This is a genomic window from Proteus sp. PR00224 (assembly GCF_016238105.1).
Classification (GTDB): domain Bacteria; phylum Pseudomonadota; class Gammaproteobacteria; order Enterobacterales; family Enterobacteriaceae; genus Proteus.
The window spans coordinates 403700-461370 of the sequence record NZ_JAEHQU010000003.1; the positions used below are offsets into that span (position 1 = coordinate 403700).

Genomic DNA, 57671 nt, shown 5'->3' on the forward strand with positions numbered 1-57671 from the left:
ATGTTGTTGAATATGAACAAGATTACAGCATTGCGGTAGAAGAAGGCCGCAAAGAAGCAGAGAAAGATCCTAACTGTTTCTTTATCGATGATGAAAACTCAAAAACATTATTTTTGGGTTATGCGGTAGCGGGATTACGTTTAAAACGCCAATTTGAAGAGCAAGGTGTTCGTGTTGATAGTGAGCATCCTCTGTTTGTTTACCTGCCTTGTGGTGTCGGTGGTGGCCCTGGTGGTGTTGCATTTGGGCTAAAACTGGCATTTGGGGATGCCGTACACTGCTTATTTGCAGAGCCAACGCACTCACCTTGTATGTTATTGGGTGTTTATACCCAATTACATGAAGGCATCTCTGTACAAGAGATTGGTATCGATAACGTAACTGCGGCTGATGGTCTTGCTGTCGGTCGTGCATCAGGCTTTGTTGGTCGAGCAATGGAGCGCTTAATTGATGGTTATTACACTATTGATGACCAAGAGCTTTATGACTTACTCAGTTTATTAAATAAAGAAGAAGGGATTAAGTTAGAACCTTCGGCTTTAGCTGGAATGACAGGTGCTGTACATGTCACTCAAGCTAAAGATTATCTGCAAGGATTATCACTAGACAGTCAAAAAATGCAAAATGCAACGCATTTAGTATGGGCTACTGGTGGTGGTATGGTTCCAGCAGATGAAATGCAAAAATATCTCGCTCAAGGAAAATAGAGAGAGAACGGAGGCTATCAGCTTTTGTTCTGATAGCTTCTCAAAAAATAAAGGGAGTAGTACAAGTATTTTTCTAAAACAATAAAAACGTAGCAATATGCTACACCAAGCATTACCTCAAACATTCACACCAGGATGTCACACCAGGGGAAAATGTCGTAGTATTATTATAAAAAAGAGGCACCCATTGGGTGCCTCGCTTACTTTATATCTTGCTAAATTAGAAAATATTAAAAATCAATTTTGATATTCACTCCATAATTTCTACCTGGCAAAGGGGCTAAATATTTCAACTGAGAAGAAGCGGGTCTTGCTTCTGTATTGGTGAGATTATTAATAATAAAATCAACAGAAACATCTAATTTATCAAGATGATATTTTTTGCCAATTCCTGCATCAACTAATGTGTAAGAAGGAAAAGTAATATCCCCACCATACATTAATCCACCACTTTCTTTTTGTTTTTTATAGTAAGTCGCAGTACTAAATGCGGTTAACTCTTCATGCTGATAATTAAGGCTAATACCATGTTTTTCATTGGGAAGATTAGGCAAATAATTACCTGCAATAAAGAGCTTTCTTTTACTTCTGTTTTCAACAAAATCACCAAATAGTGTGAATGTAAGATTATGGTCGTGAGGCATTTCATATAAATATTTAAATTCGTATTCTAAACCTTTTGTTTCAAGATCAGTTTCATCCCATTCCATTACTGTAACGCCACCACGACTTACGCCCGTTAAGCGTCTAAACTTAAAATCGCTATAGTCAGTTTTATACAGATTGAGTTTATTAGAAAAATTACCAATCTCAATAATGGATGATAATTCAATGCTCTTACTTTTTTCTGTATTAAATTTACTGTTTCCTTGTTCTTCAATTAAATAAGCATAGTGGGGACCATGTGTATAAAGTTCATTAATTTCAGGAGCACGATAAGAAATATTTTTTTGTAGCTTTAATGTCCATTCATCAATTGGTGTAAAAGATAAGGCTAATGTATTTGCACTGGTATCAAAATGACGATTTTGCAGATTTGAACCTTGTCCTCGACCGCTATTATAATTATCGGGAATATTTAGATGATGATGGGTATAGCCTTTACGGTATCCCGCAGTAATTTCAAAAGGAGATAAATTTAACGACTCAACCCAATATATTCCATACTCTTTGGTCAATACACTTGGTAAATAAGCATCATAGCCAGACGTTTTCAGATCACGATAATTACCGTTAATTCCGACAGCACCATTAAGCCGATTAAATAGCGGAGTATGTGCAGTTTCTATCGCTAATTGATGGCTTTTAGTGTTAAATACCGATGATGCAATTTGACCGACCAACTCCTCATCTTTCGATTCAGAATAAGAGTAATAAAAAGCGCTGTCTCTGAAAAATGGCGTTAAGTGATAATGTTTTCCTTGTATATCTATTCGTCGATTATGGTTTGAAACTGAAATAGGTTTGTACATTTCTCGTGTCGTTTTCGACGTGAGATAAGCATATCCTGGTACACCATAAGATGTTTGAAAATCAGTAATAGATAGGCCTAAATAACCATCATCTTCAATATAAGAGAGTGATGCATTACCACTTTGGCTTTTTAAAAAGCTATTAGGAATTTCTTTATTATTATTTTCAACATAATGCTTAGGCGGTGTTACATGTTCAATGGATGTGGGACTGCCGGGTTTATATTGTGAGTTAGCTTCATTATCAACATAACCAATACCTGAAAAATAATCTTTATCTTTAAAAGTATATTTATCATCTTCGCTTAATTCATATTCAACTTTGTATTTTTTCCAAAACTCACTAATGTAAGGGTAAGCTTCAGGATTACGGCTGGTAAACACTTTCATATCAACTTGGCATTGATCACGTAACGCAAAGTGACTTTTTAGTTGTTGATAGCTATAACACGGTGCTGCTTTAGAATGTGTTGGAATTTTATATCTAGTAACTCGTTTAGTGGCACCTGAAATATTAAAAACCCAGTTTTCTTCATTACTGAATTTAATATTTGCTGATCCACCATTACCGTTATTGGTACTTCCATTAAATGTCACGGCGCCTGAAATCGCTTTTTCAGGCAACTGTGTCATTATCCTATCATCCCACAAATGAATTGCACCACCACTGCTACTACCTCCATAAAGTAGTGCTTCAGAGTTTTTACTGATCGATATTTCATTAATTCTGTTCATATCAATGGGAATAGGCATATTTCCACTAATAAATGAAACATCATTAATAGGAAGATTATTGACTAAAATACCTACTCTATTTCCAGACATGCTACGAATAACGGGTCTTGCGGCATTAGGGCCAAAACCTTCTGCTTGTACTCCTGCGACTTTTGAAACGGTATTACCAATGGTATTGGACTTTATTTGTTCAAGTTGTTTTCCTTTTATCTCTTCCCGATTATTCAGTAACAATGAAGAGAAAGTCTCTTTGTTTTTTATTGATGCTGCTTTAACAGTAATAACATCGTTTGGTATTTCTTTTCCTTTGCTTTTATCTTCATTATTCTCTTTTCCATATAAAGGAGACGACAAAAGCATAAGTAAAATAATAGAGAATTTACTTTTTTTCATAATTATTTTTTATACTTAGAATGTAAGAGTAGTGCCTAATATGATATTACGACCTGGTAAATACATTTCATCTTTAATATAAGAGGTACTGTCTTTCCTTTTTGCATCAAAGATATTATTAACTTTGGCATACAAGGTATAATTGGTATTATCTAAATAGCCAATATATTCACTACCTAAGCTAACTGTATTATAAGATGCTGTTGGCGTTTCATATTCGGCTGTTTTATTCTGTTTTCCAAAGTGATCAACCCGAATTTGTCCATTTAGATTTTCTGTTAAACTATGTTTAATATAAACGCTTAATCGATAAGCGGGGATCCTTGGAATATTTCCTTTATTATGCAGTAAATTTGCTCTGACATAATCACCAGAAATACCAATTAAGCTATCTTGGTGATAGTAATAGTCAATATTACCTTCTACACCTTTGAATTGAGCATCATGTTGTACGTATTGTAATGGTCGATATCCATTATTTAATTCAGCGCCAGTAAACTTGCCATAAATATAATTATCAATATGGTTATAATAGGTACTAATATTGAATTGAATATCACCTGTTACTTTAGTTATCCCAATATCAATATTATTTGCCGTCTCTGCGGTTAAATTAGGATCGCCTTTTTCAATAGTTCGACTTGCAGCATGAACACCATTCGCGTAAAGCTCTTCTGCAACAGGTAATCTTTTCGTGTGTGATAGTGATAAATTTAAAAAATAATCTTGTGTAAAATTCCACGCTAATCCAGCAGAAATCGAAGATGCACTCTGTTTATTGTTTTTTTGAGTTTCTCTATTTAACAGTGATTGCCACTCTTGGCGAAAACCTAATTCATAGCGAAAATCGCCGAATTGGTATTCTTCTAATAAAAAGAGTGAGTGATTTTTTGTTTTTGTTGACGGTACATAAGCCTCTTCTCCATAAGCACTAAAATCACGTTGATTAAATTGCCCGCCAATAACACCATGCCAGCCTAAAATAGGTTGATGTGTGAAAGAAAATCTTAATTCATCTCCTTTGTTTTTAAATTGGGTACTAACTTCATGATCTTCTTTTTCATCATGATGATAATGGGTTCTGGCCGCACTGAAACGTACCGATTCAATACCGGCAAATGGGTTACTTTTTTCACCACGAAGATCCCATCGTTTACTCTCCATAATAATATAGGGAATGCCATGCTCATGTTGTTCATCAGGGTATTCATGATTGTGATCATGATGATGATGACCAACTAAAGGTGGGTGAGTAGGGGCGTGATGATGCTCCTCCTCATGATCATGAAAATGAGTATGACCAGGTAATCCATATCGGCGATGTTGCTCACCATAGCCAATTCCAATATAACCCTCATCAAAGATCCATGATGCACCGATATTTGCAGATTGGTTATCTTGATAAGAACCAGCTAAGCGGCTTGCTTCCCCTTGATGTAATGGCTCGGGTTGTTTGTAGTTACTTTGGTAACGTTTCGTGCCTTCAATACGCAGAGCTAAATTATCTTGCCCTAATGTCAAACCTGCTGCACCGGTATTTCCTTTAGAAACAGAATCATATTGATAATGTAATTCGCCATCGTAACCTTTTTCAGGCACTGACATAGGAATTTTGCTATCAATAACATTAATGGCGCCACCGATTGTGCCTCCTCCATAAAGTAATGCTGAAGATCCTTTTAATACTTCAATACGCTGGCTTAAAAAAGGTTCACTCGTGATTGCGTGATCTGCACCAATCGACGATACATCCATAAGATCACTACCACTGTGCAATACTTTTACTCGGTTGCCTGACATCCCACGAATAACGGGATGCACTGAGCCTCCACCAAAAAAACTGGCATGAAAACCGGGTAGAGATGTCAATGTTTCAGCAATAGATGCACTACGATTAGCGCGTAACTCTTCTTGTGTAATGACAGCAACGGGTGTTGCCATTTTTTCTTGTGGTGTTTGTAAAGGCGTTGAATAAACCTTTAATACCTCATTTTGTGGTTTTTCTTCTGATTTCGTTGTGGTGTTTGCGTTTGCAAATAATGAATAACTTATTGAAATAAAAAGCGTTGTATAACTAAAAACAGATTTTTTCATTTTACTTACCTCCTGTATTTTATAATGTTATAACATAACATTTTGTAAATATTGTAAGTAAATATAATTATCATTAGCAAGTGGTGATTTTTTCAAAATGATAAAAATTTTATAAGTTATTGTAATTTATATATAAAAATATTTTCTCTGAAAGAGGGAGAAGAGATAAAAAAAGGCACCTCAAAGGTGCCTTTAAGATAAATAAGATAAAGACGCTTATTCTAAGATAAACATACCATAAGGGTGAATTTGCAGATAATAACTGTCACCTACATTCGGCTGAAGCTGTGTGGCATTGACTTGTAATAGCAAGGTTTGATTTTGCCATTCTACCGTGACTTCATATTGTGGTCCCATGTAAGCCACATGCACTATTTTACATTGCTGACAGACATCGCCTTGTTGAGATAAGGTAATCGCTTCTGGTCTAACTCCAACTCTAACTTCGGTTTTAGTCGTATTAAATGTATCTGGTTTTGGTAGGCGATATTGGAAAATATCAACATAATCAGCGCCCAATGTGGCTGGGAATAAGTTTGCATCTCCCATAAAGCTTGCCATAAATTCAGATGCGGGTTGGCGATAAAGATTTTGTGGTGAACCTAATTGCATTATCTTGCCTTTATTCATCACTAAAACCATATCAGAAACGGCAAATGCTTCACTTTGGTCATGAGTGACATAAAGAGACGTGATATTAAACTGTTGTTGTAATTCACGAATTTTCTCTCTCATACTACGACGTAAGTTAGCATCAAGGTTACTCAATGGTTCATCAAAAAGCAGCACTTTAGGTTTCAAAATTAAGGCGCGAGCTAATGCAACACGTTGTTGTTGACCACCTGAAATTTGGTCAACAAAACGGTCTTCAAAGCCTGCTAAATCCACCAGCTCTAAGGCTTCAGAAACACGTTGTTTGATTTCAGCCTTAGGACGCCCCAGCATTTTTAAGCCATAGCCAATATTTTCGCCCAACGACATATGAGGGAAAAGGGCATAAGACTGAAACACCATACAGATGTCGCGTTGCTGGATCGAACGGTCGGTAACATCTTCGCCATCGATAAAAATTTTGCCTTCTGTCGGTTTTTCTAACCCTGCCACTAAACGTAATACGGTTGTTTTACCGCAACCTGAAGGCCCTAATAATGAAACCATTTTGCCTTGTGGAATAGACAAACTGAGATCTTCAATCACCGTGTTAGTGCCAAAACGCTTAATTACATTTTTCAGTTCAACGAAATGTTGTTGTGTCATGATTTATACTCCGTATTACTGTGCATTTTTGGCTTTAGAGCGTGAAACACGGGCTTCGCCAATCAAATAGTCAAATAAGAAAATAATTGCCAACATCACGACGATTAAAATCGAGCCGTAGGCAATTGCGACGCCGTATTCACCATCTTCAACGCGGTTTAAAATATAAGCGGTTGCAACGCGTGTATCTGGTGTAACAAGGAAAACGATGGCACTGACTGTCGTTATCGCACGCACAAAGCTATAAATCAGCGCAGATAAAATAGCAGGGCGTAATAACGGTAACAGCACATAGAAAATGGTTCTCATTGAGTTCGCTCTTAAACTTAGAGAAGCTTCATCAAGCGATTTATCAATTTGCCCTAATCCCGCAATACCCGCACGTATTCCCACAGGCACGTTACGCATTGTCATAGAGATAATCACAATTGCCGCCGTTCCCGTTAAATAGAAAGGCGAGTCGTTAAACGCAAGAATATAAGAGACACCTGCGACGGTTCCTGGTACGGCAAAACAAAGCATGGTTGTGAACTCGATACTTTTTTTACCTTTAAAGTCTTGGCGCACCACGATATAGGCAATTAATAGTCCGAGAATTGCCGTGATCGGCGCGGCGATACCCGCATATAACAAGGTATCTAATAATGAAGGCCATGCACCGTCACTCATTCCTTGACCAAATAATTTGATAAAGTTATCGAGTGTTAAGGTGTAATCAACTCCCCAGTTAACGGTAAAGCTACCGTAGAAAATACTGCCATAGAGCAGGATATTAAAGACAACCCAAATACCTAAAACAGTAGTCACAAATGCGATCAGTGACGATGGAAGAGGTTGAACATCACCGCGATAAGATTTACCTGATACCGTGACGTAAGAGCGTTTACCAATCCACATATACTGCACACAGAACACTAATAGTGAGAAAACTAACAGTGATGCGCCTAATGTACTAGCTGATTGATAATCAAGCTGAGAGCCTGTGATATAGAAATAAATTTGTGTGGCGATAACGTCAAAGTTGCCTCCTAAAACTAACGGATTACTAAAGTCAGCAAGAGATTGCACAATTACAATTAAAAACGCATTGGCTAACGCAGGTTTAAGCAACGGCATAAAGACGTTAAAGAAAGTTTGATAACGGTTTGCTCTTAAGGTGTAAGAGGCTTCTTCTAATGAAGGATGAATGGTTTTAATGGCGCCATCTAAAATCATAAATGACATAGGGGTAAAGGCGAGCACTTGCGCCAACCAAATCCCTGTAAAGCCATATAACCAGTTGGTATTTTCAAGTCCTGCGTAAGTGGCCAGAAACTCTGTCACATAACCCGAACGTCCCATCATTAACGTCACCCCTAAACCGACAACAAAAGGTGGTGTAACAATAGGTAAGATAGAAAATACACGGCCGATAATGGCAGAGCGCACCGCAATACGTGACGTATAAATGGCCAGTATTAAACCAAAGAAAGTACAACCTATCCCCACAGCAATAGAAAGCACAATTGAGTTAAGCATCACTTGCACTATATGGGCTTGGCTTAAAATCGCGATAAACTCAAAAGGTGCAAAATTGCCCGCGCTATCTTTAAACATCGGAATAAAAATAGCGATACTAGGGAAGATAATAAAGGCGCCAATCAGTGCAACAACAGCTATCAAAGAGCCGATAACAAAGCTATCACCGCCCAGCCATTCAAGGCGTGTTAAGGCGGTTTTCATGATCATTCCCAGAGAAATAAAAAGGATGATCGCAGAATAACCTAAGCCACGCCCTTCAAGGGTTGCACTGACTATCGTAATAAATGCACAAAATAGGGCAAAACCTGCATCAAAATAGTGGCGAGAGCGATTTTCACGTTTAGGTGCAGTTAATGGGCGAAATAGCAGTAAACTCGGTAATAAAAACCAGAGCCAACTGATATTTAGGCTACTCCAGCCATAAGAGGTGAGCAATTCATCTGCTGTTGAGTCTAAAAGACCGTAGTCAAGGCTCCATGATGGCAGTAACGCAAATGCCATCCATGCAATTAGGATCCATAAAAATATGGGATCCCGCCTCTTTTTTTCAGGTAAAGCGAGTGTGTGAGACATAAATCCCCCGAGAGTAAATGTATTTATTATTATGAGAAAAAGAGAGCGAGAGGTTATCTCGCTCTGTTAATGAGCTATTTACCCATTTTTACTTCGGTAACCCACTTATTAATCAGTTCCTTACGTACTTCACTATCGCCATATTTATCCATGTCGTAGTTAATGAGTTTTAAGTCTGATAATTTCAGTGCCATAGGTGAAGATTCAGCCGAGGTATTGGTTAGAATTTGGTAAGATTTACCTTCTTTCCAGCTAATTTCCTGCGCTTCTTTTGAGAGTGTCCAATCTACGAATAATTTTGCGTTATCCATATTGCGGGCATTTTTAATGATACTGACACCACCGATTTCATACCCTGTACCTTCACAAGGCGAGATCAATTCAAGTGGGGCGCCATTTTCAACTTCTAATGAGTAATCATGTAGGAAACCAATACCAATGGCTGCTTCACCACGGGCTGCATTTCGTGCAGGAGCAATACCTGATTTGGTGTATTGAGAGATATTTGTATTGATTTTCTTCAGGTAATCAAAGGCTTGTTCAGTGCCCCATAATTGATCAAAGGTTGCCAGTGCAGTGTAAGCCGTACCTGAGCTTTGTGGATCAGCAATTTGAATTTCGCCTTTGTATTCAGGCTTAATTAAATCTTTCCAGCAGGTTGGAATAGCAATGCCTTTTTCTTTTAAGCGATCTTTATTGACGCCAAAACCTAAAATACCGACATAGACCGCAGAAGAGTAGTTTCCTTTGCGTTTAGCTGGATCACGAAATTGTGGCATGATCTGATCGAGATTAGGAGAAACGTAAGGCTCTAGCAGATCCATTTCACCCGCTTGTGAGTGAGGATCCATTGTACCGCCATACCAAACGTCAGCTTGTGGGTTACGTTTTTCAGCTTCAATTTTAGCTAAAGTACTCCCAGAACCATTACGAACGAAGGTAGTTTTAACATCATACTTTTCGGCGAAGGCTTTTGTTTCAGCTTCACACATCGCATTTGTCGCACTACAGTAAACGACTAAACGACCAGCCGCATTTGTTGATAAGCTAACCGCAGAAAGAGCCAGACCAGCAGCAACGAGTGTAGAGAGGGTTTTCAATTTCATGTTCAGAACCTTTTAAATGTGTCGTCATCGGAAAATGAAAGTGGGCCAACTGAATGCTCTTGTTTGCTAACATCAGCAATCAACAACGGCATTAGTAAGAGTCCCATTAAGGCCGCAGCACTGGTTAATAATGCAAACATCCCAGTCCAACCATAATGCGCCATGACCTGACTTAATGGCCAACCTGCCATTGCCGCCCCTAAATAGGCATACAATCCCAAGTAGCCAGTTACCGTGCCTGCTGCGTTTTTATGGCAATATTCTGTTGCAGCAAGCCCGATTAACATCTGTGGTCCGAACACAAAAAAACCGATACTAAAAAAACAGGCTGCGAGTAACGCATAATGATGAATTGGAATTAACCAAAGTGCTGTTACTGCGGTAAAAAGCCCGAGTGAAAACAGCAATATCATTGGTGCTCGTTGGCCGCGGAATAATAAATCCGAGCCCCAGCCTGAACATAACGCCCCGAGCAAGCCACCTACTTCAAACAAAGAAAGAATGGCATTTGCACTTAATAAATTGGCGCCATGTGTCTCTGATAACCAGATATTTCCCCAATCGTTTATCGCCATACGTATGAGATAAACCAAAATATAAGAAAACCCTAGCAACCAAATCATTCGGTTAAATAAAATGCTCTCTTTCAAAATAGTTAGCATAGGTTTAGGCGGAGAGGCTTGTTCTTGACGTAATTCAAACACATCGCGCCGCCACACACCCACAGTAGGAAGTCCTTCTTCTGCGGGAGTCCCTTTTAATCGTACACACAACCATAGCCCGATGATGATGCCGATAATACCGGGAACAAGCAGTGCGACTTGCCAACTATAATGCGTCGCTAGCCACGCAGTTAAAATGGGAAGACTCATCCCGCCAAGGTTGATTGAGATATTCCATAATCCCCACCAGAAGCCACGTTCATTGCGTGAATACCAGTGTGTTAACAACCTTGCACAAGGTGGCCATCCAAAGCCTTGAAAGAAACCATTTAGTGCCCAGACCAAAAGCAGTGCAGGAAACGAAAGACAATAGGCAAAGATAATATTCATAATGCCTGTCATTACTAATCCAACACCCATAAACCAGCGGTATCCCCACTTATCGTGGAAAATACCAGAAACAAATTTAGATAAACCGTAAGTGAGATAAAAAAGGCTGGCTATCCAACCGATATCTCCTTTATCTAAATTCAATTCAACTTGCATAACGGGCATCACAAAGTTGACGCTTTTACGTGTGAGGTAGAAGGTGGCATAACCAATAATCATCGACAGCATTAAATTTTTGCGCCAAAAGTTATAGGTCTTATTTATTGATGCCGAATTTTTACCTGACATAACATCCTCTTTGATGTTGCAAATGTAAAAAAAATGTCGCGAAAAAGAATGAGATAAGGTTGTAGATGACTAAGACTTATTCTTAGTTTTCACTGTTTTCTTTTGAATTTGTGGGTAAGTTAACAATTATTTTCGTACCGTGATGATTTACCACTTCCCATTCTCCACCTAAAGCACGAATGCGTTCTTCAATTCCGCGTAATCCAAAGCCACTACTTTGTTGTGCTGATAATGACGTGGGTAACATGCCAATACCATTATCACTAATCATCAGTCGTAATCGGTTTTGGTTTTGAGTCAGTGAGATTTGGATATAGGTCGCGTTGGCGTGTTTACTAATGTTGTTTAACAGCTCTTGTACTAAACGGTAGAGGGTAAAAATAATGGTTTCATTTTTAGGCTCTTTATCTAACGAGTAATTAAAATTACAGATGATACCGTTGTCATCAAAAGCAAACTCATTAATTAAATGGTGAAGGGCTTTTTCAAGCGACATTTCTTCTAAAACAGGCGGGCGTAATTGTCGGAGTAGTTGACGTGTAGATTGATGAATTTGCAGTGCAAGCCGTTCGATTTGTTCCCCTGTTTGGCGCGTTTTATCGTTATCAGCCATCTTTTTTACTAACATTGATTGAATTTGGATGGCTGTAATATTTTGCCCAATCTCATCATGTAATTCACGAGCAATGGCTTTTTTCACATCTTCTTCGGTGTGAACAAGTTGCTCCATTAGTTCGCGTCTAGCCTGAAGTTCTTGCTCTAAGCGTAATCGATAGTGACGTAAATTATGGGCTAATTGCTGTTGGCGGCTTATTGCTATCCCTAAACCAATGCCAATAATAGCTTGCGTAGTTAAAAACATTTCTAACTCACGTAAGTCATTAAACGCGCCATTAACTTGTCGAGCAAAGGTGATAATTAAGCTGCCTAATATTGCAGATAATACGCCGCCTTGCCAGCCATAACGATACGCCATAAATACATTAGGGATAAAAACAAGAATAACTAATAAGCGTTCTATTTCGGGTGTTAAGAAAAACTGTGCACTTAATCCGATAAGGCAAAATAGAAATCCCCACATGAGTAAGGAGGTTCTTAATGGCGGATCGAGTGTGCCGTCAGAGACTAAAGTGCGACTTTGTAATTCGCGTAGATATTCATAAAGTAAAAAAACAAAAGGGGCGAGTAATATGCCACCAGTAACGGATGTCAGAAAAATACCGCTGGTGGTATTAATTACAAAACCAAGAATAAAGGCTTGTAGCAGGCTATTAAAGCCAACGGCACTAATTAATAGGGTTAGGCGTTGCCAATAAAGAGGATATCGCCACCAAATACGCTGAACTTCTAACGCGATAATAAGGCTTAGTATTGGTGAGAGATAAATAATGGCGTGGGTAATTAATTGCTCTTGCGCTAACCAGTAATAAAGCCCCCATTCAGCAAATAACATTGGTAGCCAAAAACGCCGCCAAAGTAAAATTATTAGGGCTAATCGTAGACCTTGAGGTAAGAAAAGGGCGGCTTGTTGCCCGTTTTTACTTAAATAGAAGCCAATCACCCAAAGTGATAGCCAAAGTAAAGAGTAGGTGAGTAATAAAAAGAGGGATTGAAGAAAAAAACGCAGTCCCCTTTTCATTTTACAGCGAGCCTGTAATCAATTGATTTTTTAAGGCGAAATGAACCAGATCGATAGTGGTTTCACAGCTTAATTTACCAAGAACATTGGCTCGATGAACGTGAACGGTTTTGTGGCTAAGGTTAAGTTGTACCGCAATTGTTTTGACATTAACGCCTTGAACTAAAAGATTGAAAATCTCTCTTTCGCGAGGTGTTAACGTATGTAATGCATCTTCTTTTTCGGGTGTTTGTCGTAACGCTTTCATTGCATCAGAACAAAGATAACAGCCACCTTGATGTACAGCGCGTACGGCTTGTACTAACTCTTCAGGGCCACAACGTTTTGTTAAATAACCGCGGGCGCCCGAATCTAATGCGCTTTGAACAAAAGCGGGCGTATCGTAGATACTTAAAATAATGGTGCGAAAATCAGGGCGCTTTTGTTTTAAGCGACTTTGGAGTTGTAGACCACTTTCGCCAGGCATAGAGAGATCCATCACAGCAACATCAATATCGTCATGTGCTAAATAAGGCCATGCTTCTTGCCCATTAGAATATTCACCCACGATATGAATATCGGGTTCTAACATTAAGAGTTGTGCAAATCCTGAACGCACAACAATGTGATCATCTACTAAAGCAACTTTTATCATAATTTTTTATTAGTCAGAGAGTAGTCAGACAATACTTATATGATTTATAACAAGCTACAGAAAGATAAGCGAGGAAAAATGGAGAAGAAACACGGTTTTGAATCTTATGTCTCGTTTTTGTCGTGGTGAATCGTGACAAGCAAATAATAACAATAGATTATTTATTATTCAGGTGATAATTCCCCATAAACAGGGAACCTCTGTTTATGGGGAAATGTGTTATTTCTTATTGATTAAGCAACTTGAACAGGAACCGCTTTTGCAATACGTTTCATCTCGTTGTTATCTTCAAAATAAGCAATATTAGGTTTATGGCTACGCGCATCACTATCAGGAATTTGCACATAAGAACAAATAATTAAGCGATCGCCAACGGCGGCACGACGCGCAGCTGCTCCATTGACTGAAATAATCCGAGAGCCTCTTTCGGCACAAATGGCATAGGTTGAAAAACGCTCACCATTATCAACGTTATAAATATCAATCGCTTCATTTTCAAGAATGCCTGCGGCATCCATAAAATCCTGATCAATTGCGCAAGAGCCTTCATAGTGAAGATCAGCTTGTGTGACTTTTACGCGATGAAGTTTGCCTTGTAACATAGTGCGTAGCATTGTTGTGTTTCCTATTTTTCTAATAATGAATATTAAACAAGGTTAACTTGCTGGTTATCAATCAAGCGTGTATTACCTAGCCATGCAGCCATTAAAATCACGGCCCGATGGCTCTCTTCATTTAATGGTGTGAGTGTATCCGCATCACAAATAAAGCACTCATCTGCACGAAAACCTTGTTGCTCTAAGGTGTTTTTTGCATTTTGCAGTAGCTGATTAACATCATGATTACCCGACTTTAGTTGTTCTGCAATTTCTTGCATCGCTTGATAAAGTGCAGGGGCTTGTTGTTTTTCGTTATCAGATAATAGACGATTGCGCGAACTGAGCGCTAAACCATTTTTGTCACGTACGATAGCAACAGGAACGATGCTGATATCCATACATAAATCGCTTACCATCTTTTTGATAATTTGCAGTTGTTGGAAGTCTTTTTCACCGAACATCGCAACATCAGGTTGTACAAGGTTAAAAAGCTTACTGACAACTGTCGTGACACCACGGAAATGACCAGGACGGCTTGCGCCTTCTAATACGGTAGATAATACAGGGACATCAACAGTTGTTTGATTTTCCATACCGTGTGGATACATTTCTTTTGCTGAAGGCGCAAAGATAATATCGACATGTTTATCACGCAGTAACTCGCAATCTTCTTGTAAAGTACGAGGATAATTTGCTAAATCCGCTTCTCTATCAAATTGAAGTGGGTTAACAAAAATAGATGTGATCACAACATCTGCGTGAATACGCGCTTCTTCAATTAATTTTAGGTGACCTTCATGCAGATTACCCATTGTTGGAACCAATGCAATGCGTTTACCTTCTTGCTTTAATCGCTTGATTTCTCTGCGTAAGATAAGCGTAGTTTCAATAATTAGCACGGCGTGACTCCTTTTAAACAATATTGATAATTAAGATAATAAATCAGTTAAATGAATGTTTTTCTTCTGGAAACAGGCCTTGTTCAACTTGTTGAACATAAAGACTAACCGCACCTTTTAAGGAGCCTGCTTCTTGTAAAAAGTCTTTTGAAAACTTAGGGGCTTGAGGTGTTAAACCTAATAAATCATGCATAACAAGAATTTGTCCATCTGTGACATTGCCTGCCCCAATACCAATAACAGGCATCGTTAATGCGTCTGTAATTGTTTTAGCCAGAGTAACAGGAACACATTCCAATACCGCCAATTGAGCACCCGCATTTTCAAGGGCGATGGCATCTTGCTTCAATTGCTCGGCTTCATCGTGCTCTCTACCTTGGATTTTATAACCTCCAAAGACGTTGACAGATTGTGGTGTTAGACCTAAATGAATACAGACAGGAACCGCACGCTCAGTGAGCATTTTAACGGTAGGAATTAACCAACTTCCACCTTCAATCTTCACCATATTAGCTCCTGCTTGCATCAGAATGCCGGCATTAAGACAAGCTTGCTCAGGGGTGGAATAAGACATAAACGGCATATCTGCAATCAAGAAAGCATTAGGCGCACCCGCTCTTACACAACGAGTGTGGTAGGCAATTTGTTCAACGGTGACAGGCAAGGTGCTGTTATGACCTTGTAGTGTCATACCCAATGAATCACCAATCAGCATGGCTTGAATACCTTCTTGTGCAAAAAGGCGAGCAAAACTTGCATCATAAGCGGTGATTGTGGCGAATTTTTTCTTTTCTTGCTTATAGCGGTTCAGCGTTGAAAGCGTAGTGGGTTTCATTGTAACAAACTCCATCATTGTCATTTTTTGTGTGTAGATAAAATTAATTACTTCACATAATTGTTTGTTTATTAAAGAAAATGTTAGATCATCAAAATAAAGCCGCTTTCGATTGTAGCATTTAAGGACTAAAAACGAAGAAAAAGTAATTAAATGAGTAATGAAAAATAATAAATGATAATTTTTATTTATATTTATCAATTGCCTATATGTGAAAAATAAATATAAAAGAGTTTAGATATTGGGGAGGAGAGATGTGTTTGAAAAATTGAGGGAAAGTAAAAGAGAAGAGATAGGCTGATACTGTTTATATTTTTTACAGTATCAACCTTTAGCATTAAGAACGTACTAGTGTGAAATTACCACTTTTCCATGCCGTTTTCAGGCACTAACGCCAATCTATCTGCTAATAACTCACCATCAGGAAAGCGAAGATCGGGTGCTAATTCCGCTAATGGATAAAGCATAAATTCACGTACTTTAAGCCCGTAATGAGGTACGGTTAATCGCTCGGTTTGGATCACGTCATCACCAAATAACATAATATCAAGATCAAGCGTTCTTGGGCCCCAACGGTTGCCTTCTTTTCTAACACGACCTTGCGCTAATTCAATCGCTTGTGTGTTATTAAGCAACTCTTCAGGTGCTAACGTTGTATCAACCGCAACAGCGACATTAAGATAATCAGGCTGATCTTGTGGTCCCATTGGGCGAGTACGATACCAAGATGATTGTGCAATCAATGTTGTTTGTGGGATCTCACTGATTGCCTTAATCGCTGAATTCACCTGATTTTCAGGTGAATTCAAATTGCTACCTAAAATGATATAAACACGTTTTTTCTGTTTACTCATTGGTATTCTCGTGTCTTGATGCTGGTTTTGCGCTTGGATGACGAGGGCGTTTACGTGGACGCGGTCGTTTACGAACGGGTGCTTGGCCTAATTCAGAGACCATTGAGCGCTGTTGCGTATTGTTAGAGGCTTGGAAATCAGCCCACCAACCAGCTAACGCTTGAAGCTCTGGATTGTGTTGTACATTGGCACGTAATTCCAGTAAATCGAATGCTGCACGGAATTTAGGGTGCTCAAGTAATTTATTCGCACGACGACCTTGGCGTTTAGGTAAACGTTGCTGTAATTGCCAGATATCACGCATTGTTGTGGTAATGCGTTTTGGTATCGCAATAGTACGGCATTGCTCATCTAATATATCGTTCATCGCCATAGAGAAAGAGTCATAGTAAGAAAGACCACTTTCTTGGACTAATTTTTCGGCATGTTCAATTAATGGATACCACAGCATCGCCGCAAATAAGAACGCCGGATTGACTCGCATCTCTTTATTGATGCGGTAGTCCGTGTTTTTGAGAACTTGATCTAGCATTCTCTCCATCGGCGTATCATGTTGCTCTGTCATTTTAGATGCAATCAGCGGAAACAGCGGTTCAAGTAATTGATGACGACACATTAACTTGTAAGTTTTGTATCCTTGCCCCGTTTGTAATAATTTCAGCGATTCTTCAAAAAGACGAGCCGATGGAATATTACGTAATAAAGGAGCAAGTCTGGCAATTGGCTCTGCGGTTTCTGGCGCAATTTGCATATCCAATTTACTAGCAAAGCGAATGGCTCTAAGCATTCTGACGGGATCTTCGCGATAGCGCGTTTCAGGATCGCCAATTAAGCGAATAATACCCGCTTTCAGATCCGCTAAGCCGCCAACGTAATCACGTACAGCAAAATCATCAACACCGTAATAGAGGCTGTTTAATGTAAAGTCACGACGGATGGCATCTTCTTCAATTGAGCCAAAAATATTGTCGCGCAGTAACATACCGCTTTGTGCTTGCTGGGATTGGTTATTGTCTGAAACTTCATGATCTTCATGAGAGCCGCGGAAAGTCGCAACTTCAATCACTTCAGGGCCAAACATAATATGAGCAAGACGGAAACGACGACCGACTAAACGGCTGTTACGGAATAATCGACGTACATCTTCAGGTGTTGCATTAGTGGCAATATCAAAATCTTTTGGTTTTTTTCCCAGTAATAAGTCACGGACACCGCCACCAACTAAATAAGCCTGAAAGCCAGAGTTATTTAGGCGATAAAGCACTTTTAATGTATTATCACTGATGTCGTTACGTGAAATTGGGTGTTGATCTCTTGGGATCACAGTCATTGGCAAATCACTCCCGTTCGCCTTTTCTTTATTACTCTTTTTTTTACGGGGACGGTCTGCGGATATAGCAGGACGCCGACGCACAGGTTTCTGTGTTTCTTGTATTGGTCGGTCAGATGCAGTGACTGGCCTTTCACTCGCTACCGGTTGTGTGTCTGATGACGTTGTTTGTCGCCCTAGCAGATTACGGCAGAAATGTGCTACTCGATTAAAAATATGACACCTCGAATAATAAATTCTAATAATTAAAAAATTAAGCGGCTAATCATAGCCTACTGAACATTTTTTGAGAATGCTTTGTGTGGTTTATTCATACCCTTGTTGCTGATGATTTTGTTTTAAAATCTCAGAAGGTGACCACTGCGCTATCGCAATCTCTAACAATGATGCTAACGAATAATCTTGCCAACCCGCAATAATAGGCTGATTAAGAAACCGTAAAGCATCGATAATGACGGGTCTTGGATCAGTATCTGGTAACGCATTTGCGTGATTTTGTTTTGATAATTTATTACCGTCATGATTTATTGCTAAAGGTAAATGAGCATAACGCGGAATAGGTAAATTCAGTTGTTTATGTAAACTGATTTGTCGCAATGTGGGATCAAGTAGATCGGCACCTCTAACAACTTCGGTTACACCCTGATAACTATCATCAATCACTGTCACTAGATTATACGCAAATAAGTTATCTTTTCTGTGAATAATCATATCTTCTAACACGATAGACGTACTCTTTGAATAATATGTACCTTGAATGACATCTTCAAAATGATAAACAGGATGCTGTTGGATCAACCTCCATGCACTCTCTTTATCAAAAGGTGTAACATTAGTTGTGAGTGGCTCGCGATGACGACAGTGGTTATCATACACACCCCCTAAGTCATGTAAACGATGACGGCTACAATGACAGTGATAGCAAACACCTTCTTTCCAAAGAGTGTGTAAAATCTCACGGTAAGCATCATGGCGTTGCGATTGATAGAGGATCTCTTCATCCCAGAACAAACCATAATGTTCTAATGTACGAATAATTTGGGATGCAGTGCCGGGAGGTTCTCTAAGAGGGTCGATATCATCGATGCGCAAAAGCCAACGCCCGTGGTGTGCGCGAGCTTGAAGATAACTGCCAAGTGCAGTAACCAATGAGCCAAAATGAAGTTGACCCGTTGGCGATGGCGCAAAGCGCCCAATATAGTCTGTAATCTCGTGCATCGAAAGATTCAGATTAACGCCTCAACGTATTAGGCTGAGGCGTTTGCTCATTATTAGCCAGCCATCTGTTTTTCACGGATTTCAGCTAATGTCTTACAGTCGATACATAAATCTGCTGTAGGACGAGCTTCTAAACGGCGAATACCGATTTCCACTCCACAAGATTCACAGAAACCAAAGTCATCATCTTCGACTTTTTTCAGTGTTTTCTCGATTTTCTTAATGAGTTTACGTTCACGATCACGGTTACGCAGCTCAAGACTGAATTCTTCTTCTTGTGCAGCACGGTCAACGGGATCTGGGAAGTTTGCCGCCTCATCTTGCATATGAGTAACGGTGCGGTTGACTTCATCCCTGAGCTGATTGCGCCAAGATTCAAGTATTAGCTTAAAATGCGCTAATTGGGCTTCGTTCATGTACTCTTCGCCCGCTTTTTCCTGATATGGCTCAACGCCAGCAATAGCGAGAATGCTCATGGACGATGTTTTACGCTTTTGCCCTTCTTGCATAATGCTTCTCCTACATACGCATTTCTGAATAATCCCCACCTTCAAAACAGGAAGGGGAAAAAATAGGGCGCTATAAATAGCAGATGCCCGCGAGGATAGCAATTATTCCTTCAATAAGTTTTCTCATGGTGTGAAGGCACGCAAGTAAATGTCCCTTTTTAGTTAAAAAATGCTTAACTAATGCCATGCGTTTCAATTAACTATTTGAAATAAAAGGTAATTGCTGTCCAATTGTTAAATTGTATTCACTAATATTGATGCGATAACACAAGATTTCAACCCCTGCATCACTCGCTTCTTTTAGCAGTGAAGCATAGTTAGGGTCAATCTCTTTAGCAACAGTCACTTCCGTAATGCCAGTATGGGGAACTGCGTAGAATAAGACAGCCCTTAAACCCAATTTTGCGATAGCGGTCAACTCTCTAAGATGTTTCTGGCCACGTTCTGTCTTTGCATCAGGGAAATAACCCATACCGTTGTCGAGTAAGGTGACTGACTTCACTTCAATATAACAGTCAACTTTATGATTTGATTTAAGTAAAATGTCAATACGACTGTTCTCACTACCGTATTTCACTTCTCGTTTTATCTCGTCATATTCAGATAATTCTGGAATGTCACCTGCTTCAATGGCATCTGCAACAATACCGTTTGCCCTTAAGGTATTTACACAAATCCAATCATCGGTTTGGGTCTGTGTAAGTTCCCAACTGTGCGGGTATTTTCTTTTTGCATTTGAAGAGGTGGAATACCAAACAGTATCACCGGGAGTCGCACATCCCGTCATTGCGCCTGTGTTGGCGCAATGGAGCGTGAATTCTTCCCCATTTGGGGTGACAACGTCTGCTAAAAAACGCTTATATCGTTTTAGTAAAGTGGCGGATTGTAGCGGTTGCTCAAATTTCATAATGACTCCGAGGAAAATATGACCTTTAATAAAGCGCTAATGCTACAATGCCAAGCCAAGAAAGTTAATGAATCATGGAGCCTGTGTGCATTTATTGCCAATCTTTGATGTAACAGAAAAAATCGTTGCTGCGTTAAAACAATCCCCACAAGTTTTGCTTCATGCTCCCACTGGTGCAGGTAAATCCACGGCGCTTCCCCTTTATTTACTGGAGCAAAATTGCTTTGATGGCAAAATAATTTTATTAGAGCCAAGACGAATTGCTGCCAAAAGTATTGCTTATCGTTTAGCCAGTCAGCTAAATGAAGAAGTTGGCAATACGGTGGGGTATCGAATGAAAGCGGAAAGCAAAGTCAGCTCAAAAACTCGACTTGAAGTGGTAACAGAAGGGGTATTAAACCGTATGTTACAGCAAGATCCTGAGTTGGCTGGCGTAAGCCTTGTGATTTTAGATGAATTTCATGAACGCAGTTTACAGGCTGATTTAGCATTGGCTTTATTGCTCGATGTACAAATGGGATTACGTGATGATTTGCGTGTGTTGATTATGTCAGCAACATTGGATAATCAAAAGCTCACCGCATTATTACCGGATGCTCCTATGATCAGCGCTGAAGGCTGTAGCTATCCTGTAGAACGAGTCTATTTTCCTATCAATACACATCAACCCTTTGAGCAAGAAATTGCCACTATGGCTTTACGATTACTTGCGCAAGAATCGGGTTCCATGCTGATTTTCTTGCCGGGTAGTGCCGAAATCGTGCGTGTTGCTGACATTCTAAAAGATAAAGTGGATAACAATGTTTTGTTATTTCCTCTTTATGGTGCGCTTTCATTAGCTGAACAACAAAAAGCGATTGAACCCACAGAGAAAGGTTATCGGAAAGTCGTTCTTGCGACCAATATCGCAGAAACGAGTCTTACCATTGAAGGAATTCGTTTAGTCCTTGATAGTGCTATTGAAAAGCGCGCTCAATTTGATTTGAAAAGTGGTGTCACTAGCTTATTGCGTCAACGAACTAGTCAATCATCACAAACGCAAAGAGCTGGGCGAGCAGGGCGTCTTGAGGCAGGTATTTGCTGGCATTTAATAAGCCAAGAACAAGCAGAGCGCGTTGCTTCTCATCAATTGCCTGAAATATTAAGCAGTGATTTATCATCGTTATGGCTTTCTGTTTTGCAGTGGGGATGTCGTGATATTAATCAGTTGAACTGGTTGGATACACCAACACCACAAGCATTACATGCCGCTAAAGAGTTATTGTATCGTTTTGGGGCGATAGATAAACAAGGTGGATTAACACCACGAGGTTCACGTATGGCGCAATGGGGCATTGAGCCTCGATTAGCAGCAATTTTGGATTATGCGAGTGAGCAAAGTGATAATCATCTTGTTACTGCTGCACGTCTATGTGCAATTTTAGAAGAGCCTCCAAGAGGACAAGAAATTAATCTAGAGTGGATTGCACAACAAAAGAATACCTTCTGGTCGCGACGTGAAAAACAGCTCTCTCAACATCGAAAAGGAACGTTTTGCTCGGAATTGTTAGGTTCATTATTAGCGGTAGGATTTCCTGATAGGATTGCTAAAAATCGTGATAATCAAGGGCGTTTTCGTTTAGCAAATGGGCAAGGTGCTATGATGGATGACTCGCAATCTATGAGTAATGCACCGTGGATTTTAGCGCCATTATTACTGCAAAATGCACATTATGCTGATGTCCGTATTTTATTAGCTTTGCCTATTGATATTGATGAAATATCAGCTACCTTTCCTAAGCTTATTGAAAATAATACCACGGTTGAATGGGATGAAAAACGCGGTACGTTAGTTGCATGGCAACAACGTCAATTAGGGCGATTAACCTTAAGTCAGCGTCAACTCGACAAGCCCAATAAACAGCAAATGCAACAAGCGTTATTGAATTGGTTAAGAGAGAACGGCTTAAGTGCTTTAGCACTTAGTGAAGAGACTCAACAGTTTTTTATTCGTCTTTCTTTAGCGAAAAAGTGGTGCCCAGAAGCGTTATTGCCTGATTTAGAAGAAGCTGTGTTACTTGAAACGTTAGAAACATGGCTCTTATCTGAACTTGGAGAAGTTCAGACATTAAAAGCATTACAACAAATTGATATTAATACGATTATTAAAAATCAATTAACATGGCATGAAAATCAGTTGCTTCAAAGCTTATTTCCAACGCATTATTTGGCGCCGACAGGGACAAAAGTGATTATCAATTATGATTTGGAGTTGCCGCCTGTGATTGCTATTCGTATTCAAGAAGTTTATGGCGAACAACAAAGCCCTATTATTGCGAATGGTCAATTGCCTGTAGTCATGGAATTATTGTCACCAGCACATCGTCCTATCCAAAAAACACAAGATTTAGCCACGTTTTGGGCAGGAAGTTATAAAGAGGTGCAAAAAGAGATGAAAGGGCGCTATCCAAAGCATTTATGGCCTGATGATCCAGCGAATACGGCACCGACTCGGCGAGTAAAAAAATATAGCCAATAAATGAATATTAGTTTCACCCCAGATCAATATGCTCTAGTTTTATTCGTATTTGAGAGCTTTCTTGTGGGATCACACAGAAAAATAGCGACAATGTTAGGCTTCTTTATCCCGTGATAAAGGGGTTTTAATGAGAGATACAGTTCATGAGTAGAAAGAAAAGACCAGCGAAACAAACCAAAAGAGGTCGTTCTTGGTTTTGGTTATTTGTCAAAATCGCCATTGTGGTTGCGGTTTTAATGGGCATTTATGGTGTTTATTTACATTCTCAAATCAAAGAGCGCCTTGATGGCAATGTTTGGGAATTACCTGCTGCGGTTTACGGACGTACCGTTAACTTAGAACCGGGCATGAATTATAGCCAAAAAGAGATGGTGAGCTTACTTGAGGGTATGCAATACCGCAATGTTAACAAAATCACACGTCCTGGCGAGTTTGTGGTAAGAGGCAACACCATTGAAATGTTGCGCCGACCATTTGATTTCCCTGATGGTCGTGAAGAGCAAATTTTAGCTAAATTAGCCTTTGAGCAAAATTCACTTGTTAGTATCACTAACATGGATAATCAGCGCCAATTTGGTTTTTTCCGTCTTGATCCTAAGCTGATTACCATGATGCAATCTGCAAATGGTGAGCAACGTTTATTCTTAGCAAGAGACAAATTTCCACAGTTATTAGTGGATACGTTAATTGCAACAGAAGATCGTCGCTTCTATGAGCATGACGGTATCAGCCTGTATTCTATTGGTCGTGCTGTATTAGCGAATTTTACTGCGGGTAAAGCGGTTCAAGGCGGTAGTACGTTAACGCAACAGTTAGTGAAAAACCTATTTTTGACTAACGAAAGAACGCTAAAAAGAAAGCTTAATGAAGCCTATATGGCAATCATTATGGATGCGAGTTATAGCAAAGATCGCATTTTAGAGCTGTATCTTAACGAAGTCTTTTTAGGGCAAAGTGGTGATGAACAGATCCGTGGTTTCCCATTAGCTAGCCTTTATTATTTTGGTCGTCCCGTTGATGAACTAAGCCTTGATCAGCAAGCGCTTTTAGTGGGTATGGTTAAAGGTGCATCAGCTTATAACCCTTGGCGTAATCCAAAAGCGGCGTTAGAGCGTCGTAATGTAGTATTAAAACTGCTGGAAACCCAAGAGATAATCGACCAAGAGCTTTATAACGTGCTTAGTGCGCGTCCTTTAGGGGTGAAGCCACGTAGTGAAGCGTTAACGCCTCAACCTGCGTTTATGCAATTGGTTCGCCAAGAGTTACAAACAACCCTAGGCGATAAAGTAAAAGATTTATCGGGTACGAAAATCTTCACAACATTAGATCCTGTCTCGCAAGACGCGGCTGAAAAAGCGGTTGAAGTGGGTGTCGCTGATTTACGTAAAACACGTAAAATAGACGATCTTGAAGGGGCAATGGTGGTTGTTGACCGTTTAAGTGGTGAAGTTAGGGCGTTAGTAGGAGGCTCTCAACCACAATATGCGGGCTTTAACCGCGCATTATCAGCACGTCGTTCTATTGGCTCTCTGGCAAAACCTGCCACATATTTAACGGCATTAAGTGAGCCTGATCGTTTTCGTTTAAATACATGGCTTGCTGATGAACCTATTTCAGTGCCTATTCCGGGGAGTAAGCCTTGGCAACCCCGTAACTACGATCGCGGTTATAAAGGTAAATTAATGCTGGTGGATGCATTAGCAACCTCACGCAATATACCTACTGTAAATCTTGGTTTAGAAGTCGGATTAGATCGAGTAATTCAAACTTGGATTAACTTGGGCGCCCCAGCGGAAAATCTGGAAAAAGTACCCGCGATGCTATTAGGTGCATTAAACTTAACACCAATGGAAGTGGCTCAAACCTTCCAAACAATTGGTAGTTTAGGTAATCGTGCAAAACTATCATCATTGCGCTCTGTTATTGCCCAAGATGGTACAGTGCTTTATCAAAGTTATCCTCAAGCGGAAACCACTGTTTCACCTCAAGCGGCTTATATGACGCTATTTGGTATGCAGCAAGTGGTGAATTCAGGAACAGCATGGCGTGTATTAAAACCAAAATTTGGTAATTACAACCTTGCGGGTAAAACGGGTACCACTAACGATTTACGTGATAGTTGGTTTGCGGGGATTGACGGCAAAGAAGTGACGATTTCATGGATGGGACGTGACAATAATGGTCCAACGAACTTAACGGGTTCAACAGGGGCATTATTGCTGTATCGTAACTATTTAGAGAATCAGGCACCGTTGAAATTAAATCCACCAGCACCAGAAGATATCGCAGAGATGTCTGTTGATGCCCAAGGTAACTTTGCTTGTTATGGCGGTGGAGTGCGTACATTGCCAGTATGGACATCAAACCCAGATGGATTGTGTACGCCCGTTCAGCAAGATACCGATGAAAGTGGCGCGCCAAAGTGGTTACAAGATCTGTTTTCTGAGTAAGTCATCACGTAGGTTAGGTAAAATAAAAACGGCACGTAAGTGCCGTTTGTTTTTTGTTGCTATAGCGTAGTTATTTTGAGCAAGTTTAAGATTAATATCAATTTGCATAGCCATCTCTTCATAGGTAATGCCTTGCTTTTTTAGCTCTAAGGTAATGATTTTTTTAATCTCATGCTCTTCTAGTGCAAATAGATTAAGTGATTTTTCAGGGTTGCATATCTCATTGAAATAACGATAGTTATTTGATTTTTGCTTAGAGTTTAATTCTAAGAATAGCCTTGTTTTTTCTTCAGCTGATAAATCATCGATTGTCTTCAAAATTTTATTAAGGCTCATTTTTGATACTTTGAGTCGTATTTTAAAGCCACTATGGCAATAAATGATTAAATTTAACACGAAAGTATCAAATATGACGCTTCGATTTGTGTTTTAAAGTCATTATGGCAACAATGGGTTGAATTTAATTCAAAGATGTCAAAAATGATACTTCTATTGATATTGGATAGGAAAAAGAAACCATAACCGCCCGTAAAACGGGTGGTTATGATTTAAGACGCTGACGCGACTTAAACTGGCTAAAGCCAATAATAAAAAGCCAGTCACTTCACAATTGTGAACTGACTGGCTTTTATAAAGGGATATTTAAACTAGCCTTTCATTTTTTCAAAAGCATATTCCGCCGCATCAATAGTGCGTTGAATATCTTCTTTTGTATGAGCGATAGACATAAAGCCCGCTTCAAATGCAGAAGGCGCAAGGTAGACGCGTTTTTCCAGCATTAAGTGGAAGAATTGTTTAAAGCGCTCGACATCACAATTCATCACATCTTGGTAGCAAGTGACTTCTTTCGCATCAGTAAAGAATAGGCCAAACATACCACCAACATGGTTGATAACCATTGGAATGCCTGCTTGTTGAGCTTTCTCAAGTAAACCGTCAGCTAGCATCGTTGTTAGCTCATCTAATGTTTGATGAACACCTGGCTGTGAAACTTCGTGTAAACACGCTAGACCTGCTGCCATTGCAATAGGGTTGCCTGATAAGGTTCCTGCTTGATAAACAGGGCCAATTGGCGCGAGTTTAGACATTACATCCATATGTCCGCCAAAAGCACCTACAGGCATACCGCCACCGATAATCTTACCAAGGCACGTTAAGTCAGGATCAACATCGTAATAGGCTTGTGCGCCACCTAATGCCACGCGAAAGCCTGTCATAACTTCATCAATAATCAGTAAAGCACCAAACTCATCACATAACGCACGTAAACCCGGTAAAAAGTCTGCTTTAGGTGGTACACAGTTCATATTGCCAGCAACGGGCTCCACGATGATACAAGCGACTTCTTCAGGATAGTTTTCAAATGCTTGGCGTACAGAGTTTAAGTCGTTGTAAGTGCAAGTTAAGGTGTGTTTGACAAAATCAGCAGGTACACCTGGTGAATTAGGTTGTCCCATAGTTAATGCGCCAGAGCCTGCTTTTACTAATAAGCAGTCAGCGTGACCGTGATAGCAACCTTCGAATTTGATGATTTTGTCACGTCCAGTATAGCCACGAGCAAGGCGAATGGCGCTCATTGTCGCTTCTGTGCCCGAGTTCACCATACGAACCATGTCCATTGATGGCACAAGTTCAGTGACTAGGTTTGCCATTTCAACTTCAGCGGCTGTTGGGGCTCCAAAGCTTAAACCTTTTTGTACCGCATCAGTCACTGCATCGCGAATAGCAGGGTGGTTGTGTCCTAATACCATCGGTCCCCATGAGCCAACATAGTCAAGGTAAGCGCGTCCGTCGGCATCATAAATATACGCACCATTAGCACGTTCAATAAAAAGAGGGGTTCCACCTACACCGTTAAATGCTCTAACAGGTGAGTTGACACCGCCGGGGATCACTTGTTGTGCGAGATTATAAAGCGTTTCAGACTTGCTCATGTCAGACTCCTAATGATGGGTGAGCGTAAGATTAAGGCGTATTCTAAAGCACCGCGCAGATGAAGCCAAATACACGGCAACAAGATTTTGATTTATCACTGTTATTGTGAGTATGTGAATTATCGTAAAAAGTGATAGGTAGCAAAAAGTGTATTTTGTCCACAACAAACTTGAAGGTTATGAGCAGGTATTAGATAATCATCACATTATATCAGCAAGAAAGATAAATTTTTGCTGGCTGTTTTTTTGCTGGAATACCCAGTCTGGAGTGAACAATGAGTGATGATATGGCTCTGCCGTTACAATTTACTGACGCGGCTGCAAATAAAGTAAAAGATCTGATTGCAGATGAAGAAAATCCAAATCTGCGTTTACGTGTTTATATCACGGGTGGCGGTTGTAGCGGATTCCAGTATGGTTTTACCTTTGATGATGCAATGAACGAAGGCGATATGACCATAGAAAAACAAGGTGTTGCCTTAGTGGTTGATCCTATGAGCTTGCAGTATTTAGTGGGCGGTTGTGTGGATTATACCGAGGGGTTAGAGGGTTCGCGTTTCATTGTAACTAATCCTAATGCTAAGAGTACCTGTGGTTGCGGCTCTTCTTTTAGTATCTGATCCTTCTTTGGCGTCGTGGCTGTGCAGTAGTGCTGTGGCGTTATAGCACCGCTCGTAATGCTTTGTGCTGTTTATCTTCTTTGGCGTCGTGGCTGTGCAGTAGTGCCACGGCGTTAGAGCAGTGCTCGTAATGCTCACATACTTATGTATGCTCCGCTTACTGCGCGCTGTCTGCCTTGTTGCACTGCTTGCTCGCTCACGACTTTTGTCTGTCGGTTAAAATTTTTTTTTCTTCTTTATTCTTTCTGAGCTTATTTCATAAAATCACTCATTCATTATTAGCGATGGCTTCGCAGATTTGCTGTGCTGCATTAATAATACGTGGTGAAGGGCGACTAAAACTGTCTTCATCAATAGCAATAACTGGAACAGTAAGCTGGGGTTGCCAAAATGTTTGTACGGTAGGTATTTGCTCTGCTTTACCACTGAATACAATCAAATCAGGTCGCTTTGTAAGTACTTGCTCACGATTTACTTGAGGCCAAGTGACAGGGCTATTAGCAAAGATATTCTCCCCACCACAAAGCGCTGTAATATGGCTCTGTAATGTGCGAGCTGATGTCGTAAATAAAGGTTGCATCCCAAACTGAATAAACACCTTTTTTTTAGGGTGATTCGATATATTTGATACATATTTTTGCTGTAACGCTTGATATTGCTGGCGCAATTGTTGGGCATTTTTTAATGCTATATCAGGATGATGGCTATAATTGGAAAGAGTAACGAGATCGTCTGCGATTTCTTCAATACTTTGTGGATCAGAATAAATGATAGAAATACCCAAAGCTTTTAATTGATCTAATGAACGTTGTGGATTACCGCCTTGCCATGCAATCACTAAATCAGGCTTTAATAATAGAATGCGCTCTATATTAATACCCTGCCAATTGGCAACTTGTTCAATATTTTTAGCATCCTCTGGATAATCAGAGTAAGCACTAACTCCGACAATATTATCACCCATACCTGCGGCATAAGCCATTTCAGTGGCAGATGGTGATAGTGTAATAACACGATCAGCGGGCGTGATAGCAATGGCGAAATTGAACCAAAATAATGAACAGAGTAATAACCCTAAATTGATAAATAAACGCATTACATTTCCAATAGTAAAAAATACCCACCTATTTTTTATCTTAGAATAAGCAAAAAATAAAGGCGGGATATTGATAAAGCAATATTAGAATTATCTCGACTTAATTAGTCTTTTAATTTATCCAACATCGCTGTCACCATTAAGCTTGATTGTTCTGCAGCAACAGATAAAAATTCATCAAAACTTAAGTGCGATTCTTTATCGGCTACATCAGAAATAGCACGAACAACAACAAATGGTGTGCCAAACTGATGGCAAACATGGCCAATCGCGGTTGATTCCATTTCTACGGCTACAACATCTGGGAATGTGCGACGAATACGGGCTAAAGGTTCAGCGCCATTAATAAAGGCATCACCACTACAAATTAAACCGCGAACAGCATTTAATTTTAGCGATTCAATACATTCTTCTGCTATTTGAACAAGTTTGGGTTCAGCAATAAAAGCAGGAGGACATTGTGCCATTTGACCAGGTTCATAACCAAACGCAGTAACATCTGCATCGTGATAGCGAACTTCCGTTGAAACAACGATATCACCGACATTTAATCTTGAGTCTAAGCCACCCGCAGAGCCAGTATTGATAACGACATCAGGACGAAAATGCTCAAGTAATAATGTTGTACCAATCGCTGCTGCAACTTTACCAATACCTGATTTTAATAATGCAACATCAACACCGTTGATTGTGCCTGTATAGATTTCACAGCCGCCACGAGATAAGATTTGGCAATCTTCAATTTTCTCACGCAGAAGTGTGACTTCTTGCTCCATTGCACCTATTACGCCAACTCTCATTGTGTCATACTCACTTGTAGGTTAATAATAAATAGAAATTTAAATAGAGTTTAACATCTATCGGAAAAACACGATATAACACAAAGAATAGAGAATTCGTTTCATCGAAACCAGAAAGAGGACAGAAATGATCGATTTTAAGCTGAAGTTAAATTATCAACGCAAATATAACAGCAGTGATATCGATATTAACGATGAAATACAGGTTTCTCGTCAATTTGAAAGTGATCGTGGACGTATTATTAACTCAGCCGCTATTCGTCGTTTACAACAAAAAACGCAAGTCTTTCCCCTAGAGCAAAATTCTGCTGTACGTAGCCGTCTTACTCATTCTCTTGAAGTTCAACAAATTGGGCGTTATATCGCTAAACAGATTATTGGCGAATTAAAGAAACAAAATAAGCTTGAAGAATATGGTTTAAGTGATCGTATTGATAGTTTAGAAAGCTTAATTGAGATGGCGTGCTTAATGCATGATATTGGTAACCCGCCTTTTGGACATTTTGGTGAAGCCGCGATTAAGCATTGGTTTCAAAAAGTATTATCACCAGAGGCGACAGCCGAATTCGATAGTTGTCCTTTTATTCCTATGCAGTATTCAGCTAAAGTGCAATTAAATGAATTGCGACAAACTTTACGCCAAGATTTATGTCAATTTGAAGGGAATGCTCAAGCGATTCGAATGGCGCATCATCTGCTTAAATTGAATTTAACCTATGCTCAAATAGGTTGTGTATTGAAATATACCCGTCCTGCTTATTGGCAAGGGGAAGTGCCTAAAGAATATAGCTATTTAATGAAAAAACCGGGGTATTACTGGTCTGAATTAGCATTCGTAAAAGAAGTGCAAGAAAAATTAGATATGGGGGAATTTTGTCGCTTTCCTCTCACTTATATTATGGAAGCGGCTGACGACATCTCTTATTGCATTGCGGATTTAGATGATGCGGTAGAAAAGGGGATTTTTGATATCAACCGCCTTGTTCAGCTTTTACGAGATGCATGGCGTGAAAATGGTGATGTGATCGAAGGTGATTTATTCGATATTACTGTGAATCGTGCTTATAAAAAAGTCGATCAAAATGAAGCCAAACGCAGTATGCAAGACCAGTTTTTTATGTATTTACGAGTTTATATTACTGGAAAATTAGTGCCTTATACGGCGTACCGTTTTATAAAAAACCTTCCCCAAGTTTATGAAGGGAGCTTTAATCATGCCTTGCTTGAAGGAAATAGTGCGGAGCATCGTTTATTAACGACATTAAAAAGTGTCGCTAAAAAATGGGTATTTAGCCATCCTGAAGTTGAAGAGCTTGAAATGAAAGGATATCGTGTAATCAGTGGATTACTTGATATCTATAAGCCCTTACTTTTATTATCAACTGAAGATTTTTTAAGATTGCATAAATATAATGAACATCCTAAATATGTAATTGAGACGCGTTTATATCATAAGCTTTCTGTTAAACATAAACTGGCTTATAACGAGATGTTAGAAAAGCTAGATGATATAAATTCTGAAAAAGGAAAGATTTTAGAGTTTTATTATCGAACAAGATTAATTCAAGATTATATCAGTGGAATGACCGATCATTATGCTTATGAAGAATATAGGAAATTAATGGTTTGTGATTAATTTATAATCATTAAGAGAAACGCTATCTAATTGATTGGTGATAATTTTTAGACTTTTCTTAGTGATAATAAAGATTTATTAAAATAACAGAAAATAGATGTTATTAATTGTAAATATATTCAATATAAAAGTTATATATAATATTTGTTAGTTATAGAACAATATAAAATCCATAAAACAAGTATCTTAGGTTGTTATCATTAAAAGTTTTCTCAATTTAACAAAAATATTGCTTATATCAGTTAAGTAAATAACTTGTTCGATGTTATACTCTCCCCATGTTTTCTTCTGAAATGCATAGTCATTCATGTAACGCTGAAAAACATACAGCGTATTCTAAAACGATGTCATTTCACTGTTAATCCGTCATTGATACTTAATTTAATACTATGGTGCAGTTTTATTCCCCTAAAAAACGTCCTGTGAAAAAACAGGCAACAACTCTGGAAGTGACCGCCAGTGCATTGGATGCAAATGGTCAAGGTATTGCTCATGCTGAGGGCAAAACGATTTTTGTAAAAGGATTACTCCCACAAGAAACTGCTCGTATTCGTTTAACAGAAGAAAAGCGCCAGTTTGCTAAAGGCGAGGTTATTAAGCGTTTGACTACCAGCGAACAGCGTATAGCGCCTCATTGTGAATATTATGAGCGTTGTGGTGGTTGTCAGCAGCAGCATGTACCTATTGCGCTACAACGTACAACAAAAGCAGGTGTGTTATCGCACCTTATTAAGCGTGAAACGGGTGTAATTATTTCAGCCGAGCCTGTGATTGCGGGAGCCGAATATGGCTATCGCCGTAGAGCAAGATTGGGATTACGTTATCAACCAGAAAAAGGGTTGGTGATGGGTTTTCGCCAAGAGCGCTCTAATGATTTGGTCATGATAAAAAAATGCCCAGTATTAAAGCCACAGCTAAATGATTTATTGTCTCCTCTTTGGACATGCCTTAAAAATTTAACATCAGTACGTGATTTAGGGCATGTTGAAATGGTACTCGCTGATAATGGACCGCTGGTTATTTTACGCCATTTATCGCCATTGCTTGAGAGTGATAAACAGAGTTTGCGTGATTTCTCTCAAACTCATCAAGTTACGATGTATCTTGCAGGTGATAATAGCGAGATAGCACGATTAACTTCAATTGAGAAGGAACCCTTCTATCAAATAGAAGGTCTTAATTTACGTTTTGCACCCACTGATTTTATTCAAGTGAATGATGAAATAAATCCTAAGATGGTTGCTCAGGCCATTGAGTGGCTTGATTTATCGCCAGAAGATCGCGTGTTAGATCTGTTTTGTGGTATGGGGAATTTTACTTTGCCTATTGCAAAACGCGTCAGTGAAGTGGTGGGTATAGAAGGTGTGCCCGCACTGGTTGAAATGGCGAAAAAAAATGCAGAACTAAACCAATTAGGTAATGCGTATTTTTGGCATGCAGATTTATCGTCTGATTTTTCTGCGATGCCGTGGTCGAAAGAAGGGTTTAACAAAGTATTGTTAGATCCTGCAAGAGCAGGGGCTTTGGAGGTAATGTCACATATTGTGAAGTTATCCGCAGAAAAAATCGTGTATGTCTCCTGTAATCCGACCACGTTAGCCAGAGATAGTAAGATATTATTAGATTCTGGATATCAGCTTACTGGTTTAAAAATGTTGGATATGTTTCCACAAACGGGTCATCTGGAATCAATGGCACTGTTTAGTCGAAAATAAATTTAGTCGAAAATAAACAGTTAGCCAGTAAATAAGTCGCAAATAAGATTTATACCGTGTAGGGAGAGAATATGGTTGCAGTAAGAAGTGCTCACTTAACACCTGCAGGAGAGTTTGCTGTTGATAAATGGGTCAACAGCTTGAACTTAACCCATGTCAATGCGGGTAGTGAAATCATGCAAACCTGGGAATACTGCCATCGTACTGTTCAAGGGCATGAAGATGCCGAACTGCTATTGTGGCGTGGTGTTGAAATGGTTGAGCTTCTTTCGACATTAAGCATGGACAAAGACAGCATGAGGGCAGCGCTTCTTTTCCCACTTGCTGAAGAAAATCTTATTGATCAGGAAATCGTTACTGAACATTTTGGTGATGCGATTTGGAGCTTAGTTCGTGGTGTAATGGAAATGGACGCCATACGCCAGTTAAAAGCAACGCATACCAATGAAACAAGTTCTGTTCAGGTGGATAATGTTCGCCGTATGTTGTTGTCTATGGTGGAAGATTTCCGTTGTGTGGTCATCAAACTTTCAGAGCGTATAGCCCATTTACGAGAAGTGAAAGATGCCACAGAAGATGAGCGCGTACTGGCTGCAAAAGAGTGTTTTAATATTTATGCACCATTAGCCAACCGATTGGGTATTGGACAATTAAAATGGGAATTAGAAGATTTCTGTTTCCGTTATCTTCATCCTGATGAATACAAGAAAATAGCCAGCTTGCTTCATGAGCGTCGTATCGACCGCGAACAGTATATTGATAATTTTGTCAGTACAGTACGCGGTTATATGAAAGAAGAGAATGTTGATGTAGATATTTATGGTCGTCCCAAACATATCTATAGTATCTGGCGCAAAATGAAGAAAAAGAATCTTGCATTTGATGAGCTGTTTGATGTGAGAGCGGTGCGTATAGTCGTAGAACGTCTTCAAGATTGTTATGCCGCATTAGGTATTGTGCATACTCATTTCCGCCATTTACCCGATGAATTTGATGATTACGTTGCAAATCCAAAGCCAAATGGTTACCAATCTATTCATACCGTTGTTTTAGGGCCTGAAGGTAAAACGGTTGAAATTCAAATTCGTACTCGACAAATGCATGAAGATGCTGAATTGGGTGTGGCTGCGCACTGGAAATATAAAGAAGGTGCAACAGGCGCTGCGACGAAAGGTGGTACAGGCAGCTATGAAAACCGCATTGCATGGTTACGTAAACTGATTGCATGGCAAGAAGAGATGGCGGATTCTGGCGAAATGCTGGATGAAGTTCGTAGCCAAGTCTTTGATGACAGGGTTTATGTGTTTACGCCAAAAGGTGATGTGGTTGATTTACCTGCGGGTTCTACACCGCTTGATTTTGCATATCATATTCACAGTGATGTGGGGCACCGTTGTATTGGAGCAAAAATTGGCGGGCGTATTGTGCCATTTAGCTATCAATTACAGATGGGCGACCAAATTGAAGTTATTACGCAAAAACACCCAAATCCAAGCCGCGATTGGTTAAATCCTAACTTAGGTTATGTCACGACAAGCCGAGGACGTGCGAAAATTCACAATTGGTTCCGTAAGCAAGATCGCGATAAAAATATTCTTGCGGGGCGTCAGATCTTAGATAACGAATTGGCGCATATGGATATCAACATGAAAGAAGCAGAAAAACTGCTGATCGCACGTTATAACGTTCATAGTGTTGATGAAGTATTAGCAGGTATTGGTGTCGGTGATATTCGAATCAATCAGTTGGTAAACTTTATTCAAAGTCGATTGAATAAAGCCACAGCAGAAGATGAAGATAAAGAAGCACTGCGGACACTCGAAAACAAAACGCCAGCACCAAGAACCACTGGTTCGGGTGGAAGTATTGTTGTCGAAGGTGTGGGTAACTTAATGCACCATATTGCACGTTGTTGCCAGCCTATTCCGGGTGACAATATTGTCGGTTTTATTACTAAAGGTCGTGGTATTTCGATTCACCGTGCTGACTGTGAGCAACTGGCTGAATTACTTTCTCATGCACCAGAGCGTATTGTTGATGCGGTATGGGGAGAGAATTATTCCAGTGGTTATTCATTGGTAGTACGTGTTGTAGCGAATGATCGTAGTGGGTTATTACGCGATATCACGACAATTTTAGCCAATGAAAAAGTAAACGTACTGGGTGTGAGTAGCCGTAGCGATGTGAAGCAACAAATTGCGACAATCGATATGAATATTGAGATTTATAATCTCCAAGTATTAGGTCGTATATTGGCAAAACTTAATCAGTTGCCTGATGTGATAGAAGCGAAACGCTTTTCTCACTAAAATATTAAAATGATAAGATGCCGAGACTACTGTTCTCGGCATTTTTTTATCTAAAAACGTGTTAGGTAGAATAAAGCTAACTCTTATTTAAAAGGCAATATGATGTCAGAAAATCGTGAAATCTTTCGTTTATTAGAAATTATGGCGCAGCTACGTGATCCTAATAGTGGATGTGAATGGGATAAAGTGCAGACTTTTGACACTATCGCACCTTATACATTAGAAGAAACCTATGAAGTGTTAGATGCTATTGCTCGTAAAGATTTTTCTGATTTAAAAGAAGAGTTGGGTGATTTGCTTTATCAAGTTGTTTTTTATTCACGAATGGCAAAAGAGCAAAATTTATTTGATTTTAATGATGTCTGCGAAGCTATTAGCAATAAATTAGAACGTCGCCATCCTCATATTTTTGCATCTGAAAGTGACAATAATTTAGCTACAGAAAAGCATCGTTGGGAAAAACTCAAAGCCCAAGAGCGTGAAGCCAAAGATCAATTTTCTCTGTTAGACGATATTCCTGCTACTTTGCCTGCCTTAATGAAAGCAGAAAAAATTCAAAAGCGTTGTGCTTCAGTGGGTTTCGATTGGAATGAACTAGAGCCTGTTTTAGGTAAAGTTTATGAAGAAATTGATGAAGTGATGGCTGAAGTGAAAAAAGAGCCTCAAGATGCTTCTCGAGTTGAAGATGAACTGGGTGACTTACTGTTTTCTGTGGTGAATTTATCGCGCCATTTAAAACAGAAACCGGAGCAAGCATTAAATCGAGCTTGTCGAAAATTCGAACAACGCTTTCGTTTTGTTGAAAAAATGCTCTCAGAAGAAGGTATAGGCATAGAAAATGCCTCATTGGAAGAGATGGAGATCTGTTGGCAGAAAGCAAAAAGACAACAGGTTGAGTGAATTGTGACACGCAAATTAACGTCAACGTGACATAAAGTGCGATAAAAATAGTCTATAACATCTCGTTTTTTCAGCTATTTTTATAAAAATATTTAAAAAGCGAAATTATAAAAGGTAATTTCGTTTTTTTGTTTTTGGGTAATTTAAAATCTCGCAGTTACATTTTATTGCATTAAAAATGTGATTAACCTCAAAAAAATTAAAAGCATGATCATAAGCAAAAGATCTCGCTATAAACCTGCTACACTTAATATCGTGAAAAAAATAAAGCATCTCTTGTTTAAAAGTGATATCTTAGCTGAAAGGATTAAGCTAAAATGCTTGAGAAATATTTTCACGGGTTTAGTTAATTGAATTTTTACTGTTTTTTCGTGTTTAAACGGATAAGTGGCGTGATGAAAAAGAACTTTATACTACTAAGAATGTTTGTAGCGAAAATAAGGTTCGGGTATACTGTGTTCCCGTCCAGTTATATCCATCATCCTAATACACCTAAACTTTCAGGTTCAGCATGAAAACGAATTATATTTTTGTGACCGGCGGGGTCGTATCCTCTCTGGGTAAAGGCATTGCCGCAGCCTCTCTGGCGGCTATACTCGAAGCCCGTGGACTCAATGTCACCATGATGAAGTTGGATCCGTATATCAACGTCGATCCAGGTACTATGAGCCCAATTCAGCACGGGGAAGTCTTCGTCACTGACGATGGTGCTGAAACTGATCTCGACTTAGGACACTATGAGCGCTTTATTCGCACGAAAATGACTCGTCGTAATAACTTCACGACAGGTCGCGTATACTCTGAAGTATTACGCAAAGAGCGTCGTGGTGACTATCTTGGGGCTACAATTCAAGTTATTCCTCATATCACTAATGAAATCAAAGAACGTATCATCCGTGGCGGTGAAGGTCATGATGTCGTTTTAGTTGAAGTCGGCGGGACAGTTGGTGATATCGAATCTTTACCATTCTTAGAAGCGATTCGCCAAATGGCAGCAGAAGTGGGTCGTGAGCACACATTCTACTTGCATTTAACTTTGGTGCCTTATTTAGCCGCTTCTGGTGAAGTGAAAACCAAACCAACTCAGCATTCTGTAAAAGAGTTACTGTCGATCGGTATCCAGCCTGATGCGTTGATTTGCCGTTCAGACCGCGTTATTCCTGCAAACGAACGTGCCAAAATTGCACTGTTCTGTAATGTGCCAGAAAAAGCGGTTATTTCATTAAAAGACGTCGATTCCATTTATAAAATCCCTGCACTATTGAAATCACAGGGATTAGATGATTATATCTGTAAACGATTCAGCTTAGATTGCCCAGTTGCAAATCTTGCAGAGTGGGAACAAGTTATTTACGAAGAAGCTAATCCTGAAGGCGAAGTGACCATTGGTATGGTGGGTAAATATGTCGAATTACCAGACGCCTATAAATCAGTGATTGAAGCGTTAAAACATGGCGGTTTCAAAAGCCGTGTTGCAGTAAATATCAAATTGATTGATGCACAAGATGTTGAAACCCGTGGCGCTGATATGCTTAAAGGGTTAGATGCAATCTTAGTACCAGGCGGTTTTGGTGAACGTGGCGTTGAAGGCAAAATTATGGCCGCTCAATTTGCCCGTGAAAATAAAATCCCTTACTTGGGCATTTGCTTAGGTATGCAGGTTGCTATGATTGAGTTTGCTCGTAATGTTGCCAATATGGCAGATGCGAACTCCACTGAATTTGCACCAGATTGTAAATATCCAGTCATTGCGTTAATCACAGAATGGCGTGATGAAGACGGTAATGTCGAAGTGCGTTCAGAAGACAGTGATTTAGGTGGCACGATGCGCCTTGGTGCTCAGCCTTGCCATTTAAGTGGTGATAGCTTAGTACGTACTCTGTATGGCAAAAACACCATTACAGAACGCCATCGTCACCGTTATGAAGTGAATAATCTGCTATTAAAACGTATCGAAGATGCGGGTTTACGTATCGCAGGTCGTTCAGTAGATAACAAGCTGGTGGAAATTATTGAAAATCCAAACCACCCTTGGTTTGTTGCTTGTCAGTTCCACCCAGAGTTTACCTCAACGCCGCGTGACGGCCATCCGTTATTTGCAGGCTTTGTGAAAGCAGCCTTTGATAACCAAAAAGGTCTGCTGAAATAGGATATATGAGAAGAGATAGGGTATCTCTTCTCGGAAATTTAACTTGTACAGAGGAAAACCGAATGTCCAAAATCGTTAAAGTACTTGGTCGTGAAATTATTGATTCTCGTGGCAACCCAACAGTTGAAGCAGAAGTTCACTTAGAAGGTGGTTTTGTTGGTATGGCGGCTGCTCCATCAGGCGCATCAACAGGTTCTCGCGAAGCTTTAGAATTACGTGATGGTGATAAATCACGTTTCTTAGGTAAAGGTGTTCTGAAAGCGGTTGCTGCTGTTAATGGTCCAATCGCTAAAGCGATCCTTGGCCAGGATGCAAAAGACCAAGCTAACATCGATAAAATCATGATCGATTTAGACGGTACTGAAAACAAATCAAACTTTGGTGCAAACGCAATCCTAGCGGTTTCTTTAGCAAACGCAAAAGCGGCTGCTGCTGCAAAAGGTATGCCTTTGTACGAGCACATTTCTGATCTGAACGGTACTCACGGTCAATATTCTATGCCTCTGCCAATGATGAACATCATCAATGGTGGTGAGCACGCAGATAACAACGTTGATATCCAAGAATTCATGATCCAACCAGTTGGCGCACCGACTCTGAAAGAAGCTGTGCGTATGGGTTCAGAAATCTTCCATCACTTAGCTAAAGTGCTGAAAGCAAAAGGTATGAACACTGCAGTGGGTGACGAAGGTGGTTATGCACCAAACTTAGAATCTAACGCTGCTGCATTAGCTGCTATCAAAGAAGCAGTTGAGAAAGCGGGTTACGTTTTAGGTAAAGACGTTACTCTGGCTATGGACTGTGCAGCTTCTGAGTTCTACAACAATGAAACTGGTAACTACGAACTGAAAGGCGAAGGTAAAACCTTCACTTCACAAGAGTTCACTCATTACTTAGAAGAACTGACTAAACAATACCCAATCGTTTCTATCGAAGATGGTTTAAACGAATCTGACTGGGATGGTTTCGCATACCAAACTAAAGTTCTTGGTGACAAAATCCAACTGGTTGGTGACGACCTGTTTGTAACTAACACTAAGATCCTGAAAGAAGGTATCGATAAAGGCATCGCTAACTCAATTCTGATCAAATTCAACCAAATCGGTTCACTGACAGAAACTTTAGCAGCAATCAAAATGGCGAAAGATGCTGGCTACACAGCAGTTATCTCTCACCGTTCTGGTGAAACTGAAGATGCAACTATCGCTGACTTAGCAGTGGGTACAGCAGCAGGCCAAATCAAAACGGGTTCAATGAGCCGTTCTGACCGTGTTGCTAAATACAACCAACTGATCCGTATCGAAGAAGCATTAGGTAATAAAGCGCCTTTCAACGGTCTGAAAGAAGTTAAAGGCCAAGCATAATCGCTTATTTGATTAGAAAATCTAATTGATTCTAAATGGGTAAACCTGATGTTTACCCATTTTTTTTGCCTAAATATAAAAAAAATAAAATTACCGCTGCCTTTAAACGATCAAAAAGTGTGATGCATAAGAGATAATAGTGTTCAATTATTACTCTTTTATTAATAAATTGGTTAATTCTCGTGGATGAGATCCCAATTATCGCTTTTGCGCATTTTCAATGGTGCGAAATGTTTTTATATTTCACATATAACCTATTTCGTTAACAATTCAAGCTTAGTGAACCTAATGTTCACATCAGTTAATGTGGAGTATTATCATGGACGCGTCCAATTTAGCCCCATCGGCAAAATCAAGCCCGATAAATAAGAGAGGGTTAATTATTCTAGCAATAGATGTTGTTTTGCTACTGCTATTGTTAGAGTTTTTACCTTATGATCCAAAGGCTAATGCTGGCCTAGCATTAATGGTATTTGTAGGGGTACTATGGCTAACTGAAGCTATTCATGTAACGATCACGGCATTATTCATTCCTATTTTAGCCGTTGTACTTGGGCTAATGAATACCAATGAGTCATTAAAATCATTTGCTAACCCTATCATTTTCTTATTCTTTGGTGGATTTGCTTTAGCGACAGCGCTTCATATTCAAGGGTTAGATCGCTTAATTGCTAACCGCTTACTAATGATTGCAAAAGGTAAACTTTCAGTCGCGGTATTACTGTTATTTGGCGTTACTGCATTACTCTCCATGTGGATCAGTAACACTGCAACAGCAGCAATGATGCTCCCTTTAGTCTTAGGTATTTTATCTAACTTAGATATTCGTTCAGAGCGTAATACTTTTGTATTCGTATTATTAGGTGTGGCTTATAGTGCCAGTATTGGTGGTTTAGGTACGTTGGTTGGTAGCCCTCCAAATGCGATTGCCGCAGCTCAACTGAACTTAGATTTTATTACATGGATGAAGTACGGTATTCCAATCATGTTGGTGCTATTGCCTATCATGTTTATTGTGATGTACCTGATGCTACGTCCTAACTTAAAACACAAATTTGACTTAAAACTAGAAGTGTTAGAGTGGAATAACAAACGTGTTATCACCATGATTATCTTCTTAGTTACCGTATTTTGCTGGATCTTCAGTTCTTTCATCAGCAGTGCTTTTGGTGGTGTAAAAGATTTAGATACAGTTATTGCTGTGAGCGCGGCCATTGTTATTGGTGTAACTGGTGTCGCAAGTTGGAGTCAAATACAAGAAAACACAGAGTGGGGCGTATTAATGCTGTTTGGTGGTGGTTTAACGCTGAGCGCAATTTTACAGTCTTCTGGTGCAAGCCTTGTTATGGCTGACTTTATGAAAGATACTTTCGGTAATAGCCATTGGTTTGTGATTATTCTTGCCGTGACCACCTTTATCATCGTATTAACTGAATTTACCAGTAACACAGCAAGTGCCGCATTGTTAGTGCCAATCTTTGCAACAGTAGCACAAGCATTAGGCATGCCTGTAATGGCGTTAACAATGATTATCGGTATCGGTGCATCTTGTGCATTTATGTTGCCTGTTGCAACCCCACCAAATGCGATTGTCTTTGGTTCAGGTTACATTAAACAAACTGAAATGGTACGTGTTGGTGGTGTACTAAACTTAGTGTGTATCTTTGTTATCTCTCTGTTTGCTTGGTTCTTCTGGCTGTAAGTGAATACGCTGAATTAATCAGGTAGAGTTAAAAAACAAGGCGCTTGATAAGTTAATATCAGGCGCTTTTTTATTGGTAATAAAAAAGCCATCGACATTTATCACCTGTAAGGTATTAAACATATCGATGGCTTTTAAAGAAGCATAAAACAGAGACGATATTAACTATTTAGTATAAAGCGTGAGTTGTGTACCCGGTTTTAACATCTTAATGTCGGCGTTCCAACTCATTAATAATTTAAGATTAATGCCGTGACGGCGGGCAATACTGTAATAAGAGTCACCTTGGCGTACTTTATAGTAGCTTGGTGAAGGTTTTGTTGGTTTCGTTGTCGTGGTATTACTGACACTACCTGCATTATGAATTTTTAATGTTTGACCAACCAGTAATGTGCTCTTTGCATTCAATCCATTAATACGCTGTAAGTCTTTTACACTCATATTGTAGCGACGAGCAATAGCGTAAAACGAATCTCCTGAACGAACCTTATAAACGCCTTCTTGCTTAATAGATTGATTCGTTTTGGCAACAGCCAAGCGAATAGTTTCTAATACAGCTTCATCTTCAAAAGCGTTACGGAATTGGTCAAGCTTATTGCGAGGCAACATAATGACATGAGGGCCATTCGGTGCGGTTATTCCACGCTTATAGCCGGGGTTATAATCTTTTACTGTATTAATAGGTAACTGACTTAATTCAGCGACTTTATTTAACGTGATTTGCTCGCCGACATCAAATGAGGCTAACGCTTTATCTCGGTAGTTACTTTTTGGAAAAGTAATGGTTTCTTCGTTTTCACGAATAACTTTGCTCAATGCTAGAATTTTAGGAACATAATTCATAGTTTCTTTGGGTAAAGAAAGCGACCAATAGTCTGTTGGTAAATTCTTACTTTCATTTGCCTTTATTGCTTGCATAACACGGCCTTCACCTGCGTTATAAGCAGCAAGGGCAAGTGCCCAATCACTATCAAACATCACATAAAGGCGCTCAAGTAAATCAAGGGCAGCTTTAGTTGATGCCATAACATCACGACGACCGTCATACCATTGGTTTTGTGCCAAACCATAGTAATTACCGGTTATTGGTACAAATTGCCATAAACCTGCGGCATTTGCAGAAGAGGTAACATGGGGATTAAACGCACTTTCAACGACAGGAACAAGTGCAAGTTCCATCGGTAATTCACGCTTTTCAATTTCATCAATAATCGAATACATATAAGGTTCAGCACGAGAAGCAACACTCTGTATATGTTTGGGATTATTTAAAAAATATAATTCTTGCTGCGAGATCCTTTCATTTTCAGGGAGGTCCATTTTCAATTCACTTACCACATAACCCCATAAATTGGTTTTTACATCATATTGAGGTTGGTGAGAAGTTGAAGTCCCTTTCGTTGATGTTGGTGTGATCGCAGACAAATTAGGTTTAATGTTCTCCGATTGCTGGCAACCCGCCAAGAGCAATATGGAGAACAAAATCGCTTTTGTCTTCATAATAGAAAAATTCATCCTGTGTGTTTTTTGAACCAAATAATACTTAGTGTGCCAAAATAAAACAACCAATAGAAATTAAAAGTTGTCTTTTAATTCTCTTAATTTTGTAAATGTCTTAATTGGCGCGTAAGTATTAGGGGTTATACCTAAAATCCTTTGTAAATCAATATCGTCAGATTTCAAAAAAAGATTAATATTCTTTTCGTTTTTTAGTGTTATTGGCACAGTAGGTTGCAAATTTTTACGCATTTCACTAACTTGGGCTAAATAATCGGTAATAAGTGCATTTTCTGGCATGATATGATGTGCAAAGACCATGTTTGATAGGGTGTATTCATGAGCACAACAAATTAATGTGTTATCAGGTAAAGCACTCAATCTTTGTAATGAACTAAACATTTGTTGTGCGGTACCTTCGAATAAACGACCACAACCACCAGAAAAAAGTGTATCGCCACAAAATAAATATGGTTCACAATAATAAGCAACATGACCTAATGTATGACCTGGTGTGCCAATTACATTAAAAGTGAAAGAGCCAACAATAATACGCTCTTGATTATGAATAATATTTTCGGCACCTTTATTTTGTGTTTCTTGTGGGCCAAAAACGTCAATGTTAGGATATTTTTTTACAAGTTCAGCAACTCCACCAACATGATCATCATGATGGTGGGTTAATAAAATCGCGATAGGTATTAGTGAGCGTTGAGAGAGCATTTCAATAACAGGTTTTGCTTGTGACGGATCCACAATCACACATTCACTATTTTCATTACTTAATAGCCAAATGTAGTTATCGGATAAAGCAGGAATTCTGATAAGCTCCATATAAGTTACCTTACTTATAAAATATAAAGGGGTAAACAATGAAAGCAGCGCGTTCAGTAAAACCAATTACAATGCCGGATTCTTGGCGTGATATTCCTTGGGGGGAATATTATCGCATGGCGATTGAATTGCGTTTACAAAACTGGTGGCCGAAAATGTATGGCTTTCATTTGCTAAAACTCGGTCAACTCAGTGCCGAGTTGGATACCAAATTAAGTATCGTTTCACATCAAGTCAATGTGACATCAAATGCAATAAATGCGGATGTTATCGCGTCTTTAGATTATCTACCCTTTGAAAATAAATCGGTTGATGTTTGCCTTATGGCTCATGTACTTGATTATAGTGCAGATCCTCATTGGCTATTAAGAGAAGCTGATCGTGTTTTAATTGATGATGGCTGGATAGTATTAACGAGCTTTAACCCTATTAGTTTATTAGGACTGGGTAAATGCACGCCTGTTTTACGACAAAAACAGCCTTATTCAAGTCGTATGTTTTCACTTCGACGCCAAATTGATTGGCTTAGTGTGCTAAATTACGAAGTGATGACACAACAGAATTTCCAGATTATGCCATGTTCAAGACCAATAAAACGTGATGGTAGCCGCTATCACGCCGGTGGCTGTTTAAATTTAATTATTGCTCGTAAAAGAACGCTTCCTTTAACACCCACTGCATTGAAATTTGCATTGCCACGCATGAGTGTAAAAGGTCGAGTATTAGGTGCTACACGCAATCACTCAGAGCTATAAAATATGATTCATTGTGTTTTATCTTTCTGGCTTTCAATATAGCCAGTATCTTCTTGTGTAGGTGATTGAGCCGCCGTTTTTGCTAATTCATCACAACGTTCATTTTCATCATGACCTGCATGGCCTTTTACCCAATGCCATTCAATTTCATGACGAGTAATAGCACTATCTAAGCGTTTCCATAAATCGACATTAAGCACAGGGCTTTTGTCTGCTTTGCGCCATTGGCGCTTTTTCCAGCTATGGATCCACTGCGTGATACCTTGTCTGACATATTGGCTATCTGTTGTCAGTGTAATTTTACAAGGGAATTTTAATGTTTCTAATGCTACGATAGCGGCAAGAAGTTCCATTCGGTTATTGGTGGTCATAAAAAAACCTTCACTTAGGGTTTTTTCATGTTGTTGATAGCGTAAAATAGCGCCATAACCACCAGGGCCTGGGTTGCCTAAGCATGAACCATCGGTGAATATTTCTACCTGCTTGTGCATAAAGGCGACTTATCCTTTTTGATTAATACGAAAAACTAACCCTAAGTCTGACATAAAAACGGATTATGAGCACTCCAATCACACGACAAATTGTACTTGATACCGAAACCACCGGTATGAATAAGCTGGGCGTTCATTATGAAGGTCATAATATCATTGAAATTGGTGCCGTAGAGGTTATCAATCGTCGACTAACAGGGCGAAATTTCCATGTTTATATTAAGCCTGAAAGATTAGTTGATCCTGAAGCGTTTGAAGTTCACGGTATTAGTGATGAATTTTTAGAGGATTGTCCTTCTTTTGCTGATATTGCCGATGAGTTTTTAGAATATATTCGTGGCGCAGAGCTGATCATTCATAATGCATCGTTCGATATCGGCTTTATGGATTATGAGTTTAGAAAGCTTAATCGTGATATTCCGCCTACTGAAACGTTCTGCCAAATTACCGATAGCCTTGCAATGGCAAGGGCATTATTTCCTGGTAAACGAAATAATCTTGATGCTTTATGTGATAGATACTTAATAGATAACTCTAAACGTACTCTTCACGGCGCGTTATTGGATGCTGAAATACTTTCTGATGTTTACTTGGCTATGACCGGTGGACAAACAGCATTGGCATTTTCAATGGAAGGCGAATCAAGTAACGAGCAAGAGCAAAATGATATTCAGCGTATCGAGCGCCCAGTTTCAGGATTAAGAGTAATAAGAGCAACCGCAGATGAACTTGCTGAGCATGAGTCTCGATTAGATTTAGTTGAGAAGAAAGGCGGGCATTGTTTATGGCGTCCTGCACCAAATGATGAAACTGTTTGAATATAAAAAAAGCACAAAGAGTAAGCTGAGATTAAAAATTATCCAAATGCATCTTTTTGTTAGAAAAACAGTTGACGACAAGGCAAGAGATTCGTAATATTCACCTCGTCCGAAAGGATACGCGGAGCGGTAGTTCAGTTGGTTAGAATACCTGCCTGTCACGCAGGGGGTCGCGGGTTCGAGTCCCGTCCGTTCCGCCAACATTCCAAACCCCAGCATTTATGCTGGGGTTTTTGCGTTTATAGCCTATTAAACTGTTCCTTTTATCAAACTAAAGCACTTTGCTTATCTGTCTTAATCATGCTATTTCTTATCTTTATTTATAAGGATGGTTTGCTATTGATAAAAGACATCAAATCATACTCTTAGGTATATTTAGGATTCATTTATGAAGCAGGAATTTCGTTTACGTTTAAATACGCTATCCAAAGAACTCGATAACTTTTATTATCAAGAATTCGAAACGGAACAAGCCGAATACAGTAAAAATAAAGAGATAAAACAAGCGATTGTTCAATTTATTCTTGAAATAAAAAAATATGATGAGCAAGCATTAATTGATAAAGCGCTAACCCTTATATTTCATAATACAGGTTGTCATATTGATTGCGAAATTCTAGATGAAATTATGCTTCCTGTTATTGAACAAAATATTATCACACCAGAATTGATTGATAAAAATCTGAGAGAGAATTCACCTATGGGACGTTGGTACTGATCCTAAGGAGAAATAATGACATTTTATAAGTTTGGTTTTATTGCTAATACATAAGGCGCACTTATTGATGTAAAAGGGATGAAAAATCGGTTGATTAGTTATTTCCCAAAAATTTGTTGATCTTTGTTCGTTACATAGTCTGAATATCGAATTTATAACGGCTCATTAATATTTTTATTTTAAGGAAAGTAATGGAATTTGTTTAATAGAAAATACGTTTTCTTACCAACTTACTGGAATGTTGTTCGATAACAAATTGATTGTTGCTAATTTAGTCTTTGAAGATGATCTTTTTTATCATTACACATATTTTGAAAATCAGTATATTACTGTGACTGTTGATAGAATTGATGTTGAGTTTATTGAGCCGATTAATCATGATTTTTTTTGACGAAGTACGACACAAAATAGAGAGCTCCGCTTTTTTTTCTAATATGGGAAAAGCGGATTTACAGGCTGATAATGTGATTTTATTTTCAGGTCTGGAGAGTTTATTGCTCTCTGAGTTAGATTTTATATGGTTACCTACCTCACCAACTCAAGATGATCCTTTTTATACAAAGCAAACCCTACCTAAGGCATTAATAGAACAACGTATAAAGATAACGCGTTGTGTGATGGATAGCGTGAAAAATATCCCGTGTACTCCATTTCAATATGATGCCCATGATTTCAATATTGCAGCTAAAAATGCGATTAGTTACGCATTTCGGCAATACTTATCAGAAAAATACTTTTCCCTTGGAGACAACTGGGAAAATATTGTTAATATCTACTATCAAGGATATTGGCCAATAGGGATCTACCATAATAAATTAATAACTATTTAAATTTGCTGGTTTTTTTAAGGTTTTATAATAACGTAAGGACGTAGAGAAATGGATATCACTAAAATTTATCAATATAAATTAAGAAAATTATTTAATCCAAGAGCGCTTTCTTTTGAACATGGTATTTTATTTTTACAGCCTTGGGAGGGGGAATTGGATGAAATTATTTCAGTAAAACTAAAAAATAAATCAGCTCTTTATCTTTCGTGGTGGAATGAGCTTTTTAATTCAAAAAAAATAGATGAGATTATTAGTGATGAACCTTATGATCAAAATTATTATCAATTTTTTTCTTTTCTGAGAATATTACCTAATTTATTATCTATAAATAGAAATGAAAATTTTTATAATAAAAATTTATTTTCAAGCTATATTGTTTCGCAATTAAAATCCGATCTTTCTTTTTTAGGTAAAGAAAAAGAGAATACCTATAAAACCGAACTTATTAATTATTTATTCTATGATATGGGATTTGCTGATTTTTATTATCATTATTTTATTGTTAAAGATAATAAACTCTACTTTCGTTATTCTAGTGATGAAGTAATAAAAGCTGACGAGCTAATTAATGTAACTTATGATCTTGTATTAAAATACAGTAATGAAAAACATCATGATGATTTTAATATAATTAAAAAACAACAAATAGAGATCGTTAATTTTCTTCTAGAGAAAGATGAAAACTTTGTTTTTACACTAGAAGATCAATGTTTAATTTATCTATCACCTGAGAAATTTATCAAAGCGTATAAAAATGATACGGATAAAATATTTAAAATATTAGCCAGTTTCTTAAGTAAAGATCAATCAGCACTCAATGTCTTTGTGTCTAAAATGATCATCATGAATTATAATTATTATATTTTGAAAAACAATCCAAATGAAATTTTGAAATTAAAAGCTTTTTGTAGAAGAGATAATTTAAAATTTTTTCTATTATTGAAATCAATTATTGATTTGCATTTTTTTGTCAGAAAAGAAGATTTTAAGGAATTACACTTAGAATATTACTTATCTAAAATTAATTAAAAATAAGTAGAATATATAAATAAGTTATTTTTATAAAAGGGGTAACAACTGTGTTACGCGATGTTTTCCTTTTATTTATATATGATGTAAATAGGATTTTTATTACTGAATCAGTGAATTATCTGCTTTTTATCTTTTTAAAATTTGTATAATTCTACTTCCTGATAACAAGTCCAGTCAGTTATTAGGCTATAATTAACACAAATACGGTATTTATTTGATTTGATGGATAATTCAGCAATGAAATTTTATCTTGATTAGTCATATCAAGCTAGGGTTTAATAGCACGCTTCTCAATTGCGCAAATTATTGTCTCTTTTGCTTTTTGTTGCGCAACAATGCGGTGGTGTAATGTTATTTTCCGCTTTGATTGTAAAAAATGCTGTGCAAATCAAAGAATTATTGCTTTATGCTAATTACGATAGCCACCTTTGTGGATTTTTTATATTGCGGTTTTTTGCCCGCATTGAGAGAATCAGCTATCTAGATGCTTTTTATCCGACTTGGAGTAGAAAATGACCACTCGTAAAACCCTTGCTAATGCGATCCGTTTTTTAAGTATGGATGCTGTGCAAAAAGCGAAATCAGGACACCCTGGCGCCCCTATGGGTATGGCTGATATTGCAGAAGTATTATGGCGTGATTTTTTAAATCATAACCCAACTAACCCTAACTGGGCTGATCGTGACCGCTTCGTTTTATCTAATGGTCATGCTTCAATGCTGATTTACAGCTTACTGCACCTGTCTGGTTATGAAGTTTCTTTAGATGATCTGAAAAACTTCCGTCAATTGCATTCTAAAACACCAGGTCACCCAGAATATGGTTATACCCCAGGTGTTGAAACAACAACGGGTCCTTTAGGTCAAGGTATTGCAAACGCAGTGGGTTTTGCTATTGCAGAACGTACATTAGCGGCTCAATTTAACCGTCCTGGTCATGACATTGTTGACCATTACACCTACGCCTTTATGGGTGATGGTTGTATGATGGAAGGTATCTCCCACGAAGCGTGTTCTTTAGCGGGAACATTACAATTAGGTAAACTGATTGCATTCTATGATGACAATGGCATCTCTATTGATGGTCAAGTGCATGGTTGGTTTACTGATAACACAGCAGAACGTTTCGACGCTTATGGCTGGCATGTAATCAGTGGTATTGATGGCCACGATGCAGCAAGCATTAAAGCAGCTGTTGAAGCAGCAAAACAAATCACTGACAAACCTTCACTGCTGATTTGTAAAACCACTATCGGTTTTGGTTCTCCTCATAAAGCTGGTACTGCTGATTCTCACGGTTCCCCATTAGGTGATGCAGAAATCGCTGAAACACGTAAAGCGTTAGGCTGGGAATACGGCGCATTCGAAATTCCACAAGAAATTTATAAAGAGTGGGATGCGAAAGAAGCGGGTAAAGCAAAAGAAGCTGCATGGGATGCTAAATTTGCTGCATACGCAGCACAATTCCCTGAATTAGCGGCTGAATTCAAACGCCGTGTTTCTGGTGAATTACCAGCAAACTGGGAAAAAGATTCCAAAGCATTTATTGAAAATCTGCAACAAAACCCTTCAAGCATTGCAAGCCGTAAAGCGTCTCAAAATGCATTAGAAGCATTCGGTAAAGTATTACCAGAATTCATGGGCGGTTCTGCGGACTTAGCACCAAGTAACCTGACTATGTGGTCTGGTTCTAAAGCGCTGAACGAAGACAAAGCGGGTAACTACATCCATTACGGTGTACGTGAATTCGGTATGTCTGCAATCATGAACGGTATTGCACTACATGGCGGTTTTGTTCCTTACGGTGCTACCTTCCTGATGTTTATGGAATATGCACGTAATGCTGTACGTATGGCTGCACTGATGAAGATCCGCAGTATCTTTGTTTATACTCATGACTCTATCGGTCTGGGTGAAGATGGTCCAACTCACCAACCTGTTGAGCAAATGGCAAGCCTGCGTGTAACTCCAAACGTGAGCACATGGCGTCCATGTGACCAAGTTGAATCAGCTGTTGCATGGAAATATGCAATTGATCGTAAAGATGGTCCAACAGCTCTGATCTTCTCTCGTCAAAACCTTGCACAACAACCACGTACTCCAGAGCAACTGGCAAATATCGAGAAGGGTGGTTACATCCTGAAAGATTGCGTTGGTACTCCAGAATTAATCTTTATTGCAACAGGTTCTGAAGTTGAATTAGCGGTTAGCGCTTATGAACAACTGACAGCTGAAGGCCGTAAAGTACGTGTTGTTTCTATGCCAGCAACAGATGCATTTGATAAACAAGATGCAGATTACCGTGAAGCAGTATTACCAGCATCAGTGAAAGCGCGTGTTGCTATCGAAGCAGGTATTGCTGACTACTGGTTCAAGTATGTTGGTTTAGATGGCGCGATTGTAGGTATGCGTAGCTTCGGTGAATCTGCACCTGCAAACGAGTTATTTGAAGAGTTTGGTTTTACTGTTGAAAATGTGGTTACACAGGCAAAATCTTTACTTAAATAATCAATAAATGTTAACAAGAGCACATTTTTGGGAAGAATTTCTCAGATGTGCTCTTTTTTTATCCTTCCATCTTTGTTTACTATTGCGATCTTCTCTCATTTCTCGTAATCTGATTATCAGTAAGCTGAACCGTTTCAGTTAATCCTAAAATGTCGGTGACTGCACAATTTCTAGATTTACTTGATTTATCGTTGTTGATTAGTATCTTGCTCTATTATTCTAAGCGGTTGCAAATCACTAGTTATCAAGGAAGTCACATGACAATCAGAGTCGCTATTAACGGTTTTGGTCGTATAGGGCGTAATGTGTTAAGAGCGCTTTATGAATCAGGTAAACGAGCTGAAATAACAGTTATTGCAATAAATGAATTGGCTGATGCACAAGGTATTGGGCATCTTCTCAAGTATGACTCCAGCCACGGACGTTTTGCTTGGGATGTACGAATTAATAACGATTTATTGCAAGTGGGTGATGATACTATTCGTTTATTTCATCACACTGATATTACTGATTTACCTTGGGGTGAACTTGGTATTGATGTCGTACTTGATTGTAGTGGTGCTTACGGCTCACGAGCTGATGGCGAAGCGCATATTGCTCAAGGCGCAAAGAAAGTACTTTTTTCTCATCCCGGTACAACGGATTTAGATGCAACTGTCGTTTTTGGTGTGAATCAACACGAACTTAAAAAAGAGCACCGAATTGTTTCAAACGCATCTTGTACAACAAATTGCATTATTCCCATCATTAAAATGATGGATGACGCGTTTAATATAGAGTCAGGAACAGTAACCACAATCCATGCAGCCATGAACGATCAACCTGTGATTGATGCATACCATAAGGATTTACGCCGTACTCGTGCAGCAGGACAATCTATTATTCCTGTTGATACGAAATTGGCGGCAGGAATTACTCGAATTTTCCCGAAATTTAAGGATCATTTTGAGGCAATTTCTGTACGAGTTCCTACAATTAATGTGACGGCAATTGATTTAAGTGTCACTGTAAAAACTGCTGTAAATGTGTTAGATGTCAATCGGTTAATTCAAAAATCAGCAACTGGCGCATTTCGTGGTATAGTGGATTACACAGAATTGCCATTAGTCTCAACTGATTTTAACCACGACCCTCATAGTGCAATCGTTGATGGCACACAAACAAGAGTCAGTGGGCAACACCTGATCAAGACTTTAGTCTGGTGTGATAATGAATGGGGCTTTGCTAACAGAATGCTTGATACAACGTTAGCAATGGCTGCAACTGGTTTTAAATAATCATGTTTTAATGACGGTGTCGCGTAATAATACAAGGCACTGAACAGAAGATTACTAAATTTTAGAGAATCAATGAGAGGATTCATCATGTCTGTAATTAAGATGACCGATTTAGACCTAGCGGGTAAACGAGTTCTTATCCGTGCTGACCTGAACGTTCCAGTTAAAGATGGTAAAGTGACTTCAGATGCGCGTATCCGTGCTTCTTTACCAACAATTGAAGCCGCGTTAAAACAAGGCGCTAAAGTGATGGTAACTTCTCACTTAGGTCGTCCTACTGAAGGTGAGTACAACGAAGAGTTCTCTTTAAAACCAGTTGTTGACTATCTGAAAGATAAATTAACTGCACCAGTTAGCCTTGCTAAAGACTATTTAAATGGTGTTGAAGTCAATGCAGGTGAATTAGTTGTTCTTGAAAACGTTCGTTTTAACAAAGGCGAAAAGAAAGACGACGAAACTCTGTCTAAGCAATACGCTGCATTATGTGATGTTTTCGTCATGGATGCATTTGGTACCGCTCACCGTGCTCAAGCATCAACTCATGGTGTTGCTAAATTTGCACAAGTTGCTTGCGCGGGTCCTCTGTTATCAGCAGAGCTTGAAGCATTAGGTAAAGCATTAGATAAACCTGCTCGCCCAATGGTTGCGATTGTTGGTGGTTCTAAAGTTTCAACTAAACTGACTGTATTAGATTCTTTATCAAAAATTGCTGACCAATTAATCGTTGGTGGTGGTATCGCAAATACCTTTATCGCAGCAGAAGGCCATCCAGTAGGTCGTTCTTTATATGAAGCAGACCTTGTTGATGATGCTAAAAAACTGATGGAAAAATGTGATATTCCAGTACCAAGTGATGTTCGTGTTGCAACTGAGTTCTCTGAAACTGCTGAAGCTGTTTTAAAATCAGCAAGTGACATCAAAGATGATGAACAAGTGCTGGATATCGGTGATGTGACAGCAGAACGTTTAGCTGAGATCCTGAAAAACGCGAAAACTATCCTGTGGAATGGTCCAGTCGGTGTGTTTGAATTCCCTAACTTCCGCAAAGGTACAGAAATCATTGCTAATGCAATCGCAGATAGTGAAGCATTCTCTATCGCAGGTGGTGGTGATACGCTGGCTGCTATTGATTTATTTGATATCGCAGACAAAATCTCTTACATTTCAACCGGTGGTGGTGCTTTCTTAGAATTCGTTGAAGGTAAAAAACTTCCTGCTGTTGCAATGTTAGAAGAACGCGCTAAACAGTAATTAAGTCAGCTCATACAGGTAGAAAGTTATTTTCTACCTGTTCCAAATATAGGATCTTATTACATGTCTAAAGTTTTTGATTTCGTGAAACCGGGTGTCATCACTGGTGATGATGTACAAAAAGTATTTGCGGTAGCAAAAGAAAATAAATTTGCTCTGCCTGCGGTTAACTGTGTAGGTACTGACTCAATCAATGCTGTGTTAGAAGCTGCTGCGAAAGTTCGTTCTCCTGTTATTGTACAGTTCTCTAACGGTGGTGCTGCATTTATCGCAGGTAAAGGTCTTAAATCTGATGTACCACAGCAAGCTGCTATTTTAGGCGCAATTTCAGGTGCTCACCATGTGCACCAAATGGCTGAATATTACGGCGTTCCTGTTATCCTGCATACTGACCACTGTGCGAAAAAATTATTACCATGGATTGATGGTCTGTTAGATGCTGGTGAGAAACACTACGCTAAAACAGGCAAACCACTGTTCTCTTCTCACATGATTGACTTATCTGAAGAGTCATTAGAAGAAAACATCGAAATCTGTGCTAAATATTTAGCGCGTATGGCTAAAATCGATATGACTTTAGAAATCGAATTAGGCTGTACGGGTGGTGAAGAAGACGGTGTTGATAACACGGGTATGGACAGCTCTGCGCTTTATACTCAACCAGAAGATGTTGCTTACGCATACGAAAAACTAAGTGCGGTAAGCCCTCGTTTCACTATCGCGGCATCTTTCGGTAACGTTCACGGTGTTTATAAACCAGGTAACGTTCAGTTAACGCCAAAAATTCTACGTAACTCACAAGACTACGTATCAGAAAAATTCAACTTACCACACAATAGCTTAGATTTCGTATTCCACGGCGGCTCCGGTTCTTCAGCAGAAGAAATCAAAGAAGCTGTTGGCTATGGTGTTATCAAAATGAATATCGATACAGATACTCAGTGGGCAACTTGGGATGGTATCTTACAGTTCTACAAAAAGAACGAAGGTTATCTGCAAGGTCAGTTAGGTAACCCAGAAGGTGCTGATAAACCTAACAAGAAATACTACGACCCACGTAACTGGTTACGTCAAGCACAAGCATCAATGGTTGTTCGTTTAGAACAAGCCTTTAAAGAACTGAATGCAATTGATGTTCTGTAATTGAATCATTCTTAATGATTAAACTAAACCCGCTTATTTAGCGGGTTTTTTTATGGCTAGCAAAAAGAGAATAATCTTCTTAGCCCAAAATAAAAGCGCCTATAAATAGGCGCTTAATATTCAATTAGATATTGATTGAAAGATTAGCCAGCGACTTTAACGTCTTTGCTTTCTTCTTTCATCATGCGGTTCAGTAAAGGTACTGTTGCCCACATCACTAAACCAACAATTAAGGTCACAATACCAATTTTACCAAATACATCAGTGTAAATAGGTAATGTTTGTAGTGGATCAGTAATACCTTCTGGTGCTGCTGTGAAAGTCGCTACATAACCCCCTAACAGATAAGCCGTGGCTTGTGTTAAGAACCACATACCTAAAATAAAGCCCATCATGTATTGCGGTACGAATGCTGCAACCATTGCTAAACCTAACGCACTGATCATCAGTTCACCTAAGCTCTGGAATAAGTAAACCAGAACGATAAACCAAGGTGATGTTAAGCCTTGAGCATCGGCAAACCACATACCTGATGCTGCCGCTGTAAGGAATCCTAATGAGCACAGAAGCATACCAGCAGTAAACTTCGCTGGCATTGAGAAATCTTTACCTTTCGCGCCAAAATGGCTGTAAGCGATAGCAAGGATTGGGCTAGCAATAATGATCCAGAATGGGTTTAGTGCTTGGAAGCTTACAGGGTTAATATCAAAGCCTAAAAGCGTGTGATGAACATTATGAATAGCAAAGAAGTTCAGTGAAGTTGGCATCTGAGCATACAGAATGTAGAAAACAACAGCTTCTAACATCAGAACAAATGCAACATACATTTTATTACGAGCAACTCTGTCTTTTTGTTTAAACGCTTCACGGAAATAAATGAAGACAACAATAATAGACAAGCTAACTAAGACAATATTTGCAATCATAACGTTGTGCAATAACCATGCACAAACAAATACCATAGCAATTGAGCCAGCAATAACTAATAACAGTTTGCTAAAGTTCATCGGTAAATGGTCTGGTTCAGAACCAATATTGGCAACCATTTTACGACAGAAGAAATAAACTAATAACGCCATGAGCAAGCCAATACCACAGATATTATAAGTCAGTGCATATCCGTAACGTTCAGCAAGTACCGGGGCGATAGATAAAGAAATTAATGAGCCGATATTGATCGACATATAAAATAGCGTAAATGCGCCATCAAGACGTGGATCTTTAGGTGGATAGCATTTCGCTAATAAACTTGCAGGATTGGCTTTAAATAAACCATTACCTACTGCGATAGTTCCCAATGCGTAGAAAATTAAATTAGGATACATAATTGACATACCAGTCATGAAATAACCGATAGCCAAAACAATAGCACCTAAAACAATGGTTCGTTTTGTTCCTAATAAGTGGTCACCAACATAACCACCAATAGAAATAAGCCCATAAACCAGTGCAGAGAATGCACCAAAAGTAATGAAAGCCTGTTCTTGAGAGAAACCGAGTTTACTAACAAAATAAACGGCAAGAATACCTTGTACGCCGTAGTAACCAAAACGTTCCCATAATTCTACAAAGAAAATCATAAAGAATGGTTTAGGCTGTTGTAATAAACCGACTTGAGCGGGTTTATCCATATCTGTAATGCCCCTAATTATTATTTATTTTCAACAACGATGTTATTTACTCACATTCACGAGGAATGTTACACGACGGTAACATTATCTGTCGCATTTAGAGTGATGTTTGCAAATTTAAGAAGGTAATCAGCAAGTCGAGTAGACTAATATATTGATGGAATGACTTCTCAAAGGTTGATCACACTGTGGGTAAGATTAATACCAGATTGAAAAAAATATTCATTAGTTTATTTTAAAATAAAGTCATTTAATTGATCTTTGGTATAAAATATAATCAGGAAGATTATTATTTGTTTGTATTTTAATCTGAGTAAATTAAATAAAGATACAGGATAAAAGTAGAGAGAAAATATTTTTGATTATGTGACTGATTGATTCTAGAAAGAAATTTTTCATTATAATTAAAAATTAATCTTTTATAACAAACAGATGTTAATAAATATTTAATAAATATCTAAACGCTAGTGAATGTTATTTGGTTAAATAAATATTCATTTAATATAAATAAATATTTAATTTATGATGTGATTATAATCAATAAAAAAACGCCCTTATTAAAAGTGCGTTTTTATCTTGAGGTAAAATAGGTGAAATTTAAACAGGGATTGGTACTTGTTCATTTTTAACAGAATGGAAACGACGCTTGAAATAAATAAGCCCATCACCATCTTCACGCACCGAAATATTCTTAATTTCGGTCATATAAACAAAATGTGTACCCACTTGGCGTACATCATAAATATCACCTTCTAGGCAGGCAAGCGCATTTGTTAATACGGGTTGTTGTAATTGTCCGTTTTGCCATCCTGGTTGGGTAAAGCGCTCAGCCATCGCAAGCCCTGTCATTCCGGCGAAATGACATGCCATTTCTTCTTGCTCATGATTCAATATATTGATGCTTAATTTTCCATTTTCTTGAAAAATAGCGTTCATTTGGCTTTTACTGTTGATGCAGACCATCACGGTAGGCGGGTTATCAGTAACAGAACATACAGCTGTTGCTGTTAAGCCACAACATCCCGCATCACCATTTGTTGCCACGATATTGACCGCAGCACCTAAGCTTGCC

The 57671-nt window shown here is 38.9% G+C and carries 45 protein-coding genes and 1 tRNA gene (2 of these 46 running past the window's edge); 21 read left to right on the forward strand and 25 right to left on the reverse strand.

Annotated elements, in window-relative coordinates; translation table 11 throughout:
- Positions 1 to 707, forward strand: partial view of a D-serine ammonia-lyase gene (locus JEP71_RS07780; protein WP_198619398.1) — the 3' portion only. 622 nt of this gene lie to the left of the window's left edge; the window shows 707 of its 1329 coding nt (coding positions 623-1329); its start codon lies beyond the left edge, outside the window; its stop codon occupies positions 705 to 707.
- A 230-nt stretch (positions 708 to 937) separates the two neighbouring features.
- Here the strand turns inward: JEP71_RS07780 and JEP71_RS07785 are convergent, their stop codons facing one another.
- From JEP71_RS07785 to sfsA, 16 genes are all read right to left on the reverse strand, one after another.
- Positions 938 to 3307 (reverse strand): TonB-dependent receptor, encoded by a 2370-nt coding sequence (locus JEP71_RS07785; RefSeq protein ID WP_198626050.1) that lies wholly within the window; start codon positions 3305 to 3307, stop codon positions 938 to 940.
- Between the two features lie 15 nt (positions 3308 to 3322).
- The gene (locus tag JEP71_RS07790) at positions 3323 to 5401 is read right to left on the reverse strand and encodes a TonB-dependent receptor domain-containing protein (protein WP_198626052.1); all 2079 of its coding nucleotides are present in this window, start codon (positions 5399 to 5401) and stop codon (positions 3323 to 3325) included.
- 216 nt (positions 5402 to 5617) lie between these two features.
- Entirely contained in the window at positions 5618 to 6658 is a 1041-nt protein-coding gene (gene fbpC, locus JEP71_RS07795) for a ferric ABC transporter ATP-binding protein (RefSeq protein WP_109371582.1), read from the reverse strand.
- A 15-nt stretch (positions 6659 to 6673) separates the two neighbouring features.
- Positions 6674 to 8752, reverse strand: coding sequence for an ABC transporter permease (locus JEP71_RS07800; protein ID WP_198619402.1), 2079 nt, complete (start codon positions 8750 to 8752; stop codon positions 6674 to 6676).
- 74 nt (positions 8753 to 8826) lie between these two features.
- Complete coding sequence (locus tag JEP71_RS07805) at positions 8827 to 9858, reverse strand: ABC transporter substrate-binding protein (RefSeq protein WP_069368510.1); 1032 nt, start codon at positions 9856 to 9858, stop codon at positions 8827 to 8829.
- A gap of 2 nt (positions 9859 to 9860) precedes the next feature.
- Complete coding sequence (gene uhpC / locus JEP71_RS07810; RefSeq protein WP_311747287.1) at positions 9861 to 11213, reverse strand: MFS transporter family glucose-6-phosphate receptor UhpC; 1353 nt, start codon at positions 11211 to 11213, stop codon at positions 9861 to 9863.
- A 67-nt stretch (positions 11214 to 11280) separates the two neighbouring features.
- On the reverse strand, positions 11281 to 12837 hold the full coding sequence (locus JEP71_RS07815) for an MASE1 domain-containing sensor histidine kinase (protein ID WP_198619404.1): 1557 nt from the start codon (positions 12835 to 12837) through the stop codon (positions 11281 to 11283).
- Between the two features lies 1 nt (position 12838).
- Entirely contained in the window at positions 12839 to 13471 is a 633-nt protein-coding gene (locus JEP71_RS07820) for a response regulator transcription factor (protein WP_109371574.1), read from the reverse strand.
- A gap of 233 nt (positions 13472 to 13704) precedes the next feature.
- A complete protein-coding gene (panD, locus tag JEP71_RS07825) occupies positions 13705 to 14085 on the reverse strand; it encodes an aspartate 1-decarboxylase (RefSeq protein WP_064719124.1) in 381 nt (126 codons plus the stop codon).
- A gap of 32 nt (positions 14086 to 14117) precedes the next feature.
- A complete protein-coding gene (gene panC, locus JEP71_RS07830; RefSeq protein WP_198619406.1) occupies positions 14118 to 14969 on the reverse strand; it encodes a pantoate--beta-alanine ligase in 852 nt (283 codons plus the stop codon).
- 43 nt (positions 14970 to 15012) lie between these two features.
- A complete protein-coding gene (gene panB, locus JEP71_RS07835; RefSeq protein WP_109371570.1) occupies positions 15013 to 15804 on the reverse strand; it encodes a 3-methyl-2-oxobutanoate hydroxymethyltransferase in 792 nt (263 codons plus the stop codon).
- A 359-nt stretch (positions 15805 to 16163) separates the two neighbouring features.
- The gene (gene folK, locus JEP71_RS07840) at positions 16164 to 16658 is read right to left on the reverse strand and encodes a 2-amino-4-hydroxy-6-hydroxymethyldihydropteridine diphosphokinase (protein ID WP_100159309.1); all 495 of its coding nucleotides are present in this window, start codon (positions 16656 to 16658) and stop codon (positions 16164 to 16166) included.
- Entirely contained in the window at positions 16651 to 18204 is a 1554-nt protein-coding gene (gene pcnB, locus JEP71_RS07845) for a polynucleotide adenylyltransferase PcnB (RefSeq protein ID WP_442958808.1), read from the reverse strand. The genes folK and pcnB overlap by 8 nt, the downstream gene beginning before the upstream one ends.
- 90 nt (positions 18205 to 18294) lie before the next feature.
- Positions 18295 to 19206 carry a tRNA glutamyl-Q(34) synthetase GluQRS gene (gene gluQRS / locus JEP71_RS07850; RefSeq protein WP_198619408.1) on the reverse strand — a complete coding sequence of 304 codons (912 nt, stop codon included), beginning with the start codon at positions 19204 to 19206 and terminating at the stop codon, positions 18295 to 18297.
- 53 nt (positions 19207 to 19259) lie between these two features.
- A complete protein-coding gene (gene dksA, locus JEP71_RS07855; RefSeq protein ID WP_023580786.1) occupies positions 19260 to 19715 on the reverse strand; it encodes an RNA polymerase-binding protein DksA in 456 nt (151 codons plus the stop codon).
- 196 nt (positions 19716 to 19911) lie between these two features.
- The gene (gene sfsA, locus JEP71_RS07860; RefSeq protein WP_196532251.1) at positions 19912 to 20622 is read right to left on the reverse strand and encodes a DNA/RNA nuclease SfsA; all 711 of its coding nucleotides are present in this window, start codon (positions 20620 to 20622) and stop codon (positions 19912 to 19914) included.
- An 85-nt stretch (positions 20623 to 20707) separates the two neighbouring features.
- Between sfsA and hrpB the strand changes: the two genes are divergently transcribed.
- Complete coding sequence (gene hrpB, locus JEP71_RS07865; protein WP_198626095.1) at positions 20708 to 23140, forward strand: ATP-dependent helicase HrpB; 2433 nt, start codon at positions 20708 to 20710, stop codon at positions 23138 to 23140.
- 143 nt (positions 23141 to 23283) lie between these two features.
- Positions 23284 to 25590 (forward strand): bifunctional glycosyl transferase/transpeptidase, encoded by a 2307-nt coding sequence (gene mrcB / locus JEP71_RS07870; RefSeq protein WP_109371560.1) that lies wholly within the window; start codon positions 23284 to 23286, stop codon positions 25588 to 25590.
- Here the strand turns inward: mrcB and JEP71_RS07875 are convergent.
- Together JEP71_RS07875 and hemL are read right to left on the reverse strand one after the other, a co-directional pair.
- On the reverse strand, positions 25567 to 25926 hold the full coding sequence (locus tag JEP71_RS07875) for a hypothetical protein (RefSeq protein WP_198619409.1): 360 nt from the start codon (positions 25924 to 25926) through the stop codon (positions 25567 to 25569). The genes mrcB and JEP71_RS07875 overlap by 24 nt on opposite strands.
- Before the next feature lie 311 nt (positions 25927 to 26237).
- Positions 26238 to 27524, reverse strand: a complete 1287-nt coding sequence (gene hemL, locus JEP71_RS07880) for a glutamate-1-semialdehyde 2,1-aminomutase (protein ID WP_198619410.1) — start codon at positions 27522 to 27524, stop codon at positions 26238 to 26240.
- A 275-nt stretch (positions 27525 to 27799) separates the two neighbouring features.
- On the opposite strand from hemL, the gene erpA reads away from it, so the two are divergent.
- Positions 27800 to 28144 carry an iron-sulfur cluster insertion protein ErpA gene (gene erpA, locus JEP71_RS07885; RefSeq protein WP_006534944.1) on the forward strand — a complete coding sequence of 115 codons (345 nt, stop codon included), beginning with the start codon at positions 27800 to 27802 and terminating at the stop codon, positions 28142 to 28144.
- Positions 28145 to 28412: 268 nt separating this feature from the next.
- Here erpA and btuF read toward each other — a convergent pair whose 3' ends face one another.
- Together btuF and mtnN are read right to left on the reverse strand one after the other, a co-directional pair.
- Entirely contained in the window at positions 28413 to 29240 is an 828-nt protein-coding gene (gene btuF, locus JEP71_RS07890) for a vitamin B12 ABC transporter substrate-binding protein BtuF (protein WP_198626054.1), read from the reverse strand.
- Positions 29241 to 29344: 104 nt separating this feature from the next.
- Positions 29345 to 30040 carry a 5'-methylthioadenosine/S-adenosylhomocysteine nucleosidase gene (gene mtnN / locus JEP71_RS07895; RefSeq protein ID WP_196532240.1) on the reverse strand — a complete coding sequence of 232 codons (696 nt, stop codon included), beginning with the start codon at positions 30038 to 30040 and terminating at the stop codon, positions 29345 to 29347.
- 127 nt (positions 30041 to 30167) lie between these two features.
- Between mtnN and dgt the strand changes: the two genes are divergently transcribed.
- The 7 genes from dgt (at position 30168) to JEP71_RS07930 (ending at position 41815) form a co-directional block, all read left to right on the forward strand.
- A complete protein-coding gene (gene dgt, locus JEP71_RS07900; protein WP_198619413.1) occupies positions 30168 to 31676 on the forward strand; it encodes a dGTPase in 1509 nt (502 codons plus the stop codon).
- 389 nt (positions 31677 to 32065) lie between these two features.
- Positions 32066 to 33391: a 23S rRNA (uracil(1939)-C(5))-methyltransferase RlmD gene (rlmD, locus tag JEP71_RS07905; RefSeq protein WP_198626057.1), complete on the forward strand. Its 1326-nt coding sequence runs from the start codon at positions 32066 to 32068 to the stop codon at positions 33389 to 33391.
- 71 nt (positions 33392 to 33462) lie between these two features.
- Positions 33463 to 35700: a GTP diphosphokinase gene (gene relA, locus JEP71_RS07910; protein WP_198626058.1), complete on the forward strand. Its 2238-nt coding sequence runs from the start codon at positions 33463 to 33465 to the stop codon at positions 35698 to 35700.
- A gap of 102 nt (positions 35701 to 35802) precedes the next feature.
- Positions 35803 to 36600, forward strand: a complete 798-nt coding sequence (gene mazG, locus JEP71_RS07915) for a nucleoside triphosphate pyrophosphohydrolase (RefSeq protein WP_198626059.1) — start codon at positions 35803 to 35805, stop codon at positions 36598 to 36600.
- Between the two features lie 511 nt (positions 36601 to 37111).
- Positions 37112 to 38749 carry a glutamine hydrolyzing CTP synthase gene (gene pyrG / locus JEP71_RS07920; protein WP_109371536.1) on the forward strand — a complete coding sequence of 546 codons (1638 nt, stop codon included), beginning with the start codon at positions 37112 to 37114 and terminating at the stop codon, positions 38747 to 38749.
- Positions 38750 to 38811: 62 nt separating this feature from the next.
- A complete protein-coding gene (gene eno, locus JEP71_RS07925) occupies positions 38812 to 40113 on the forward strand; it encodes a phosphopyruvate hydratase (protein WP_036911952.1) in 1302 nt (433 codons plus the stop codon).
- Positions 40114 to 40432: 319 nt separating this feature from the next.
- Positions 40433 to 41815, forward strand: a complete 1383-nt coding sequence (locus JEP71_RS07930; RefSeq protein ID WP_109371534.1) for an SLC13 family permease — start codon at positions 40433 to 40435, stop codon at positions 41813 to 41815.
- A gap of 165 nt (positions 41816 to 41980) precedes the next feature.
- On the opposite strand, the gene mltD is transcribed toward JEP71_RS07930, so the two are convergent.
- Both mltD and gloB read right to left on the reverse strand, forming a co-directional pair.
- On the reverse strand, positions 41981 to 43315 hold the full coding sequence (gene mltD, locus JEP71_RS07935) for a murein transglycosylase D (protein WP_109371532.1): 1335 nt from the start codon (positions 43313 to 43315) through the stop codon (positions 41981 to 41983).
- A gap of 75 nt (positions 43316 to 43390) precedes the next feature.
- Complete coding sequence (gloB, locus tag JEP71_RS07940; RefSeq protein WP_198619416.1) at positions 43391 to 44146, reverse strand: hydroxyacylglutathione hydrolase; 756 nt, start codon at positions 44144 to 44146, stop codon at positions 43391 to 43393.
- Positions 44147 to 44184: 38 nt separating this feature from the next.
- On the opposite strand from gloB, the gene JEP71_RS07945 reads away from it, so the two are divergent.
- Positions 44185 to 44901: a methyltransferase domain-containing protein gene (locus JEP71_RS07945; protein ID WP_198626060.1), complete on the forward strand. Its 717-nt coding sequence runs from the start codon at positions 44185 to 44187 to the stop codon at positions 44899 to 44901.
- Between the two features lie 8 nt (positions 44902 to 44909).
- Here JEP71_RS07945 and rnhA read toward each other — a convergent pair whose 3' ends face one another.
- A complete protein-coding gene (gene rnhA, locus JEP71_RS07950) occupies positions 44910 to 45392 on the reverse strand; it encodes a ribonuclease HI (RefSeq protein WP_023581088.1) in 483 nt (160 codons plus the stop codon).
- A 65-nt stretch (positions 45393 to 45457) separates the two neighbouring features.
- Between rnhA and dnaQ the strand changes: the two genes are divergently transcribed.
- The 9 genes from dnaQ (at position 45458) to fbaA (ending at position 54968) form a co-directional block, all read left to right on the forward strand.
- A complete protein-coding gene (gene dnaQ, locus JEP71_RS07955) occupies positions 45458 to 46210 on the forward strand; it encodes a DNA polymerase III subunit epsilon (protein ID WP_109371526.1) in 753 nt (250 codons plus the stop codon).
- 123 nt (positions 46211 to 46333) lie between these two features.
- Positions 46334 to 46410: transfer RNA gene (locus JEP71_RS07960), tRNA-Asp, on the forward strand.
- Between the two features lie 188 nt (positions 46411 to 46598).
- Positions 46599 to 46928: a hypothetical protein gene (locus tag JEP71_RS07965; protein WP_198619418.1), complete on the forward strand. Its 330-nt coding sequence runs from the start codon at positions 46599 to 46601 to the stop codon at positions 46926 to 46928.
- Between the two features lie 377 nt (positions 46929 to 47305).
- Positions 47306 to 47758 carry a hypothetical protein gene (locus tag JEP71_RS07970; protein WP_198626061.1) on the forward strand — a complete coding sequence of 151 codons (453 nt, stop codon included), beginning with the start codon at positions 47306 to 47308 and terminating at the stop codon, positions 47756 to 47758.
- Between the two features lie 48 nt (positions 47759 to 47806).
- Positions 47807 to 48787 carry a hypothetical protein gene (locus tag JEP71_RS07975; protein ID WP_198626062.1) on the forward strand — a complete coding sequence of 327 codons (981 nt, stop codon included), beginning with the start codon at positions 47807 to 47809 and terminating at the stop codon, positions 48785 to 48787.
- A 515-nt stretch (positions 48788 to 49302) separates the two neighbouring features.
- Positions 49303 to 51297: a transketolase gene (gene tkt, locus JEP71_RS07980; RefSeq protein ID WP_198619421.1), complete on the forward strand. Its 1995-nt coding sequence runs from the start codon at positions 49303 to 49305 to the stop codon at positions 51295 to 51297.
- A 257-nt stretch (positions 51298 to 51554) separates the two neighbouring features.
- Entirely contained in the window at positions 51555 to 52574 is a 1020-nt protein-coding gene (epd, locus tag JEP71_RS07985; RefSeq protein ID WP_198619422.1) for an erythrose-4-phosphate dehydrogenase, read from the forward strand.
- An 87-nt stretch (positions 52575 to 52661) separates the two neighbouring features.
- Positions 52662 to 53825: a phosphoglycerate kinase gene (gene pgk, locus JEP71_RS07990; protein WP_099074324.1), complete on the forward strand. Its 1164-nt coding sequence runs from the start codon at positions 52662 to 52664 to the stop codon at positions 53823 to 53825.
- Between the two features lie 63 nt (positions 53826 to 53888).
- On the forward strand, positions 53889 to 54968 hold the full coding sequence (fbaA, locus tag JEP71_RS07995) for a class II fructose-bisphosphate aldolase (RefSeq protein ID WP_198619423.1): 1080 nt from the start codon (positions 53889 to 53891) through the stop codon (positions 54966 to 54968).
- Between the two features lie 143 nt (positions 54969 to 55111).
- Here fbaA and dtpB read toward each other — a convergent pair whose 3' ends face one another.
- Both dtpB and hpaC read right to left on the reverse strand, forming a co-directional pair.
- A complete protein-coding gene (gene dtpB, locus JEP71_RS08000; protein WP_198619424.1) occupies positions 55112 to 56599 on the reverse strand; it encodes a dipeptide/tripeptide permease DtpB in 1488 nt (495 codons plus the stop codon).
- 597 nt (positions 56600 to 57196) lie between these two features.
- Positions 57197 to 57671 carry the 3' portion of a 4-hydroxyphenylacetate 3-monooxygenase, reductase component gene (gene hpaC / locus JEP71_RS08005; RefSeq protein ID WP_198619425.1) on the reverse strand. It continues 44 nt past the right edge of the window, so the window shows 475 of its 519 coding nt (coding positions 45-519); its start codon lies beyond the right edge, outside the window; the stop codon is at positions 57197 to 57199.

Coding starts and splice junctions, on each gene's coding strand:
- JEP71_RS07790 (WP_198626052.1), bottom strand. CDS start 5,401: ATGAAAAAATCTGTTTTTAGTTATACAACGCTTTTTATTTCAATAAGT.
- JEP71_RS07800 (WP_198619402.1), bottom strand. CDS start 8,752: ATGTCTCACACACTCGCTTTACCTGAAAAAAAGAGGCGGGATCCCATA.
- JEP71_RS07785 (WP_198626050.1), bottom strand. CDS start 3,307: ATGAAAAAAAGTAAATTCTCTATTATTTTACTTATGCTTTTGTCGTCT.
- dtpB (WP_198619424.1), bottom strand. CDS start 56,599: ATGGATAAACCCGCTCAAGTCGGTTTATTACAACAGCCTAAACCATTC.
- JEP71_RS07930 (WP_109371534.1), top strand. CDS start 40,433: ATGGACGCGTCCAATTTAGCCCCATCGGCAAAATCAAGCCCGATAAAT.
- eno (WP_036911952.1), top strand. CDS start 38,812: ATGTCCAAAATCGTTAAAGTACTTGGTCGTGAAATTATTGATTCTCGT.
- JEP71_RS07975 (WP_198626062.1), top strand. CDS start 47,807: ATGGATATCACTAAAATTTATCAATATAAATTAAGAAAATTATTTAAT.
- pyrG (WP_109371536.1), top strand. CDS start 37,112: ATGAAAACGAATTATATTTTTGTGACCGGCGGGGTCGTATCCTCTCTG.
- fbpC (WP_109371582.1), bottom strand. CDS start 6,658: ATGACACAACAACATTTCGTTGAACTGAAAAATGTAATTAAGCGTTTT.
- mltD (WP_109371532.1), bottom strand. CDS start 43,315: ATGAAGACAAAAGCGATTTTGTTCTCCATATTGCTCTTGGCGGGTTGC.
- panD (WP_064719124.1), bottom strand. CDS start 14,085: ATGCTACGCACTATGTTACAAGGCAAACTTCATCGCGTAAAAGTCACA.
- hemL (WP_198619410.1), bottom strand. CDS start 27,524: ATGAGCAAGTCTGAAACGCTTTATAATCTCGCACAACAAGTGATCCCC.
- dgt (WP_198619413.1), top strand. CDS start 30,168: ATGATCGATTTTAAGCTGAAGTTAAATTATCAACGCAAATATAACAGC.
- JEP71_RS07815 (WP_198619404.1), bottom strand. CDS start 12,837: ATGAAAAGGGGACTGCGTTTTTTTCTTCAATCCCTCTTTTTATTACTC.
- JEP71_RS07970 (WP_198626061.1), top strand. CDS start 47,306: ATGATTTTTTTTGACGAAGTACGACACAAAATAGAGAGCTCCGCTTTT.
- rlmD (WP_198626057.1), top strand. CDS start 32,066: ATGGTGCAGTTTTATTCCCCTAAAAAACGTCCTGTGAAAAAACAGGCA.
- dksA (WP_023580786.1), bottom strand. CDS start 19,715: ATGCAAGAAGGGCAAAAGCGTAAAACATCGTCCATGAGCATTCTCGCT.
- rnhA (WP_023581088.1), bottom strand. CDS start 45,392: ATGCACAAGCAGGTAGAAATATTCACCGATGGTTCATGCTTAGGCAAC.
- gloB (WP_198619416.1), bottom strand. CDS start 44,146: ATGGAGCTTATCAGAATTCCTGCTTTATCCGATAACTACATTTGGCTA.
- JEP71_RS07965 (WP_198619418.1), top strand. CDS start 46,599: ATGAAGCAGGAATTTCGTTTACGTTTAAATACGCTATCCAAAGAACTC.
- gluQRS (WP_198619408.1), bottom strand. CDS start 19,206: ATGCACGAGATTACAGACTATATTGGGCGCTTTGCGCCATCGCCAACG.
- epd (WP_198619422.1), top strand. CDS start 51,555: ATGACAATCAGAGTCGCTATTAACGGTTTTGGTCGTATAGGGCGTAAT.
- fbaA (WP_198619423.1), top strand. CDS start 53,889: ATGTCTAAAGTTTTTGATTTCGTGAAACCGGGTGTCATCACTGGTGAT.
- JEP71_RS07805 (WP_069368510.1), bottom strand. CDS start 9,858: ATGAAATTGAAAACCCTCTCTACACTCGTTGCTGCTGGTCTGGCTCTT.
- JEP71_RS07945 (WP_198626060.1), top strand. CDS start 44,185: ATGAAAGCAGCGCGTTCAGTAAAACCAATTACAATGCCGGATTCTTGG.
- mazG (WP_198626059.1), top strand. CDS start 35,803: ATGTCAGAAAATCGTGAAATCTTTCGTTTATTAGAAATTATGGCGCAG.
- folK (WP_100159309.1), bottom strand. CDS start 16,658: ATGAGTAAACAGAAAAAACGTGTTTATATCATTTTAGGTAGCAATTTG.
- dnaQ (WP_109371526.1), top strand. CDS start 45,458: ATGAGCACTCCAATCACACGACAAATTGTACTTGATACCGAAACCACC.
- pgk (WP_099074324.1), top strand. CDS start 52,662: ATGTCTGTAATTAAGATGACCGATTTAGACCTAGCGGGTAAACGAGTT.
- tkt (WP_198619421.1), top strand. CDS start 49,303: ATGACCACTCGTAAAACCCTTGCTAATGCGATCCGTTTTTTAAGTATG.
- JEP71_RS07875 (WP_198619409.1), bottom strand. CDS start 25,926: ATGAGCCTTAATAAAATTTTGAAGACAATCGATGATTTATCAGCTGAA.
- JEP71_RS07820 (WP_109371574.1), bottom strand. CDS start 13,471: ATGATAAAAGTTGCTTTAGTAGATGATCACATTGTTGTGCGTTCAGGA.
- mrcB (WP_109371560.1), top strand. CDS start 23,284: ATGAGTAGAAAGAAAAGACCAGCGAAACAAACCAAAAGAGGTCGTTCT.
- relA (WP_198626058.1), top strand. CDS start 33,463: ATGGTTGCAGTAAGAAGTGCTCACTTAACACCTGCAGGAGAGTTTGCT.
- btuF (WP_198626054.1), bottom strand. CDS start 29,240: ATGCGTTTATTTATCAATTTAGGGTTATTACTCTGTTCATTATTTTGG.
- panB (WP_109371570.1), bottom strand. CDS start 15,804: ATGAAACCCACTACGCTTTCAACGCTGAACCGCTATAAGCAAGAAAAG.
- sfsA (WP_196532251.1), bottom strand. CDS start 20,622: ATGAAATTTGAGCAACCGCTACAATCCGCCACTTTACTAAAACGATAT.
- erpA (WP_006534944.1), top strand. CDS start 27,800: ATGAGTGATGATATGGCTCTGCCGTTACAATTTACTGACGCGGCTGCA.
- mtnN (WP_196532240.1), bottom strand. CDS start 30,040: ATGAGAGTTGGCGTAATAGGTGCAATGGAGCAAGAAGTCACACTTCTG.